Below are 48,439 nucleotides of genomic sequence, written 5' to 3'. Positions count from 1 at the left end.
ACGGCGATATGACGCGCTATTACAGATCAGGCCTTGGCGACGGGGCATTTGAGGCGTTACAGGCCTGCCTGAGAGATGACTGGGGGAACGCTGACCCAGCCGCTGGCTACCTCTGGGTGCGTCAACACAAGCGCGAACATCTCTACCATCGCGTACTGCAGCGCTTGGTGACAGATCAGTTGGCCACTGGCCTGATGAGGGATTCGCTGTTTTCTTTTGATTTCGAAGCTTAGAGCCTGGCGCGGTGGTCAACTCATGGGTAGCTCAGTCAGGTTTCACTGCCGGAGAAGGCTCGTCATCTCAAGCATTTTCCTTGGCGGCGGATCTCCCGGAGTCGACAGCAGGGCTTCAAGCTTACGCCAAATCTATAGCCGATAAAATACTAAAGTCAGCACTGATAGCGTAAGCGACTGGCTAGCAAGTCTTGCTTGGGCACTTCAATTCCACCGTGGCAGCACTGGCAACGGCGTTTCGATGTTCAGACTTTCGGCCCAAGTTTTCACAGCGTTGTGGTCTATCACACGCCCTGCCTCTACATCAGCTAAGGCCTCGTGTGTGAGGCGGCTGCGCTCTTCTTCCTGATCGATGGTGATAGCCATTGTGAGAGTAGCTCCTGATCGCTCGATGTGTAAGGCACTTTACCTCTTACCCTGAGCACCTGAAACTTTGCGGGCTTCACAGCTCTCCGAGTGTTCCTCAGTTCATTCACTGGTCGCTGACGTGCCTTGCCCTCTAGCGCGTGATCCAAGCAACGCCTCAGCCTTTCTTTGACAATAAAATACCGTCCGTTAGGGGGCCTTAGATTCATCATCTGGCCCGCTGGGCATGACTGAATTTAGCTGCCTCAATCATCAACATCCGAAGGGACACGGGCTGAATCAATTCGGGCCCTTGGTTTCTTACGTTGCCCACATCCTTGCCAACCTTATACCAATGAAAATCTTCCGCTGGCCGGCAGTGCTCAATCGCGATTTCCGCCGCACGCTCCGGAGACGTTTCAGAATCTACCCACTCCCTCGCATGCTCAGGTGCAAGCACCAGAGGCTTACGGTCATGTATATCGACCATACCTTGGTCACTTGCTGCCGTGATGATGACAAATCCATCACGGTCGTCCGGCTCAATGGCCTGGTGCACTTCCGCTAGGCCGGCGAAGAACATCGGAGTCTGGTCTTTCAAGGTGATGAAGTAGGGCTGCTTTTTTTTGGGATCAACGGGATCCTTGACCCATTCATACCATCCGTTCGCGGGCGCCAAGACTCGACCATTGGGCCAAAGCTGTTTAAAAAACTTCCCGCTCATGACGGTCTCGACCCTGGCGTTGATCGGATCAGGTCGCTTGCCCTTGGCCCAGAACGGAGCCCATCCCCAACGAACCTTGTCGACGCTCAAGCCTTCCTCGACAGGACGAATGATTTCAACGCGAGTGGTCGGTGCGACGTTGTAGCGTTCAATGGGCCAGAGGTCGTAGCCATTGATCACCAGTTGCTTTGGAGCAAGCTCCTTGAGGTAGTGATCCATCGATTCGTAGATCGAGTAGCGTCCGCACATGATGTCACCTGTCGAATTTTCTCTCTTACGAGATTGACCGCAAGCGATGTAAATCGTTAACTGTATATACATACAGTAACTCATCATAAGGCTTGCATCATGAGCATCTCAATCCTCGGGCCACTGGAAAACGGCGGCGAAAAGCTGCCTCTCTACTCGTTCAAGGTGCCGGCAGGCTTCCCATCGCCGGCTGCTGATCACATCGAGAAGCACATTTCACTGGACGAGCTGTTCGACGTCCGTGCACCTCATGTGTACTTGGTGAAGATCGAAGGCGACAGCATGCAGGGGGCGGGGATCTACAACGGCGACATGGTGATCGTTGACCGCAGCCTGTATGCCGAGCACGGTGACATCGTCATCGCGGCCCTCAACACCGAGCCGGTCTGCAAGCGCCTGGACATGCACGGTAACTCGGTGATCCTGAGATCTGAGAACCCGAAGTACCCACCTCGGCACGTGATGGAAGGCGACGAGTTGGTGATCTGGGGCGTTGTGAAATACAGCATCCGCGATCATGACAACGCCTGAGCCTGTCTTTGCCCTGATTGACTGCAACAGCTTTTATGCCAGTTGCGAGCGCGTCTTCCGGCCAGATCTTGCACGCACCCCCATTGTTGTTCTCTCCAACAACGATGGGTGTGTGATTGCCCGCTCATACGACGCCAAGCCTTTCGTGAAAATGGGCCAGCCGTACTTTCAGATCAAAGACCATCTGCGACGAAACGGCGTGGTTGCCTTCAGCAGCAACTACGCGCTGTACGGCGATATGAGCGAGCGCGTGATGACCATCATCGAGTCCATGGTGCCGGCGCTCGAGGTCTATAGCATTGATGAAGCGTTCGCAGATTTGACCGGCATTCCGGGCGACCTGACTGCCTTTGGCCGAAATCTGCGCGAGAAGATTTTCAAGCACACCGGCATCCCTGTCGGGGTTGGGATCGCTCGAACCAAGACCTTGGCCAAGCTTGCGAATCACACCGCGAAACGCTTGATCGATCAGACTGGCGGCGTGGTCGATTTATGCGATCAGTTCAAATGCGATTGGACGCTGCGCAACACCGTGGTTGGGGAGGTGTGGGGTGTCGGTAAGCGGATGAAAGCGCACCTTGAAGTCATGGGCATCAAGAGCGCCATGGACTTGGCCAAGGCCGATGCCTGGACACTCAGGCAGAAATTCAGCGTGGTCATCGAGAAGACTGCTCGTGAGCTCGCCGGCACTCCATGTTTGGAGCTCGGAGAAGCTGATCCACCCAAGCAGGAGATTTGCTGCAGCCGGATGTTCGGCAATCGGCTGACCGACATTGAGCCGATCAAAGAAGCCGTGGCCACGTATACCCAGCGGGCGGCGGAAAAGCTTCGGGCGCAGAATTCACTGTGCAAGAAGATCCGTGTGAGCATCCGTACCGGCATGTTCAATCCGGAAGAGGCCAAGTATGCGAATGGCGCGTTGGTCGAGTTGCCGTATCCCACCAACGATGTGCGGCTCATGACCAAGGCTGCCACCGAAGCGGTTAATCGGCTCTTCAGGCCTGGCTTCAAGTACAGCAAGGCCGAAGTCCTCCTCTTGGATCTGCGTCAGCCAAGCGAGTACACGGACGATCTGTTCGCGCATTCGCAGCCTGCTGTGGCTGACAAAGTGATGGGGGTGCTGGATGAGATCAATGGCCGCTGGGGGAGAGGTGTTCTTCGTTTAGCCAGTGTGCCTGCGGCCCCTGGATGGGCGATGCGCCGGGATCTCATGAGCCAAAGTTTCACCACGAGGTTGGATCAGCTATGGACTGTAAAAGCGAGGTGACAATGAAAGACGGGGGCCGGCATGCGCTGATACCGCCCAAGGCTTATGGCGCCCGAAATGCTGGAGATGATCACCTCAAGCTTCTCTCGGAGATTGATGCTGGTTCGACGCAGGGCGCCAAACCTTCCAGTAATAGGCAAACGCAAAAGCCATGGATACGACCGCCAAAGCCCACCAATTTTCGTTCCTTTGGGCCGTCGTAACCGCGACTTTGATGTTTTCACACTGAGGCCCTGAGGTGCATTTGGGAGTGCAAAGCTGCTGACCATTTAGCTCACACGTCATGATTTGATCGTTGATGATCTGGAGGCTGAAGACCTTGCCTTTATCCCTATCAAATGACATCGCGGTACGAGTGAAGAGGTCATACAGTTTTTTCAGCTTCCCCGTTTCAACGTCCATAAACAGATACTGTGATGGGGCATAGCGGGATTTTCCTGGCCCGATCACATGAGCGAATTTTCCATACATCAGCCGAGGTTCCGCTTCAGCGTATCCGAATGGCCCGGGATGGCGACTGTAGCCATACAGGGCCCAGGCGAGGAGGGACTCGACCAGAAGAAAAACGATAGTTATTGCGATAACCCCCGGACTCCTGAATTGCATCTCTCACCTCCTGTGGATGTGCAAAAGCGTAGGTGAATCTGACGGGCAGCGCACAGTTATCCCAATCCACTGCCGATAAGGCATTAGTGGAAACAGACAGGAGCGTCGAGCATGGCCAGTAACAACCACACTCTTCGAAGAGATCTTCAAGGCTTGGCCGCAGATCTCAAGTGGTCGGCAGTCGAGCTGGTCAGAATTGCTGACCGGTTGAGTCAGGCGGGTAACGAGCCTGACGCCCAAGCGCTTCATCGCATGATCGCGATGTTTCAGCGGGAGGAGAGCAAGCTCAGTTCAGTTGTGACCGAGATTGTGGCTGGGCGGATCGTTCAGATAGACGAAGCGTCTGTGTGAGATGCGGCATCGAGTCTTTCGGCGTTCTCGTCGTATCGAGCAGCTAGTTGTCCGATCAGTCTGTTCACCTGGGCATTGAATTGGCCCAGCATGCAAAGCACTTCAGCGATATCACCATCGGATGCCCCTTGCGCGGCCTGATCTGAGACCTGGGACTCAATTGTTGAAGTCAGCTCGACTTGGCGTTGAACAACGTCGGCGAGGGCAGCGGTAAATGCGTCTTTCATCAGAAATCCTTTTCAAATCGCAAAGTTTGAGACTGGTTGGACGGTCAGCTTCCGAAGCGTTCAACGTGAAGGGTTTTGGAGCCATTTTTTGACGATAGCTTGGTATGTGCCATCTCGCTTGATCCGATCCAGTTCTGCCCTGAACCGCTCTACAGTTACGTCTGGCGTACTTGGACTAAAGGCCATGTACAGTCCTTCTTCACTGGATAGCTCGGGCAACGGCAATGAACGCACCATCGTCGTTTTAGGATCATCCCCATTCTTGCGCATGAGGTGAATGGCGTTGAGCTCATTGGAGATCCACAGCTCAACGTGATCGACCTTGAGCTTGCGGTAATTGTTCTCGTACATGCTGCTGGACTGTAACTCTTTGCCGACCTGGAACCCGTGGGCCATCAGGTACTGCTCACCTACATCCTGGTTGACGGTCGCGATGTGATACTGACGTGCATCGTCGAGTGAGTTCAGCCACACAGGTCTTTCGGACAGGCTGAACAGAAACCACGTCGTCGGTGCGATGGCTCCGACCCATTTGAAGAGATGTTCGCGCTCTTGGGTTCTTGCCATCGAATAGATCAGGACGTTGTCGGAGTGTTGCGCTAAATCATAGGCGCGAGCCCAAGGCAGAATCTCGATCTTGGGGTTGAGCCCGAGGCCGGCCATAACCGCTTGCACGATTTCCGTACTCAGGCCGGTGACGACTCCGTTTTCTGCCATGTTGTATGGCGGTAGTTCCTCGGTGACTACTCGGATCGGCGCTGTAGTCGGATCTGAGGCGAAGGAGAGGCCCGAGGCAGTTAGTAAAAAGACAACACACAACTGCCTTAAAAGCTGGGAGACCATTTTGCACCTCTATTCGCACCTAATACTGCCGGCGGGTCTGGCTGCGTGACCCTAGGGATTTTCTGTTTTATAGGGATTAGGGCAACCCTACCCGCTGGAGTTCATCCGCGTGAAACATAAGGTATGGCTTGCGCATACCTTTGAGGGTTGGTGATCGAGCCATCCTCCCCATGTGGAGCACTGCTGCGAGCAGCACATTTCCTATCACGAATGTCGCGAGCCCCTGAGGGGTAGTAACCGCGTGACAGCTTAGGAACCGCTGCCGTTCCATGATCTGGGAGACGTAACTACACGAGCACGCCCATGACTGCGCTCGCTAGGGCTACGGTCATGTTGTCTTTGTTGACTATGGCATCGGGATGGTCTCGCTGGATGACGCTGATGGGCATGCTGGCTACGACCGCATCTTGCGGTTCCTGAACCAAGCACTTTCCACCAGCAGCTGCCACGGCGTTGGCTCCCTGGACGCCGTCGCAATCCCCGCCTGAAAGAACAACGCAAATCACGCGTGGCCCAAATACCTCAGCCGCCGTCGTGAACAAACGGTCGGCTGCTGGTCGTGAATAGCGAATTTTCGGCCCGTCACTCAGGTGCAGCAGGCCGGGGGCAGTTATCTCTAAGTGCCTGTCAGCGGGGGCCACATAGATCCGTCCCGGCTCGATGATTTCACCCCCTCTCGCATACTCAACTGGCAACGCCGTGTACCGGCCAATAATGTCAGCCAAATATCCGGGACTAGAAGGCCGAGAGTGGAGAACGATCATGATCGCTGCGGGGAAATCTCTGGGCAGTGCACCTAGTAATGTTCTCAAAACCTCAAGTGCGCCTTGAGACCCGCCGATGACCACTATATCTCTTGCTGGTGCTTCAACCTGCATATCCATGGGCGTCTCCTTTCACCTTAATCATGGACATAGACGGCCTTCGAGTCGTTCAGTCTTATGATGGTGCCTATTAACAAAGCGGCAAGGAATGCTCGGCGCCCTAAGGCCTTCGAAGGTGGGATGAACGCTAATTACTTTGCTCTTTTTGGGAGCCGTCATGGCTTCTGAAATTTTTTCTGAAACCGCGAAGGTTCATCGCGAACAGGCATATCTGCAGGACGATCAATGCATAGGCATGAGCCGAAAGCCCCCAGATAATCCATAGGATATTGCTCAGGATGAAGCACCAGAACCCTGTCATTCTGCGCCGCGCTTGCTGCGAGCCAATGAGCCACGCTGCAAGGACGGTAACCAGCATCGCCGGCCACTGCACCCAGTCAACGCTGTTCACCATGCTAACTGCCCCTGAGACCTTGGATTGAAATTAGCTTCATACTGCATTGGGCTCACCTCGCTGAGTGGCTGTCCTGTTTTTCATAAAGCCCCTGATATTCATTCCACACAGTATTCCGTCCAGCAGAGCAAGGGCGTAAGCCTCTACGTGCAATCCCCAGACGATCCACAATAGGTTGCCGAGGATGAAGCCGAGGAAAGCGAGCTTTCGCCTATGGGCGCGCTGGGATGCTGCCAGCCATGATGCGACCAGAATCACAACCATGGCAGGCCATTGAATAAAATCCATGGGATCCTTTAGCCTCTCGAACGCACACGTGCATAGTCGGCAGATAGCCCTTCGGTCACCTATCTGGGGTTACGTACTTAGGAATCGTTCATAAGCTTCGCTAGCTGGAAGACCAGAATGCACGATGTCGGTATGGGGCCTTTTTAACGGCTCGCCACCAACCGGTGTAATCTGGGTAAGAGTATTCACCGCTCGGATAGGGGCCGTTCAACAGAAAGATCGTATTTGGAACTCCTGATGAAGTATGGTGACAAATCGCCATCAATGAGTCGTTAGGTGACTTTCAATGCTCGAATCACGTGCGCTAAGGCTTCTATCGACCTTCAAGGACGACACCTCACGCGCAATCGATCCTCTCGATTTCACACCCCTACTGGTATTAAGGGAGCGGGGTTATGTGGAGATTGAGTTAGTAGCGGGGAAGGTCATCGGCAAGCGAACGCTGAAAGGAAAAAATGCCCTCTCAAAAGCCGTCCGTTAAAAAGGCTAACCTCCAGCCTCTAGCTAAATTCCTTCCTCGATGACGTAGGTCTGCCGGTTGAAGTAAAAGTCATTTCCCCCCCCCTTGTTCAAAGCGCAAGCTAGCCAAAATGGCTGATAGTTGATTGAAGAATTGCCTATCAGCCTTTGGGGCGACCCCTTGGTCAGGGCGCAGGGTCGTTGCTCGTGCGCGCCGGGTGTGGCGGATCGATTTGAGGATCGGACACATCTGGCGAGTCTGGGTCGAACCCCAACCCCTGCGCATCACTCGCACCACCGTTTTCACGGTTCGTCTGGGCATCCTGGTCGGAGCCTGGATTTCCTGGTGGAGGATTCCAGTCCTCTGGGCGCTCTTGCGAACCTTGCTTGGGCTCGGAAGTCGTATTTTCCAGGCCTGAGTCATGACCCTCTCCGGTATCAGGCGCTTTCTCATCGGGGCCGGGGTACGCAGCGTCTGGCCCGTTGTTATCAACTGACATGGCAATTCTCCGTTCTGAACGCAGTTCATCCGCGTATAGAGTTCAGAGGTGGAGTACTTGGTAGAAGTGCTCTGGTAGCGACGAGCGGGGCTCGATGGTTAGAGCATGACTCGCGGCACCGTGGATCGGTAGAAAACACGGTGAACTTTCTCGGAAAAATCGACTTCCTTAATGGCATAGACGCGAACGCGCGTCGTCGATTTTCGACTTGGAGGTATGAGCCATGCCACGTGGAAGCAAAGCTAAATACACTGAAGAGCAGAAACGAAAAGCGGAGCATATCGAAGAAAGCTACGAGGAGAAGGGCACGCCCAAAGGTGAAGCGCAGGCCCGTGCTTGGGCAACCGTGAACAAGCAGTCTGGTGGAGGTGAGAAGGCGGGTGGTTCAGGTAAGAAAACGTCTGCCTCAGCCAAGGCCCAAGCCAAGTCTGATTCGGGCAAGAGGGCTGCGCAAACTCGGAGCGGCCATGGTCGAGGCTCTAAGTCATCACTTGAAAGTCAGAGTAAGGCGAGTCTCATGACAGAGGCGCGATCTCGCAATGTGTCTGGGCGCTCGAAAATGACCAAGGCCGAGCTGATCCAGGCGCTCCAGACGAAATGATTCTCTGGTCGGCACGAACGCTCCAAAGACGCGGGCATAGGCGTTTGCGGAGTTATGTGGGCGACGATGCCTTTGACGTCGAGCGAGGCGATCCTCAGGTCTGCAGGTTTGCGTACCTTCCACCAGTCCGACCCTACTCATGTGAGGGGGTGCAGGGGGAGGAGTTCGCGATTTATCACGAGGTAATGACCGTTCGAGAACTTCATCGAACGGGAAGCACAAGGCGATTTCGAAATCTGTAGATCGCGACTCTTTCGTGGTCGAGCGAGGTACTTATGAACAGTTCCGCAATACCCGGTGATAACAGAGATGCCAATGACGCGAACAAGCCATTGGAACCAGGTCGTCCTGACGTGATGCCCAATCCGCCTCCTGGCAGCGACGAGGGCGACTCTAAGGACAATGAACCGGCGCCAATCCTCGATGGCGACAACCTGGTGGACGAGGACATGTCAGACGTAGAAGCCAATGACTCCGTGTCTCAGGAGCATCCACCGCAACGCTGATGGTGAAGGTGTTAATGATGGTTAAGGGCCGTCTTTCAAAGGCGGCTTTTTTATCAGACCTTGATCGTCATGAAGTGAATCACTGCTGAGAACCCGCCGAGCAATATCCACAGAGTGAAAAAAATCCAGGGTGAGCGCATCGAAAACTTCAGTGCATCCCGGTACCCACGCTGATTGGATTCCCGTTTAGCGAACAGCGGGGAATCATCGTACGCATCGCTCATTTTGGGCTGGCTTTGCAACAGATTGCTTTGCTTCAGATACCAGTGGTCGATGATCTCGTACGCAGCCTTTATGCCAGACCAGGCGTGCAGCGAAGTGATCAAGCCCAGAACTGACAAGAGAATCGAGACCACCAGCGAGAAAACGTTGCCCCATTGCGGATTGATGTTCGCCATGGAGGAGCAGTAGGCAATCACCAGAAACGACTGAGCCCCCAAATAGGCGTTTGTCCGACTGGAAAGCATGGTCGTTTCGTACTGAATTTCTTTTCGATAGAAGTCCAGGCGATCTTTCAGCGATCCGAACATGATCGCGTCAGAAGCGTCCTGGACGTCAGCCTCTGATCGCTGGGTGATGATGTGGCTCACGAGAGCCTGGTCACGGTCAGTACGACCGCCGCAATCCGCTCTGCATGTGAGTAGATCTCGGTCTCAAGCTCTTCTCCAAAGACATCTGGATCGACCTCGCGATACGACCAGCTATAGCCGGCTTTGTCGATCAATGGGCGGGCATGTTCAAGAAACAGATCCACACCATCGACCCAAGGTGAGCCGGTGTAGAGAACGAGGCTCCCGCCAATTGTCAGGCGAGTCATGGCTTGATCCACAATACGCACCGACAATTCCGAACCCAAGCGATCACCCCCGTGGCGATAGGCTCGTTTCTGGCTGTCCTGCATGTAAGGCGGATTGGCAACGATCAGATCGAACTCACCGGAGGCACTGTCGAACAGATCGCTGTGCCATGCAGAGACGTTCTCCGTCTCAGCCAGCGCTGCATTCACCGCTGTAAATCTCAGCGCTGTCGGGTTGATGTCCAACGCCAGTACCTGGGCGTCGTGCCTGGCCTTGGCGATCAGGATGGCGCCTGCACCACTGCCGCAACCTATGTCGACTGCCGTGCGAATGGGATGGGTCGAGGTGCGCAAATGCTCTTCGATGGCCTGAGCAAATCGATAGGTGTCTGGGCCAAAGAACACCGAATCGTTGGAGATCGTGGGAAACGCCGAGTGGACAAACAGATGATCGTGCAGGCTCGACCAACGCACCTCGCTGACCCAGAGTCCCGCATGTGCCCGCAAGATGGCTCGGCTGAGCAGCGCTTCCAGCTCTGCTTCGGGAAGTAGCTCGGAAGCAAAAGGTCTGTTCCAGCCGAAAATGTCCCGCAAGTTGCGCGCCTGATGATTCTCCTCACGAGCGTTATTGCGCTGATGGCTGAGAGGAGTGACGGTGGTGAATCGATAGTCATCTGCCAGCAGACGCCGACCCAATTGCAACAGGGCCAGATCATGGGTTTGATCTTCCGGGTTGATCACATCGAGAGGCTGAGAATGAACAATGGCTTGGCTCATCGGATTGAAGATCCTTCAGCAAGTTGGCGTGAGAATGTTCGGGTCGCATTCAGGCCGTCTGGAGTTAAATGCATAGAGGGAGACAGGAGGACAGTCAGCTGTTCGATGGACAAGACATCTGAGGTCGTCAAGGGAAGCTCGGCGCAAGGCGCTCGACGACGGAATTGCGCGCGAAATGGATTGGCTTTCTTCACTTGGTTTTCTGCCTGCCAATTCCCCGAAATCCAGTCGCGCAGCAGCTGCATTTCGTAGCCACTGAACACCCCGAACATTGCGGCACCGGGGCCATCGATCAGTTGCCAGAAACGGCTATTAGCCGGATCTTCATGTCGTTTGATCCAACCCTTGTTTTCGAGAGCGGCAAGGAAGGCCCGGCATTGCCCCGGCTCAGAAAGCCACTCGTTGACTGTCATACCGTCGAGACGGCAGTAATCAGAATGCATGTGCTGGCCGAACGAACGTTTGCGCTCCAGCATGGCGACGACCTCCTGCTCAAGCTCAAAGCTTGAGATCACTGCCTTGGTGCCTTTGCCCAGCTCGTTGAGCAGATAGCCGGTGCGCAGGCGTGCAATGAACTCCTCTCGTGAGTCATCCGTGGGCAAGAGGTCGATAGCGGCTTGGATGGCTTTGTGGGCATGGCCTGTACTGGCATTGTCGATGGTGACATGTAGCGTGAAATAGTAGGGGTCGATTCCAAGTTCGTTGAGTTCGAAAGCTGTGATCAGCAGGTGCAGCGGCAGTTGTTCGTAACCCAGGTTGTAGCCCAGTACTTCAGGCAGGTAATCAGCGCCTGCATGCCCCAACGCGAGTTGGATAGCGCCTTGAACGTAGTGTTCCTGATCAAGCACTTCGCTGGGCGCACAATCGTGTTCCGCCAGCAGCTTGCGGTAGAGCACCACGTGATTCAGTGCAGGATCTCCGTCGCCCAGCTCTTCAAGATACGTGCGGATCAGGTTGTGATATCGCCAGTCACCGAGATGGTTCACTGCGTCATACAGCCAAGCAACGTCGACCAGTTTGGTCGGTGCCACGTGCTGCAGGAAATACAACGCGTGGGCTTTGCTGGTAAAGAATTTTCGGCCACGCCCCGCGTGTCGACTTTCCAGATATTCGCGATAGGCGCTTGCTACCTGACTTGCATTGCCCTCGATCCACGCTGCCCAGTTGTTGAGGTCATCAGGAAGCCCAGAGGCGTCACTGTGCTGCTTGGCTCGCATCAATTGAGCGTTCAGAAATTCCTGAACCACTGGAAAGGCGACGTCCTGAGGCCGGTTCAAGAGGGCGTGATAGATGGAAACCGCGTCTGATGCGTGCGTCGGTTTCGAGATCAGGCAGTCAGTGACACTTCGTAGAGAAGTCATGGGTAGGCCTACACAGTTTTCTTGGTATGTAGGTGAGAGAAAGGCCTGGAGGATTAATTCAACGAAGTTTGGTCGGCCTGGATAGATGACACCAAGCGCACGAGCTGAAGGGCGAGGTCAGGATCTCTGGCGCCTCAAGCATCCGTTGTGGCTTCCACGATGGTTGCAAGGATCTCTTGCATCTCGTCGACACAGGCCTCCAGACGTTCGAAGCTGAGCAGCAGGCTCTGCCGTGACTCTACTGTCTGATGGCCTGAAAGTTCATGGGGCTCAGAGGTGTGGTGTTCGGCGAGGGCCTGAATGGCACTTCGCAGCCCGAGTAAATGGCCTGCGACCTCTGACTCAGCTTTTTGGCGGGATGGGCTCATGTAACCACCTCATGAGTGATGAAAAATTCCTATAGAGACGTTCATGCCGAAAAGATTGAATTAAGGCTAGTGGCACGGAGTCGACCGCTCACACAAAAAGGAAAACACCATGGCCATTTCCATGCTTGAGTTACGCCACATCATCGAATCGGGTTTTTTGCCCCTCGAATGCAGATGTACAACCTCTGCCACCAATGAGTTGACCATCGAGATCCTCGACCGAACCACCGGCGCCAACTTGGCGGTTGGCGGGATCGATGTCGCTACATTGGGTACCAGTCGTGCCATTTCAGAACTGATAGGAGAGCTCCGAGCAGAGCTCAGCGCCATGTCCCAACCGAACACGCACCTTCCGCCCCAAACTGCCTGATCAAGCGTATTACCTCTCCAGTAGGTGGAGCGACACAAGTCATGATCCACCTACCTCGAATCTGATCCAGCCTCCGCTGCCATGCTCCAGATAATCGATAATGTCTCCTGAAAGCGATGGCCCTGCCGATGTGCAAATCTGCACATGCTTGAACCCCGTGGGACGATTCAAATGACCCACGAAGTCCACCAGGCCCAGGCCTGTCGGATACTCGCATCTGAGCTTGATGAAAGCGATGGTGTGCAGGCGACGTATGTGTGAAAGATCCTCGCCAGCGGAAACGCAAAGCGAAGCAATGCCGTCGTAAGAGATGACCATAACGAAATCCTTTTCCACACTTGGTGAAATGCGCCGCCGATCAGGAGGGCGGCGCAGGTGACGTCAGTTTGCGGCGTCGCCACCATGGGCTTTGGCTAGAGCCTTGGCATGCTCCAAGTGAGCTTTCAGTTTTGGCAGGGTGTCGGTGGCGAAAGCTTTGAGTTCAGCATCCTTGCCCTCGGAAGCCTCTTTCTCGAACAGATCGATGGTCGCTTCGTGAGCCTTGACCTGGTTGTTCGCGTACGCCTGATCGAACGACTTGGCGCTTCGCAGCTCAAGAATCATGGCCTTTGCTTTGTCGACCAGCTCAGCGCTGTCAGAAACCTCAAGGTTCTTGGCATCGGCAATCGACTTGAGTTTAATATTCGCGGCGGTGTGGTCTTTCACCATCATGTCGGCAAAGCTCTTCACGTCGGCAGCAGTGCCTTTCTCCTGTGCCAGCTTGCCAGCCTCGACCTCAGCCACACCTTTAGCAGAGGCGTCTTCCACAAAGTCATCGTTATCCTGTGCTGCGAAAGCGCTCTGGGCTCCCACACCGATCAGCAAGGTCAGTACACATGTGCTAAGTACATTCGCCATTTTATTTTCCTCATCATTCCTTGATGGGCAAAGGCGCCCATACGATTGTGAGCAATGGGAAGCAATAACGTTCAGCTCTTTTCACCGGCGGCTAAAGACAGCGCAAAGCCCGCGACGGTTAACGCCGCGAGCCATTCCATCACTTGTTGACCATTTCCTTGATGGTGCCCGTAGGCACACTGATCAGGGCATATTTGCCTTTGATTTGTACCCATTGCTCGTGCTCACCAGGTGCCTTCAAGTGCCGACTTTTCCAGTCTTTGACTTCCATGCTTTCACGTTGATACTCATCGGGCACGGGATCACCCACTTTGTATTCCCTGTCCCCGGTTCCGGGGCGATCCAGAGTGACGGCAGGATCGTCAGCTGCATGAGAAAAGCTCGAAACTGCGCAAAGCAGGATGAGGGTTAAAGCAGCTAATGGTTGTTTGGACGGCATAAGTCATTCCTTTGGTGTGAACATTTGAGGGTGTCGAGTTACCCGTTCTTCTCACCATCACCATGTGGGTGAGGGCAGGACTTGGGCAGTGATCAGCGATAAATACTTGCAGCCGCTTCGACTGTTAGCAGGGTTACGCCGGCGCAGAAAATCACCACCCCAAGCACCAGACTTGGGCGAGAGATGAAACTGGCGACAGCTCGGGAGTTTTTGAGTTGATCCAAGGTTTGCATGGTTTGTGCTCCGCCTGATCAGATCCGGAAGTTTCCAGAAGAGCCTGCAAGGGCCAAATGAAGAGTTCGTCTCATAAGATGATTTCTTTCTCCCGGTATCGTTCCGAGTGGAAGATCACTGGCTGGCCGGAGGTGTAGATTCTCGCGGGCGGAAAAGGTGCTTGCAGGCAGCGTGCTGACAAAGATGGAACCTTGGCAGGCCAGACTTGCCCACTCCCTGTGTGATCAGTTGAGACTCGACAGGAGAATGTGATGCCCAGCTCAGATGGAAAGATTCGGTATGCCGTGGTGGCAGGTGGTTCAATTTCTCAGGGCGCTTTCATGCCTGGGGTTGGCCAGACTGATAACTCAGTGATGACGGCCCTGGTTACAGGGGATTCGGTCAAGGCACAGGATCTGGCATCAATCTATGGCCTGAAGTCTTATTCGTATGATGAGTACCCCGAGCTTCTGGCTTCCGGTGAGATCGACGCTGTCTACGTAGCGACACCGAATTTCCTGCATACCCAGTATGTGATCCCCGCGCTTAACGCCGGTATCCATGTTCTTTTGGAAAAGCCTATGGCAACCACGGAAGCCGAATGCCGGGAGATGACGGACGTTGCAGATCGGACGGGCGCGAAACTGATGGTCGCTTACCGGCTGCATTGTGAGCCCGGTACGCTTGAGATGATTGAACGTGTGCAAAAGGGCGAGTTCGGTGACCGTCGGGTGTTCACGTCGACCTTTGCGCAAGTCGTTAAAGCCACCAACCACCGCAACCAAAATGGTTTCGCCGCTGGCCCCGTGGCGGACATGGGGCCGTACCCCTTGAACATGGTGAGGAAGCTTTTCGACGCTGAGCCCATTGAGGTCATGGCATTAGGTTCAAAGACCCCAGGCTCCCCGCTGGACTCATGGGACACAGTGACCGTCTCGCTGCGTTTCCCGCAAGAGCGGCTGGCTCACTTCACCGTGAGCTACACGCTGCCGGACACTGAGCGCTTTCAGCTCCTCGGCACCAAGGGTGAGATTGAGGCATCGCCATGCTTCGGGTACGGCGAAGGCGTGGCGATCAGTTACCGGGCGACGATCAATGGCGAAACCACGGAGCACGTGCATCCGGTTGTTGATCAGTTCGCTGGCGAGACCGCGTATTTTTCCAGCTGCATTCTCAATGACCAAGCACCTGAGCCTGATGGCGAAGAAGGATGGCGGGACGTGCGGGTTGTGATGGCAATTGAGCGAGCGCTCGAAACTGGACTACCGCAAAAGCTCGAGCCCTTGGCGGCCAAGCGCTTGCCTCGTAGCACGCAGTGCCGAAAGCTCGCATTGGCCGATGTACCTCCATACATCAACACCGAATCGCCGACCGAGTGATACGCGAAGTCGACGAGCGCCAAGGTTTGGTATGCGTCGGTTTGCAAATGAGGGCAGGGGTAACTCAGGATTGCTTGTCTGGTGCGAGCCTTTGGGTGCAAGGAAGCGACCCTCTCACCGATTGGTGTGAACGTGTAGATTCATGAGTCTTCTAAAGCACACAAGTGGAGGAGTCAGCATGCAGCCAAAAACTGAAGGGCTTGAAGAACAAGGCCCTAGCCGCGTTCCATTCATCAACGATCCCCAAAAGCCTTCTTCTAAATCCTCTAACAGGAATGGTGAGTCTGTTGAGGCGGACGACGAGGATATTGAGCCCGATCCCGATGGCGAAATAGTCACTGACCAGTAGAACAACCAATCGGCGTAGTAGGTATGGACTATCTAAGCCGGGCGCTTTTGAGCCCCGCTTGCTGCCGATGGGGACGGCGAAGGTATGCGCGTTGCCTGATGCCACGCCTAGGAATCGCACCATGAACGACTCTTTTGATCTCTCGCGATTTGTTGAAGCGCAGCGTCCAGTTATCAGCCGGGTCATGGACGAACTGCGGTCAGGCCGTAAGACGAGCCATTGGATGTGGTTCGTTTTCCCGCAGTTGAAGGGGTTGGGCAGAAGCGAAATCGCGATGCGTTTTGGCATTGCCGGTATGGAAGAGGCACGTGCCTATCTCGCCCATCCATTGCTCGGGCCGCGCCTTGATGAGTGCGTCCAAACTTTGCTTGAGCATGCCAATTTGAGCGCATTTGAGATTTTCGGCTCCCCAGATGATCTGAAGCTGCACTCGTGCCTGACATTGTTCAACGAGGTGCACTCGGAGGCCGCCTTGTTTCAGCGAGCACTCGATCAGTTCTTTGAGGCAGCGCCGGATGACACGACGATCCAGTTGCTACAGGCCCCCGGAAGTAACCCTGCTGAACCCCAGCGGCCTTACTGCATCTATCGAAGATCATTGCGATGAGTCGGGGCATTTACCCCGCGTGCGTCCGGGTCTTCCTGCCGGATCGGGACAGAATCCGGCTGATTGACCCGATTTACCGCCACCACCCAAGCTTTTTTTAATTCTGCTCGCATTGCCGCTTCTTCTACAGATGTCACGAGGTTGCTGTCCACCAGATGTGACAGCAGGGCAGAGCAGCGTCGAAAGCAGTCAGCAGCCAAATGAGAATCCCGGCTCAGTTGAAGCTTTAGAAGCGCCTGCCGCCATTGGGTATAGCTTTGCGCCGATTCAGCCTTTCGTAAATCGGGTGATGGTTCTGCCAGGCGCCGATCCTGTTGACCACTCATTCGGGCTTCTCGTTGCTTCTGTACCAACCACCTAAACTGCTCTTTTTCGCATCCAAGCGAAAGAGAGGCATTTGGCCATACCTAAACGTGGCACATCTTTTATGAGCGGGCACCTGCTTGTTACGGACGGTCATTATGAGTGGGTCATTTCCCCCTTTGCTGTTATGGAGGATGTGTTAGCGAATGTCTTACACATTCTTCAGCACATTAGCCGTTTACGACGAATGACCTCAGGCATAAATTGGATCCATCAACTGGAGCGCAGGAGTGCTTCAGAGGTCAAGGATGATCTGCCATCGGCCAAGGGGGCCTCTGACAGGAAGTTGGGATGGTGTTGATAGCAAAGAGCCCGCTTCGGCGGGTTTTTTATTGTTCAAACACTCGGTATTGCATGCTTCTGACCTCGCTCATGTGCAGGTAATGCGAGGCGCCTAGGAGACGAGTTGCATGCAAGTTTTCAAGTGCTGCCGAATGAGATCCAGTGCAAATCAAGGAGAAACAAATGCCGTTTACGGATCATCGTGTCGCCAAAGCGCTCGAGGTTTTCATCAGTCGCAACGAGAAGCTTCAAAAAGAACTGGTTAATTTAAGCCGACACCCAGGCGGGTTATATGTCGAGGAGCTTCGCGCGAAACACGCACAGGCTGCCTACCTAAATGCGGTCGAGGAGCAGGGTACCAATCCATACGACTTCGCGTTGCGCTTCTTAGCCAGAACCCCGGCTGAGCTCGAAGAAATGCGGGAGGCGCGCCGCAAGGAGCTTCGCCAAAACGTTCAGCGCGGGCACGTATCCAGGGCTGAAATCCTGCAGGGCAATGCCAACGACAACTTCCAGCCCGCAACCTCACAAAGAGCTTTGGGTGCCCGTTGATCTCAATGGTCTGTAGTCGAGCTTTCGCGGATCCCCGATGAGTTGACCAGGCAGGCAACGATCCAGGTAATGAAGCTTGGCGCAGAATTATCGCGATTGCCCTCTCCTGGAAACCACAGCAGGCGTGAACGTGTTGCTGGTCACATTTGAATACCCTAATTCGCCAGTTTGTCTCTGACTCTCTGCTAAAACAAGGTGAGGCGCGTGCGTAAACCATTGAGCCACGTAGGCTCGCCGCATGCCCCAAAACAATAACAAGGAGTGTTTTCCATGGCTCTATCTGAGCTTGAGCTACGCCATATCATCGAGCGTAGCTTCTTGCCCCTTCAATGCAAATGCGTAATCGACTCGCGCGGCGAGCTTTCAGTCGAACTGCTCGACCAATCGACAGGCCGGAACCTGATTGCTGGTGGGATTCCCCGGTCTCATTTCGACTCGTGCCGTGGGATCGCCAATTTCGTTGCCGAAATGAAAGCGCAGTTGGCGACGCAAGGGGGGGGAGAGGCGGTTTCGCGTAGGGGGTGACCTTCCTATCAGCGATCAGCCACGTTCCTGATCGAGAATCTGGTGCAGCTCTGCCCAAGGCATTGATACAATATCGTCCTTGGCCTTGCAGTTCACTTCGTGGGTAAAAGACTCACCACTCTGAGTGATTGGCTGGCCACGCATACATCCGGTGCATACGACGACTCCTCCGACCAAAGCCCAGGCCGCTGACCAATGAATCATGCGTTGATTGCTGTCCATGCTGTCGCATCCTTTGCGTCGATGATCAGCTTCAGGCTAAGCCAGTCAGCCGGTTCTGTATACGCTCAAACAGATGAATTCGTGTGAGGGCATGGCTGGAAGCGAGGAAGCAAGGTGAAGTCGGCAGTCACCGATTGGACGGCACAAAACGCAAGACACCTACTACCTCGCTGCCGCCACGACTTACTCGGTCGGATGGGTGATTCACTCCATCGTTAACGGGAATCTCCTCAAAATCGAACGGGCTGACACCGTTCAGGCATGAGGCATTAATCCCGAGCTGGTGGGGATCGGATCGTCGCTGGTGGTGGGTGTAGATACCGCATCTGGAGCAAAAATAGTGCTTCGCGATGTGGGTGTTGAATTGGTAGAGACTTAAAGCTTCCTCGCCAGAGATGAGATCGAAGTCTCTTAGTGATGCCGTTACGACGACCGCTCCTCTCATGCGGCAATAGGAGCAATCACAGCGGCGAGCAGTCATCAGGCCCTCGGAGAGTCTCACCTGAAAGCGCACTGTCCCGCAGTGGCATGAGCCTTGAATTTCAGATGTCTCAGTGTTCATTTGATCTCCTTCTCAATTCACACAATGCAGGTCGTGGCAGTAGGATCGGTCGCCAAAATGAGCCTGGAGACCTGAAACATGTTCGAAGATATTGGAGCCATTCAGTTCCGTGATGGCCTTTGCGTTTTGTCCTCGCGGGACTAGGATCATGGTTCTGCCACGCGGAGAGGACACGATGCATCCAAAGCTACGGAAGGTTGCCGCCACATTTGGAGTGATCATAATCGGATCAGGGGCAGCGTATTCGGCCCAGTTTGTAACCAATGAGGTCAGGTATCTTTATTCCAGGTTCGAGCCTTCTGTCGAAGCGTTTTCAAATGATCAGTTTGCAGCATGGGCACCGGCGGATTCTGCATTGAACGTGTCAGGAGACCTTTCACCCGAGGCCATCCGAGAGGTCTTGAACACACGGGCGCCGTCCACAGTTATCGCTGGTTCGATTGCTTTGCAGTGATTCGTCATCTCCTTTCTGACCCATTCATGCATTGCCGGGCCGCGATTTTAAGAACACGGTGACCACTCGTCGGCATTTCGCTAATGAGAATGGTTTATAAAATGGATTTCACATTTTGTTCACTTTTATTCGACTAAGGTATCGCTACTCCTTTTGTATCCCTTTTAAGCCCGCCGCTCCTGCGGGCTTTTTTCTGTTTGCGATTCCGTCAAATCTGCGTTGAATCATGGGGGTTGGATCTGGGATCAAATTAGATATCTGGCACCAGAATGGAGTGGCGAGTCCTGTCTAGAAAGCCGACGACGAGGTGTAGACGATCAAAAACCTCTCGCCTGAGGCTATTCGCGAAGCCTTGCAGCAGGACAAGTGATTCGCCATGTGCCGCCCTGCTGCCGTTCTTCGCCACTCCTTGAAAGGCCTTGTACTAACAACAGTTAGAATTTCAGCTTCCCCCAGACCAATCCGATGACTGCCGCTATCGATGATGCCGCGAGCACGCTGAGCTTGGCAGACGACAGGAGTGCGGGATCGGTAAACGCCAGCGAGGCGATGAAAATGGACATGGTGAAGCCGATGCCCGCAAGAAGTCCCACCAGCGCAACCCCTTTCCAGGTCACGCCGTCCGGCAGTGAGCAGATGTTGAGCTTGACCAGCGCCAGGCTCGCCAGCATCACGCCCAGGGGTTTACCCAGCACCAGCGCGAGGACAACACCGGCAAAGACGCTTTGCGGAACAGCTTCGCTCAAGTTGGCGCCTTCAAAACTGACCCCGGCGTTCGCCAATGCAAACAGCGGCATGATTCCGTAAGCCACCCAGGGATGAAGTGCTGTCTGGATGCGCTGTACCGGCGGCAAAACCTCCCGTTGAGCATGACGCAGTTGTTTCAGGGGCTTGGCAACAGCCTCTGGGTCATCGCCCGCCTGGGAGAACCGATCCATCAGCTCATGAAACGTACGGCCTATGGTTTCGAGTGGGCGCTCGGTAGTGGGCTTGGAGGTTACCGGGGTCATCAGCCCTAGAATCACGCCCGCAAGGGTCGGGTGGACGCCGGTCTTCAGCAGTCCGAACCAGACCACTGCGCCGGGCAACAGGTAGGCGTAAGCCTTGCTGATCCCCATCCGTTGAAAGAGCAGCACCAGCACAAGCCCGCCTGCGGCGACCAGCAATCCCAGGTAATCTAGGCTGGCGGTGTAGAACACTGCAATGATCAGGATCGCGACAATGTCATCAATGATGGCCAACGCCAGCAGCAAGATACGTACCCCGTTAGGAATCGACTTGCCCAGCAGCGCAAGCACGCCAACGGCAAAGGCGATGTCGGTCGCCGTGGGAACCGCCCAGCCAGTACTGGCCTGCGTTCCATGATTGAGGAGCGAATAGATGATCGCTGGCATCAACACGCCGCCCAGTGCTGCCCCAAGCGGCAAGGTGGCAAGCTTCATGTTTGCCAGCGCGCCGTCTCTGATTTCCTGGCGGATTTCCGCGCCGACCACCAGAAAGAAGATCGTCATCAGCCCATCATTGACCAGAAAGTGCAGCGAGCGAGAGACCGAATAGTCACCCAGTCCGAGGGTGATCTGGGTATTCCAGAAATGTTCGTAAGATTCGGCAAAAGGGCTGTTGGCCCAGATCAGCGCGATTACCGCTGCGAGAAGTAGAGCAACGCCGCTGACGGCTTCGATGTGAGAAAACCGTTCCAGCGCTGACAGCGCACGTTCGGTCAAAATCTGGGGACGCGGAATAGCGGCGGGGGCCGTGGATTTATTAGGCACAGTGACTCTCCGCTGGCGGCCCGACCAGCGCTTGAGCTTTAACCTGCGCTGTGCCGTATGCAGCAGCGCACCCACCGCGATGATAGGGAGCGGGTTAGCAAGATGCAAACGGCCATCACGTAGGGCGGGGTGAAACTTCTGCTCCGGGAATCACTCAATCAGCCGTAGCCATTGAAGGTACTGCACATGATTGCCCGTTGGCGCTGGATTGCAAATCAACTCACCAAGCGGCTCTGGTTCAGAGCTTCTCTGTTCTCCATTTTGGGGGTTGCCACGGCATTGCTCGCCGTGTTCTTCAAAGACTTCATCCCGGAGTCATTGCCTGGACGCATCGGCGCGGACGCGGTGGACAAGATTCTTGGGATCATCGCGTCCAGCATGCTGGCTGTCACCACGTTCTCCTTGAGTACTATGGTCACCGCCTATGGCGCTGCAAGCAGCGGGGTTACGCCGCGTGCCACCACCCTGGTCATGGAAGACACCACGACACAGAACGCGCTGGCGACCTTCATCGGCTCGTTTCTCTTCAGTTTGGTCGGCATCATTGCGCTGAGTACAGGCGTGTACGGTACCCAAGGTCGTGTCTTGCTCTTCGCAGTGACGATAGCGGTAGTGGTTTTGATTGTGTACACGCTCCTGCGTTGGATCGACCATCTTTCCAAACTGGGGCGGGTAGGTGAAACCATCGACCGAGTTGAAAAGGCAGCGATTGCTGCCATCAGTCACCGTGGGCAGTGGCCGTACCTGGGAGGTTCGGCCTACCCAAATGACCTTGTGCTCCCAACCTCAGCCAGCGTGGTGGCGAGCAACCAGACAGGCTATGTCCAGCACATCGACGTGCAGGCACTGGGTCGCATCGCTAAAGAGAGCCAGATACAGATTTACCTGGAAGTCCTTCCGGGAAGTTTTGTTCATCTGGGAATGGCCCTCGCCCAAGTGGTGGCGACTGGCGACAGCCACACTGATGAACACGAACTCAAGAAGAGGATTATGGCCACCCTGACCATTGGTGTCAGGCGAACCTTTGAACACGACCCTCGTTTCGGGCTTTCCGTGCTCTCAGAGATTGCGTCCCGGGCCTTGTCCCTGGCAGTGAATGATCCAGGTACAGCCATTGATGTCATTGGCCGTGGCGTTAGAACGCTGACGTGCTGGGGCCAGCCCCATGTGCTTGCTGTTCAAACCAGCCCGGACTGTCGGTGTGTCTATTTGCGTGGCCTGACGGTTGATGACCTGTTCGACGATTTCTTCGCCCCAATCAGCCGGGACGGCGTGGGGCTACTTGAAGTTGACCTTCGCCTGATCAAGTCGCTCATCAGCCTGGCCGAGATTAATCCGGCGCTCTTTGAGCAAGCGTGCAAGCGGCACGCGAAGCTTCTGATCATGCGTGCAAATATCTCACTCACGCTGGAGCAGGAAAAGGATCAGCTTACCTCCCTTGCTAGGAAGTATTCGTTTGACTAGGGCCGAAAGAGCGGCACGCTTCCCGCAGGAGTACTACAGAGTCAATGCGTGCTCAGCTTCACGATCATCCCCGTCCCTGCTTCCTTGGCATGCCGACGCACTTTGTCTTCGGCCTCCTGAATCCCCTTGGCTAAATCAATGAGCACCATGGCTTCGTGATCTTGTCCGGCTTCTGCCAAGCGCACCGCCACTGATAACAGCGAAGTAGAAGAGCTTTTCAAGGTGACAGCGACCTCACGCATGCTCCGAATGAGTTCTGCGGTTGGTGCGTTCGTGTGGCCGAGTTTGTTCACAAGCTCGAGTCCCCTCACAGATGGTGGTTATTCGACCGAGCAGCATATACCACAAAGATTGAGTCCCTGGCTGGTTAGCATAGGTCTGGTGGAACTCGCGGGAGTCAGCGGGTAATGAGGTATGACGGAGGAAGCTGAAGGAAAGGAATAATTTGTTCTAGCAACGTATGAGCGGGAGGTTGGCGCGATTTAAAATCTGCCACCTACCCGCGAGGATTTCTTCCCTAAAATTCGTACGCTATTTGTGGTGGAACCACAGGGCATGCTCCGTCCCTCACGCCATCAATGTCGACTGCAGGGCCAAGCAGTTGGTAGTACCGGGTATGGAACTCAGATTCGGTGATCCTACCCTGGATTTGCGCCTGCAACGCCATGCTCAGATGCCACTCCCGCACATTGTGCAGGCTTTCCAATTGTCTCTTTGACCTCGTGTTCATTGTGTTCGGCCTTCCTGTCCGAATGATCAGATTGCGAAGTCAATTCTTCGGGAGGGCGATACCGTCAGCAATATACAAACGAAGGGTTCTATTACGGGTGGGCTGTCGTTTGGCGGGAAATACCGATTCAGGCTGCAGAAACCGATCAACAGTACGCTGACTTCGGCTGCTATGGCTCTCATCTGGGGCGGGGAGGCGGCTATGGATACTCCATTCAGTCAGTCCACGATGAACAGTTTGGCGCCGGTGGTGGTAGAGGAGCGATGGGCTTCTGCGTTGTCGCCGACTTGGTAGCTCATTCCGGCGCTCAATGTGAACGTCCGGGCATCCTCCAACTCAGTTTCCAGTTGGCCCTCAAGGCAGAAGAGGATATGGCCCTTGCTGCACCAATGGTCAGCTAGATAACCAGGACTGTACTCGACTAGGCGAACTCGAATTTTGCCAAATTGGCGAGTGCGCCAGTAGGCTGTGCCTGATTCGCCAGGGTGCATGGTTGTCTCTACAGTCGACCAGGCAGTTGTGCCAAAGGGGATGCACGTCAGTTCCATCACAGTCTCGTTCGGTGGGAGAGTGTGAACCGTATAGGTTGAGTGGAGGGTCAGGTAGTCACAGACTCCTCCAATTTCCTCCATACAGTGGCTTAATGGGGCCTCAGCTTTTACCAAAAAATCCTTTAGCTTTTGGTTTTCACCCTCAGCAGCACACGACGCAACTGATCCGATTTGGGATAGAAGTCAACTCAATCTGAAGAAAGAGTGTCAGTCGCCAGTGCGGGCCGGAACGCTTAGCTCGACGACACACTTCACGCCGGGCTGATTATCAGAAAAGGTAAATTCTGCATCTAGCTGACGACAGAGGGTGGCGATAATTTTCATGCCTAAGGATTTTGTTTTGCGATGGTCAAAGCCTTTCGGCAATCCCTGGCCAGCATCCTCCACGGTCAGCGTTAACTTGGCATGCTCAAGCTTCAAACCCACTTTTACAGTACCTTGAGATTCAGAGGGGTACGCGTACTTGAGGGCGTTGGTGAGCAATTCATTTACCACCAATGCGAGAGGGATGGCGCTGTCCATCGAGAGATTGACCGAGTCTAGATCAAGCTCAAACAGGGCTTCGTGGGGCGCAGTTGCCTGTATGCCAGCGATGACCTGAGACAGGTATGAAGATGCCTCCACAGCTCCGACTTCATCCGATTGATATAGCCTCTCGTGTACCGTCGAGATGCTCATGATCCTTCTGGATGTGTCCATCAGCGCGGCGCGCGCATCATGGTCAGACAGCTGTCGCACTTGAAGCTGGATCAACCCAACGATTAGCTGAAGATTGTTTTTCGTGCGGTGATTGACCTCTTTGAGCAGCAACTCCTTTTGCTCAAGAAGCTTGGTTTTCTGTTGGAGCGAGCGCCTTAGTTCCATCTGCGCCATGACTTGGTTCGCGAGCGTCTTGAGTGCTGTTTGTTGGCGGGCGGTCAGAATGCGTGGCGAGCGATCCAGAATACACAACGTTCCAATGCCATGACCTTCTGGGGTTTCAAGGAGGCAGCCGGCATAGAACCGAAGACCCGAATCACCCGTCACTAACGGATTGGCACACATGCGTGGATCATCGCGCAGGTCTGAAATGATCGTAATGCCTGGCTGCAATAGGACATGTCGGCATATGGACACGTCCAGAGGTGTTTCCCTGATGCCCAACCCGACTTCCGCTTTGAACCACTGACGATGATCCTCAATCAGATTGACCACTGAAATCGGGGCGTCGCAGATTTGGGCCGCCAACTCCACCAGTTCGTCGAAGTCGGACTCGCGCGGAATATCCAGAATTCCGTAACTGCGCAACGCAGAGAGACGTTCTAGGGAGCCAGCGGGATCAGTGTAGGACGGCATAAGCATGTGCAGAGTCTCAAATGAGGTGCCGGAGGCGTCCTAAATCATGGCTTTCGTGTCGGCGGGCCGGGCGCTTGTTAGGGCTGAAACAGCTCAGCCTACCTGATTCATCTGTTGCTATAACCCTCTAAATCGCTTGGAGTCCCTTTTATGGCGTTCAACTGTCTAAGTTCGTCACGAGCTGCAAATTCAAGGGCCGCCACGCGGGCGACGGCATCACCACTCGTCTGGTCATAGCTCGATTTGTTGAACATACCTTCGTAGAACTAGACAGATATCTCGTAAGCAGACGAAACCACCTCATCGTCGCTTGAACGGGAGAGTCTAATGAAAGCCATCGTTTACAACGGGCCACGCGACGTCAGCGTGCAAAATGTCCCAGACGCCAAGATCGAAAAACCTACCGACGCCGTAGTGCGCATCACCACTACCAATATCTGTGGCTCTGACCTGCACATGTACGAGGGCCGCACCTCGATGGAGACTGGACGTGTTTTCGGTCACGAGAACCTCGGGGAAGTCATCGAAGTCGGCGCTGGCGTAGATCGCATCAAGGTAGGTGATCGCGTCTGTTTGCCATTCAATATTGGCTGCGGTTTCTGCGAGAACTGTGAAAAAGGTCTGACCGGTTTCTGCCTCACGGCCAACCCCGGCAGTGCTGGAGCTGCATACGGGTTTGCGGATATGGGCCCATACCAGGGTGGTCAAGCTGAACTGCTGCGTGTGCCATATGCGGATTTCAATTGCCTAGTGCTGCCAGAGGATGCACAAGAGAAAGAAAACGACTACGTCATGCTGTCAGACATATTCCCCACCGGATGGCATGCCACTGAACTGGCTGGCCTGATGCCAGGAGAAAGCATCGCCATTTACGGCGCAGGGCCAGTGGGCCTAATGGCAGCTCATGCCGCGATGATCAAAGGCGCCTCGCAGGTGTTCGTGGTCGACAACCATCCGGATCGACTGAAATTGGCCGCGCAGATGGGTGCCACGCCAATCAACTCCCTGGAGAAAGAGGCGGTTGATCAGATCCTCAACCTGACTCACGGCAAAGGCACTGATCGAGGTTGCGAGTGTGTGGGGTACCAGTGCTGTGACAAACACGGCCATGAGGCCAATCACCTGACGATGAACAACCTGGTAGCTTCCACCAAGGCCACGGGTGGCATCGGCGTCGTCGGGGTGTTTGTTCCTCAGGATCCGGGCGCGAAAAATGAACTGGCGAAGGAAGGCAAAATGGCCTTCGATTTCGGCGCGTTCTGGTTCAAGGGCCAGCAGATACGCACCGGGCAAGCCAACGTCAAAGCCTATAACCGTAGGCTTGCGGAATTGATCCATCACGACCGAGCCAAACCGTCGCAGATAATCTCCCACAGCCTGAAATTGGCAGAAGGGCCTGATGCGTACAAGCATTTCGACGCGCGTGACGAAGGTTGGACGAAGGTTATTTTGAAGCCGGCAGCCTGATCGGACGGCTGCATGAGTTTGACGCCCTGACGGTATCGCAGGGCGTCGGCCTAAAGACCGGCCTACTCGCGCCTGCCCTATTGCCGCAGTGTAATTACCGATCACATACAACCTGTCGTACGCCAGAATATCCTGCTTGAACGAGCCCGTTCTGCCGACAGTCATTCTCTTGAACCTGCACAACATGAGAGCGCGAAGCGTCGGCAGGTAAGGTGTGCCTATTCCGTAATGTGCTCTTTGGCCTGGTGGATCGATACGATGAGCAGCAACGAAGCTGAGCATCCGAAAACATGCTGTGCTCAGAGCGAACCGAATATCGACCAACCAAGGGATCGAATGAACGCCGTGGACTCAAACCGATTGAAAATCTGGCAAGCGCTGTCCGAGTTTTTTTTGGACACAGAGGTCGAACAGGCGGCTTTTAATCATGTGGCCAAGACGATAGAGGAGAGCGGTTACACGCTGACCGAGGTTCACAGCATCCTCTGGTTCGAGGTATTTCCAGTTCTCCAGGGGAATCTTAAATCTGTGGCGGGCGAGTGGGCCGGTTGGCCAGATGAATGGCTACTCAAGTACATCTCTGTACGAGAGCTTGCTCCCGCCAAACCAGCTAGAGGTTGGGTCGGAGATGAAATCAACAGGTGCTGGGAGGAAGTCTTGCGCAGGTTAAAGTCAGCCGGCCCAGTAGGTAGGCGATAAAAAAGCTGCCGGAGCGGTTCGTTGTTATCCATCCAACATCCTGGTCAGCAGTAGGAGCATTGGCAGATCAATCATTGATCCTCGGGCCGGAACTTCGTCACGTCATGCAGCATCAGATGGCCGTTCAGCCGTCTCCCGAGTCCAACGGGATGAGGGGCGCGTCAATAAATCAGGGAGCGATTGATGTACAAGATTCAGAAGTTCGGCGGGTGTGTCTTGCTGTCAGGAGCCTTGCTGTTGAGTGGTTGCAACTCAATTCTCTACGGGAAGCAGTACGCCGTTCCGCAGCCTAGTGAGCCCTCAGCGACCGTGCGTATGAAATACGACCGCGACGCCAGACTGGACGCCATGACATTCAACGACAAGGGTTGCTACGCGGGTTACACCACGCTGCCTGCCAATGGTGATTACGTGGAATCTCCGGTTGCCGCGGGCAAGGAGCTGATCCTGGCCTATCGGAGCGAAGTCGGAGGTATGCAATGCCAGGTTCCGTTCTCTTTCACGCCTGAGCAGGGTGCTACCTATACGGTGGTCAATGGCTCATGGAGCGAACCACGGAAAGGCTATCTATCTGTTATCAGCCCAGACCAGCATTTTTGCGGCGTGAACGTAGTCAAAAAAATTGGCGATCAGGAACGCGTTGAGTCTGTTCAGCAACTGCGGATCGAGACTGGATTTGCCTGTCTCAAGTTCGTGAAATAGAGCTGATGTGGTGCTGCCAGTTTGGTCGGGATCACAGCTCGAGCTCTTTGTGCATCAACACCGTTTACCTCTCATAACACCAACTGATCCTGCACGAACGTTACAGACTGCATCAACTGCCGACTCCATCATCGCCATACAGCTTTGAGGAGTACTCCATGTTTGACACCAAAATCGCTTTCATCGTCCGCAACGACCTCGCCACTTGGCAGAGGGTGAACGTCGTTGCGTTCCTCGCTACCGGCGTAGCTTCCGCAGCGCCCGAGATACTCGGCAAGCCCTATGTGAATGCCCACGGCCACGAGTACGGCAATATGTCGATCCAACCCATGCTCGTGTTCGAAGCAGGTCTTGAGGGCTTGCAGAAGGCCCACCGGACGGGATTGGAGCGAGAGCTCACGATGTTGCCCTACGTGCACGCAATGTTCTCGACCGGCCATGATGAAGCTAACAGAGAGGTGTTCCTGCAGGAGGATCCTGAAGACCTTCAGTTGGTAGGCTTGGTGTTGAGGGGGCCCAAGAAGTCGGTCGATAAAGCGATCAAGGGATTGTCGCTGCATCCGTGACGGGTAGAGGGTAGTTGGCGTCGGATAAGCGCCACCCCAGATGACGCGACGATGCGCAAGGTGTCCGCCCGGAGGAGTCCGGCTCAATACTGAGCCCTAAGGCTCAGTATTGCCGAAGGCCTCGCGTTAGAACGAGGTGAAAAGGTAGCTCGCGATCAAGCGGGTCTCGTCGATGTCGCGCAGATCATCGCTGCGGAATGTTGCATTACGCAGCCTTAGAGAAAATCCTTTTAGCTTCCCTTGAAACGCATAGTTCACTTCTACGTCACGCTCCCATTCTTTGTCGGCACCGACCTTCTTCAATCCGTCTCCATGAATGTAGGCGGTGAAGAAGCTGAGTCCGGGAACTCCTAGCGCAGCAAAATCATAGCCGTAACGAAGCTGCCAGCTACGCTCGCCTGCGCTCCCGAAGTCGTGATACTGCACATAGTTGGGAAGGTAAGGGTTGTTGACGTAGGCAAAGCCGGTCGATCCCTGCATGACCTGGTACGTCGCCATCACGCTGTGGCCATTATTCATTGAGTAGTTGAACGAGGCCGCATAGGCTCGGTTATCGACATCACCAGCTTTGGCGGCTCCGATGTCGCTGCTGGCAAAAGCACGCAGATCCGTCGTGAGGTTGCCGTTCCCTAACGGCATGCTGTGAACCAAGCCCACATACTGTTGACGATATACGTCATCCAGCTCGCCATAGAAATAACTGGCGCTCAACTTAGGCGTGATTTTATAAGTGGCTCCCCCGAGTCGGTAAAAGTCACCGATCCCAGTCGCACGATAGCGGCCATCTTTCACAGCGATGGTGATGTCCTTCAAGTCCGTAGAATCGGGGGTAATGGTCTGGTCGAACTGCGCGAGGTTGATTGTCAATCGATCAATATCTGTCGAGCTGACTTGGAACCCCTGGAATGTCTGCGGCGTCAATCTACTATTGTTGTACTGGAGAACAGGGTATTTCGGTAGTGACATACCGTACCGAACAGTTGTATCGAATACCTTGGCTTTGACGCCGTACCCAGCCTTTGAATACTCATCTACTGCTTCGCCAGATGCGCGTTTTGGAAGCAGTCCACTACCTGATCGATCTGGGCTAGAGTCCAGTTTGTACCCTGCAAAGATCAACGCGTCTGCCCCGAAGCCAACTGGGCCTGATGTGTAACCAGACTCATAATTGAGCAAAAAGCCTTGGGCCCACTCTTCGCGTTTAGATACGCCTGTACCTTGGCGAAAATCACCGTTGTAATAAAAGTTTCGGGCTTCAAGGCGGATTTTACTGTCCTCTATAAAGCCCTCCGAGAACGCGCTGTTAGCGATGAGCGTAAGAGGGATGATGATGACATTTGAGAGGGAGCGATTCATTTTTATTATTTTCCTGACGCAGAGTGTCGCTGCTCGGCGCTAGGCCGAACAGGACATACTTTTATTATTTAGGTTGAAGCTTTAGTGTTTGACGCTGAGTTCTTTAGCGAGCTTGTCGCGATCCAGCTCTTTTTCCCAAGCTGAAACGACCAGGGCAGCTACCCCATTACCAACAAGATTGGTCATTGCCAATCCAGTCCCCATGAAACGGTGAATGCCGAGGATTAGCACCATGCCTGCCACAGGAACAAGAGGTACCACCATCAGCGTACTGGTCAGCATTACAAAGGCGGCGCCGGAGATGCCGCTGGCACCTTTGGACGTCAGCATTGCGACCACCACGAGCGTCAGCTGTTGGGTGAGTGACAGCTCGATATTCAGAGCTTGCGCGATGAACAGAACGGCCATGGTCAGGTAGATATTGGTACCGTCCAGGTTGAACGAGTACCCGGTCGGAATCACCAAGCCTACTACCGGTTTCGAGCAGCCCAATCGCTCCATCTTCTCCATGATTTGCGGAAGTACAACTTCAGACGAACTGGTACCCAGTACCACCAACAGTTCTTCTTTGATGTAAGCCACGAACCGGAGGATGTTGAAGCCGCAAAGCTTAGCCACAGCGCCAAGCACAACAATCACGAATAGCGCGCAGAGGATGTAGAAGCTGCCCACCAGTTTCATGAGTGGCAGCAGAGCTGCGACGCCATAGGTGCCTACCGTGAAGGCAATCGCACCAAACGCGCCGACTGCGGACAGCTTGGCAATGATATGAACGATCCGAAAGAAAACCCCCGAGAGACCTTCAATCATGTCGTAGACCGGCTTGCCCTTGTCGCCCATTGACGAGAGTGCGCATCCGAAGAGGATGGAGACCAAGAGGATGCAAAGCACATTGCCTTCAGCAAAAGCTTGGGCGAATGTTGAGGGGATGATTCCCATCAGAAACTCGACCATGTGCATGTGTTGGGCCTTTTCCGCGAAGCCCGTGACCGCTGATGCATCCAGCGAATTCACATCCACATTGAACCCACCTCCCGGATTGAAGAGATGGCCTCCAATCAGGCCGATGAGGAGAGAGACTGTAGAGATGACCTCGAAATAGAGAAGTGCTTTACCACCGACACGGCCTACTTTCTTCAAATCGCGCATCCCTGCGATGCCGGTTACCACTGTGCAGAAAACGACTGGGCCGATGATCATCTTGATCAGCTTGATGAAGGCATCGCCCAAGGGTTTTAGGTCAGCGGCGAATGTCGGCCAGAAGTGACCGACCAAGACGCCAGCGATGATTCCGAGCAGAACCTGGAAGTACATCGCTTTGTAGAAGGGCGGTTTGNGTTCATGGCTATTCTCACTGAAATCTTATTGTTGGAAGAATGGTCGAGCGTTGTTGCTTAGCGTCCGTACAGCTTCAGGGGATTCTCTACCAACAGCTTCTGGCGCTTCTCTGGATCCGTACAGAATCTGAACATCAGATCCACCAATCCGCCGTCGTTTGGCATGTCCTTAGAAATGTTTGGATGTGGCCAGTCAGTACCCCACAGAACTCTGTCCGGAGCGATCTCAATAAGCCGCTCTGCGAAAGGTATCGCATCCTCGAATGGTCGACGACCTGCCGATACACGTTCTGCACCGCAGACCTTCACCCAGGCCAATGGGTTTTCCATCAGCTGTTGCAGCGCGTGGAATGGTTTCTGGTCGATGCCATCCTGGGCTTTGACTCGGCCCATGTGATCGATGATGAAAGGTACGGGGATCCGCGCAAGCCGGTCTGCGTAGGTGAGGATGTCTTGTGCGTCGAGGTGCAAAACCACGTGCCATCCCAGATCTGCAAGACGATCTACAGTACTGTCAAAAACATCTAGATCGGGGGCTCCGCCCAAGTGAGCAACGAAGTTGAACCGAACCCCACGAACACCGCCGGCATCAAGGGCTGCAAGTTGGTGATCAGATTCGGAGCCATTGACGATGGCTACACCCCGATAGCGCCCCTCGCTGCGAGCGATGGTGTCGAGCATGGCGCGATTGTCGGTACCGTGACAGCTGGCCTGGACGATTACGCCACGGCTGAAACCGAGGTGATCGTGCAAAGACCGCAGAGCTTCGAACGGTGCATCTGGAGGCGTATAGCTGCGGTCTTCTGCGTAGGGAAAAACCGAGGCGGGCCCAAACACATGGCAATGTGCGTCCCACGCGCCTTCTGGCAGCTTTTGCAGAGGAATGGTGGGGTGTGGATCTGGAGCGAGGCAGGATTTCATCTCGTATCCTATTAGTCGTTGTTAGTGGAATCGATATCCCGATGGTGGGCGTCTTCCGGCCTATCAACAACTCGACCCGAGTTCTAGCAGTTATGCTGTTTTTGCATGCGTCAGGCTAAGGTATGCAAATCTCACGCATGAGTGCCATCGTTTGTTCCGCGAGACGAGAGAGAGGTCTCTGCTCGAATGTGGCTACGAATAGATGGGTCTGAATTGTGGGATCGACAATCTGTGCGGCTTTGAGACCTTCCAATTGGCCGTTGCTGTTGACCAGCGCGGAACGAAACAACACTCCATAGCCCATGTCGAGATCAATCAGCTCCAGAAGGGACGGGATGCTGTCTACTTCCAGAGATATGTCGAGTTGAACCTCGTGGCGTGTCGCTTCAGTCTCGATCAAGCGCCGAATTGAATGAGGCTCACTCGGAGTGATGAGCGGAAACTTGCCCAAATCCTTCATCGGAACTGTGGCAGGGAGATCGGAATGCTGGCTCCCGATGAGCATCAATGGCTCAGAATGGAGGTGTTCATATTGCAGCTGCGCATTTTGACCAGGATTGAAAAGCAGCGCGAAATCAAGTCGGCCCAAGAGCAGCCACTCGCGCACCGAGTGAGTAAGGCCTTCTTTGATGCCTAAGATGCAATTCGGGAAACGCTTGCGAAATGCCGTTACCAACGCCACGGTATGGCGCCGGGAAATGCTGGGAGGAAGGCCAATGACGACTTTGCCGGACAGGGTATCGCGTTGTTCTCGTAGGTCTTCCCGCGCTACCTAAACCTGTCTGAGAATGCCCTTACCGTGTTCGAAGAGTCGCTGGCCGGAACCGGTTAGTAATACCCCACGTCCATTACGCATCAGTAGATGCTCCTGGAGTTCAACCTCAAGCTGGCGAACCTGCCGACTGACGACAGACTGCGAGATGTTCAGGACAGCTGCGGCTTTGGTGAAACTGCCAAATTCCGCCACCCGTACAAAGCATTCCAGTTGCTTGAGATCCATGGGGCTCAACTCAAAGACCTTATCTTACCCTTTTTTCAGGGCTTCACTTTGCTTGGCGGCTGAGCTGCCATAGAGGATGTCGACCAATACACTCCAACTGAAGGGTTCCAGCGTCGAATATTCGATGTCCGCTTCAGCCATTGAGTCTATAAGCCCTCGTTGTGAGCTCACTATCGCCCGACTCATGTAACCGGCAACACCGACATCGCTAACTGTCTTTGCTACCTCTTTCATCTCCTCTGATCGGCGTAGCCCGTGCTCTGCCACGCGACTGATCAGATAGTGCGGGAGATCACTGTTCCATCCCATGCTTGGAAAGCTTTTGTGCAGCGACGTGAGAACTTCATCCTCCGCATCGTACTGCCGAGCAGCACTCAAGCATTCCGTCGTGAGGGCCTCTAAGCCTTTGATCATGATGCTTCGACACATCTTGATCGCTGAAGCCACGCCAATGGTGTTGGCGACCACGCGGGTGTTCATGCCAAGAGCGTTCAGTTGAGAGCAGACCTCATCGGAACGCGTGCCGCCAAGCAGTATGGGTGTGAGCAGTCGTTGCGGAGGAACGGGCGCCATGACGGCGGCGTCAATGTAATCAATTCCGTACTGGGCCATGACGGCTTCTGCTACCCGCTTGGTTGCAGGTGCAACGGAGTTGATATCTATGAACAACTGCCCCTTCAGCATCAGTGGAGCCGCATCCTGTGCGACCCTCAGGGCACTGTCGGCGGTCACGGCAGAAATCACCCACTCGCCGCGCGATAGGGCAAGGGCAGCGCTATCGCAGACGGTCACGCCGCAACGTCGCCCTTTTTCGAGCAGGGCTGGTCGTTTTTTCGGGTCGTCGTGCAATCGATCATAGGTGAAAACTTCTACGCCAGCGGCAGCAAGGTCTTGCCCTAGGATGCCACCAGCTTCACCGAAGCCGATCAAGGTAACGGTTTTGATCATTTTGTAGTTACCGATGGCCAGATTGAGGCAGGGATTAGCACATGTCCGTCAAAGAGCAATCGAGCCGTACGCACTAGGCCACAGCCTGCGATCTTGTCTTCTCGCATGCGAAGCTCAACGGAGAATTCTCCAGTTGGATGTTCCACGGATATTCGTAAGTGATCACCGGGCTCGACCCGAGCGACACCTGAAGCAACCGTGCCCTCAAGGCGACAGGCTGTCGCGACACTGACCGCGCCGAATACACCGATGGATGTATGGCAGCGGTGGGGAATGAATGTGCGGCTGCAGATCGCGCCGCCATCACGCGCAGCCGCGATCAAAGACATCTTGGGTACGGTTCGGCTGCTAACGTCACCCAGATTCATCAGCTTCCCGGCTTGTAGTCTGATGGACTCAAGCTTCGATTTAAGCTCGGTATCGGCATCGAGCTCCTCAGGGCTTTCGTATCCTGTGCGGCCCAGATCGGCTGCTCTTATCAGGACTACGGGCATGCCGTTATCAATGCATGTCACCTCAACACCATCGACATGGTCGACTGCGTTGCCTGTGGGAAGTAGAGCCCCACAGCTGGAGCCAGCGATGTCCTGGAATTCGACAATCAAAGGAGCACTGGTACCCGGAACACCATCGATTCTGGCCTCTCCGTCATACTCAACTCGACCGTCAACCGTCTGGACATGAGCGATTGCGGTCTGGCCCGTGTTGGCCATGAAGATGCGCACGGGTGTGATCGAATCATGTGCTTTTATCAAGCCCCGCTCGATGGCGAACGGGCCTACACCTGCCAGGATATTTCCGCAGTTTTGGCCGTAATCTACCTTGGCTTCTTCAACTGAAACCTGGGCGAACAAGTAGTCCACATCAGCGTTGGGACGATTTGAAGGGCTGATGATCGCAACCTTGCTAGTGAGCGAGTTAGCGCCACCAATGCCATCAATCTGGCGTGGATCGGGGGAGCCCATGGCAGCAAGTAATACCTGATCTCGCGCCTCGCCTTCAGGAGGCAGCTCATTCGCCAAGAAGAATGCGCCTTTAGAGGTGCCGCCGCGAATCAACAGACAAGGAATTCGAGTCTGGCTCATGGCGTCATCCATCCAGATCGCTGAGAGTGTCGTAGTAGACCAAGCCGCGATCAGCGAGCTTCTGGCGCATGGTGTAGATATCGAGGCCTAATTCACCTGCGGCGAGACGCAGTCGCTTTTGTTCCTCTAGGTCAGCACGTTTGCGACTGCTATCGACCACTGCCCGAACCTCCTGCCGTCTGACGATCACAACGCCGTCATCATCTGCAACCACCACGTCTCCAGGTTCAACCAACTGGCCGGCGCAGACTACCGGAGTGTTCACCGAGCCAATCGTTTCTTTCACTGTACCTTGGGCATGCACGGCTCGTGACCAGACCTTGAAACCCATTTCCCTGAGCGTTCGTGTGTCCCTTACGCCTGCATCGATGATCAGTCCTCTTACTCCCCGAGCTTGTAGGGAAGTTGCGAGTAGGTCACCGAAGTAGCCGTCAGTGCATGGGGAGGAAGTCGCCACGACCAAGACATCTCCTGGCTGACACTGTTCTACCGCGACGTGAAACATCCAGTTATCGCCGGGGGCAACCAGTGCCGTCACGGCGGAACCACTAATGCCCTGATCTTGCTGGATGGGGCGGATCGCGTTATCGAGCAGTCCTTTGCGGCCTTGGGCCTCGTGTACCGTTGCCACGCCGAACTCGTTAAGTGCGTCTATCAGGTTGCCGTCAGCTCGGGGGATATTGCGAATCACAATGCCTGTCTTTCCAATGAGGCTGCTCATCCCAGGTTCTCCGTAACGCGAGGAAAGAGGCTTTCATAGCCCTCTGCGTAGACAATGTTTCGCGAAGAGGCGATGCCGACGTTGCGCTTGGCTTGCACGCCGCGTTGAAGGGCTACGCGGGTGTAGTACTCCCAGAGGTGCTCCTGACCTGCCATGCATTGAATCGCCGCGTACTTCTTGTCCCACACCTCAGTGATGTCCAGCAGCACGTCAGGTTTCCACTCACACTGCTCAGGCTGGTGTGGCTCAAAGCTATAGACAGGGGGAGCGCCGACGATCTTTTCGCCAGGCTTGTAGCCTTCAGCCTGAGCGACGATGCGGGCTTCCTGAGTGAGGTTCATCGCCAGTGGGTGGTCGTAGTTGTACGGATCCTTAATTGAATGGCTCAGTACAAACTCCGGCTGAACTCGTCGAAAGACGTCGGCCAGGCGAAACAAGGTTTCCTTGTCTGCGCGCATCGGATAGTCACCAATATCGAAAAACTCGACGTTGGCGCCCAGGATGTCAGCGGCAGCTTGAGCTTCTTCACGACGAGCCGCTTTCACCTTCTCCTCGGTCATCTCACCCTTGCGCCACAATTTGGCAGACTCACCGCGTTCCCCGTAGGACAGGCAAACGATGTGTACGGCATATCCCTGCTGGGCATGAAGAGCGATGGCGCCGCCTGCGCGCCAAACAAAATCGGCGGAATGTGCACTGACGATCAAGGCTGTTTTTTGTTGTGAGGTGTTCATTTGAGGCTCATCTCATCGTGGGGATCGATGGGACATACCGTCGCATACGTGTACCTTAAGCAGATAATGCCTTCCTCCTCTCAAGGTATGCATTTTACTTATTGGGATGGCCACGCCATCCTGCGATATACCGACGAGCGCTGAGAGTGCGAACTCATGACACCCCCTGTTTCTCCTAGCCTGATGCAGATCCGAGCATTTTTGTACGTGGTTGAGACCGGGAGCATCTCTAAAGCAGCTGCCGCCTTGTTCCGCGCTCAATCAGCCGTTACTCGATCAATCATTTCACTCGAGTCGTCTTTGGGGGTGTCCGTATTTGAGCGCAATGCGAGCGGTATGCGACTGACTCGGCAAGGCGCGTCAATTCTTCCACGGGCCAAGCGCGCGGTGGCTGAACTCCTGTGTATCCCGCAGGTTCTAGGTAGAGGGAAGGAACGGGCGGGGGAGCCGCTTTATCTGTTCCAGAATCGACGTCTGGAGATATTTGCTCGGCTTTGCGAAACCCAAAATATGCAAACCGCAGCCATGGTGCTGGGCGTATCTCAGCCCGCAATAAGCGCGGCGATAAAGATTCTAGAACAAGGCTGTGGCGTCAGCCTTTTCGAGCGCACACCTCAAGGCTTGTTGCCAACCAGGCCGGCGTCTACGGTTCTGCTCCACACTCGGCGTGCGTTGAATGAGCTCCGCCATTTGGAAGCAGACATCACATTTTTGGATGGCGTTGTTAAAGGCATCGTACATGTTGGTGCGCTGCCGTTGGGGCGGACTCATATTCTTCCGCAAGCAATAGTGCGCCTCACCGGTCGCCATCCCGGCGTTTCAATCGTCACGAACGAGAGCCCGTTTGACCTCTTGGCTAGCGAGTTACGGTCAGGCGATGTGGATTTAGTCTTTGGTGCCTTGCGTTCATCTTCCTATGGCTCAGACCTGCTAGGCGAAGAGCTGATGCGGGAAAATCTAGTGATCTTGATGCGTCGTGGGCATCCGTGGGCAGGCCGGAGAGTTACACCCGCAATGCTCGCTTCTGCAAAATGGGTGCTGCCAAGATCTGGCTCGCCGGCACGTGAGCTGCTTTCAACGTTTTTTGCACATATAGGTATCAGCTCGCCGCCTCCGGTGGTGGAAACCGGAGACCTTGCGATACTTCGAGGAGTGCTTTTGAACTCTGACATGCTCGCCGCCGTTTCGGCGCATCAACTTCAGTATGAGATCGATAGTAAAGACCTGATCCCGGTGCCACTGGTGCTAAGTCACACCACCCGGCCAATAGGGCTCACTTATCGAGCCGCCGCACTTCAGTCTCCAGCAGCCCGTGCATTCATGAATATGATTAGAGAGGTCGTGGCGGAAGTCGATATTCAGTAACAGAATCCTGAATGGGGCCGTCACTTCCCTGGTTGCTTGTGCCTTGCGTACATCACCGATGTCCCGCCTGAAGTGCCACTGGCCCGTAGCTCAAACGCCTGAGGCCATCATCAGCTGATGCCTTTCGGGTGTGCGCTCCGAGCAGTCTGAGAGCCTGATTATCTTCTCGGCATTGGGCGATGTCGGATTCAGAAGATCATCTGTCGTAGTTCGATAACGCAAATCGGTTCTCAAAATTCCCTCAGGAAACGAGCATTGCAGTCCTCACAAAGAGAGTCCCGCAGGGGCAATCCGTCAGTACTACATGCAGGTGAATTATGAGTGGCTTCGTTCGACAAGACTTCAGGAAAATCCGAGTGGCTGCAGTGCAGGCAGAGTCAGTTTTCCTAGATTTGGATGCCACGACTGAGCTGGCTTGTAAGCTAATCGCCGACGCTGCGAGTCAAGGTGCACACCTGATCGCTTTTCCTGAGGCATTCATTCCAACCTTCCCCAATTGGTATGAAACCCTTCCTGAGGTTGGCGCAGTACGTGAGCTTGATAAGCGACTGTTTCTGAATTCTGTCGAAGTCCCAGGGGAGCATATCAATCAGATCGCTGAGGCTTGTCGAATCGGTTCTATCAACGCTGTCGTTGGGATCAATGAGCGAGTCAATGGCAGAACGGGAACGATGTACAACTCCCAAGTGCACATCAACAGCAGCGGCCAGATCGTCGGGACACATCGGAAATACGTGCCAACGACGGGTGAGCGCCAGGTGCATGCGCCAGGTGACACAGGCCACTACAATGCGTTCAAGACTGAGTTTGGGGTGGTGTCGTCACTGATTTGTGGCGAGAACTCCAATCCGCTCGGCCAGTATGCGGCGGCCCTGAATTACCCGGTTGTCCATGTTGCGTCCTGGCCGTTCTATTTTGGGCCGTTTGTTCCTATGCACCACGTAATCCAGACTGCCTCCGCAGGCTTGGCCTACTCACTCAAGTGCTTCGCAATTAGCTCGGTATCCCGGATATCTGAGGCATACATCGATGCTGTGGCGCACAATGCAGCGGATCGCGACTACCTGATCAGTCGTCGGGAGCAGAAGAACGGTGCGATGGTGATCAACCCACTTGGACAGGTGATTGCTCAAGGCTGTGGAGTAGATGAGGATCTGCTGTTCGCGGATATCGATCTCAGTGACGTGATCATCCCGAAGCTAGTCCAGGATACGGCGGGGCACTACAATCGGCCTGAGCTTTTCAAGGAGTTGTTCAACTAGGCTTCCTGTTCCTGTAGGTCAAAAAATGGCGCTAGCATTGAGCTCAGCGCCATTTTTTATTTGCGGTTGCGGTACTGCTCTGGGGTCATCCCCGCTACCCGTCTAAACATTTTTATCAGGGCGGACGCTGACGAGTATCCCAGTTCAAACGCGATCTGTTGAATTGTTAGTCCCGCATCCAGCTCTTCGAACACCCTCATCTGGCGTATCCGCTGTTGCCACTCGCCGAATCCGATCCCCAGTTCGGTTTGGCAACGTCGCTCCAAGGTGCGCGCTGTCATGTTGAAGGCCTTTGCGATGTCTTGCGTAGACCGCTTGTTCTTCAGGTTTCTCTGAACATCATCCAGGATCGACTTTAGCAGCGGAGACTGAGGGTAGGGGAGGTAAGCGTGCATGGTGGTTGAGGCTTCAATCTGATCAAGAGCCACTTGCGCCATGGTCATCTCTTGCCGGCTGCTAGGACTACAAACATTGAGCCGTGCGAACTCATCGAGCACCGCTTTCAGAAGCTCGCTTACCGTGATCGCGGACGGCTTCTCTGGAAGCTTTTGTGAGAAGGCCACTGACAGATAAACGCTTCGATATGTCGACGCCACCGTGCTGTACGAGGAGTGCTCAACATTTGGAGGTATCCATACCGCGTAATGTGGTGGTGAGACGAAGCGCTCTCCACCCACATCGATATGCATCAGGCCTTGAGAGACGTAGTTGATCTGTCCCCATGGATGAGAATGCGCGTCCCACTCATCGGGTTGGAGGGACTGGTGACGAAAATAGATGTCACCTTCGAAGGTCTCGATCTTCGATACTCCGCTGTCTGTTTGTGGGGTCTCAGCCACCATTCACCTCGTAGGTCTTCCTCGTGCTTGGGGTATAGCATAAGGCTATAGAGCACTGAACCTGGAGGTCTGTTTTTCTGCTTGTAGCGCAACAGCGGTGTGCACTGATCCCAGAGGCGGGTACGGTGTCCAGATCGGCCAGGACAGGACACCGGGTAACGAGTCGATCAGCTTACGCGCTGATAGCCTCCTTCCACTCCACGACGAGACAACACCCACTGCCACAACTGGATGTCTCGGGCTCGGAAGGCACCAGCGCACGAAAGCAGGTAGTACTCCCACATACGTCGGAAACGCTCCCCGAGTTCCTTGGAGAAACGTGGCCAATGTCTTTCGAAGTTGGCGTGCCATGCCATCAACGTGCGGTCGTAATCGGCGCCGAAATTGTGCAGATCTTCAATCACGAGGAGACCATCAGCGGCATCACCGATCTGGCCGATTGAAGGCAAGTCACCGTTGGGGAAAATGTACTTATCGATCCACCGGTCAGGCACATCATGACGGCGATTCTTGCCTATCGTGTGCAACAGCATCAGACCATCATCGTCCAAGCAACGCGCCGCTACCTCCATGAAGGTGCGGTGATTCTTTCGTCCGACGTGCTCAAACATCCCGATACTGACTATTCGATCAAACCGCTCGTTGAGCTCCCGGTAGTCTTGGAGCCGGAAACTCAGGGGTAAGCCTTTGTAGCGCTCTTCGGCCCATTGGCACTGCTCGCGAGAGATAGTCACCCCTACGCATTCGACCCCGTAGTGCTCGGCGGCAAAGCCCATGAAGCTGCCCCAGCCGCAGCCGATGTCCAGCACTCGCACGCCGGGACGTAGATCGAGCTTACGGCATATCAGGTCGAGTTTGGCTTCTTGAGCCTGAGCCAGGTCATTAGCGTCCTTCCAGTAACCGCAGGTATAGGTCATTCGAGGGTCGAGCATGGCGGAGTAGAAGTCGTTACCGAGATCGTAGTGCTGCTCACCAACTGTCCAAGCTCGACGACTGGTTTGGCGATTGAGAAGGCGGGCAGAAAGGGTGTGGTGAAGGAGCGCCAGCGGATTGATCTGATCGGTAATCCCTGAACGCAGCAGGCGGGAGAAGAATACGTCTAGCTGAGAGCATTCCCAGTCTCCATCCATGTACGCCTCACCTAGTCCAAGGTTGCCTTGAGCCAAAGCGCGGCGTGGCACATCATCACTGCACAGATACATGTCCCATGGTTGCTCGCCGTCCAGGCCGAGGCCTGCCTCCGCCAGCAGGGAGCGGGCGAATCGGGTGGAGCGGTCATTCGGTGCAATTCCCAACTTTTCAGAAGAATGTTCGAAAGACATGATCGATCCTTGTTCGTTATTGAATTCGGATGTATCAAGCGTTGGCAGAGAGTTGGTTAACCAACGCCAGTTCATCCCTCCAGCAGTGTTGGGTGTTGCCAGGCAGGCGCTCCCGCACCTGCCTGGCACTTATCAACTACTCACTGCGGGAGAACCGCTGGTGTTACGCACGCTGCTGTTGAGCGACAGGCTGTGCTTTAGGACGCCAGGTTTCGGAGATGACTACACCTGCAATGGCCAGTGCACCACCAATGACGATGGCGAAGCTGAGGGTCTCGCCCAGCAACTGGGTTGCCAGAAGCGCAGTGACAACTGGAACCAAGTTGAAGAACGGTGCGGCGCGAGGAGCGCCTAGCTTGCCGAGACCTGTGATCCACGCAAGTGGGGCGAGGATCGAAGCCGCGATACCGGCGAAGGCGATGTAGCCAACCACTTCTGCGCTGATATGGTTCTTCTCGCTGAAGAGATAGAGCGGAAGCAGAGCAACCGTGGCGACAATCGCCTGGAGGTACACAGACTGCAGCAGAGGCAGCTTCATATTCCATTTATGGATAAGCATGCCGTAGGTGGCGAACGCCAATGTCGCGATGAGCATCAACCCGTCACCGATACTGAGCCCGTTTTTGACCAGATTTTCGATGTGGCCGCCCGAGATCACCGTCACTACACCGATGGCAGAGACCAGGCCGCCCAGTAGGGTTGCTGCGGTTGCACGGTGGCGCAGAAAGATGCTGCCCAGGATCAGTGCCAGCAGTGGGTAGAGCGATTGGATGATCCCCATTTTCGTTGCTGTCGTATAGGACGCAGCGTAATAAGCAAGGCACTGATAGATTACCGAGCCCAACAACCCCAAAACGATGATACGTGGGGTGAGAGGCTTCAGGTTTCTGAAGTTCTTCACTACTTGCGGCAGTACAAAAGGAGTCAGTACCAGGCATGCCAGAACCCAACGGTAAAAACTCATTTCCGTTGGAGAAATTTGGCCAGCGCAAAGCTTCGTAACTACGGTGTTACCGCTCCACAGGAATGCGGCGATGATTGGGAAAAAGTAATTCATTGGAACTCCTCCATTTGAGGTGGAAATGTTAATCGGGGAGAAGTAGCAATCCCATAGCTCAAATCTGACAGATGGTTGAGCTTTGCCGACAGAGTCACGCTGCACGCGGTGACTCCCGGCACTCCAGGGCTTTGGTGGTGTGGTTCCTAAGGGGGGGATACCGAAGTTTGGCTCCCACGGTCTAACGCGCTGAGAGCCTCGCCTCGGTTCAGATGAGCTATTAGTAATGAAGTCGGTTAAAACTCTTGTATCACGTGAGTTCTAATCTACTGGAGAGGCGCACTCCATTTTTTGAGAAGCTGGTCGGAACTCATGACAACGCCCAGGAACAGAGAAATAATGGACAGGCTTGCTTTCTCTAAGTATTCGTCTGTTCCTGCTGTGGCGTCACTCAGTACGATGACACGGTAGTTTCTGTTCGAAGCGTCAAAGGCGCTGTTCAACACGCAACAGTCCGTATTGATGCCAGTGAGAATGACCGTCTTAGCTCCCATTTGGCGCAGTACGAAATCGAGGTCTGTGGGGTAGAAAGCCGACAGTCGACGCTTGGTATCGATCAGCTCATCGCCCTCCAGAAACTCGGTGCACAGCTCAGTCCATTTTGAGCCGGATACTCCGTGTTCGTTGATGCCTCTGATTGGCCCTGTGTACTCCGGCATGGTGTGCCGCCAGGCAGCTGGAATACCGTTGATGTCATCCAGGCCAGATTGCTTGAGCTTTGATACCACGTGAAGTACCGGTACTCCACGTTGTCTAGCGCTTCGGTGAAACGCATCCACTGCCTCAATGATGGCTCGGCCCCTTGGGGCAGGGCATGGGCAATCGTCGGCTTCGCTCAGATGACCTTCGTGCATATCAATGGAGATCACGACGGTTGTGGTCGGATCAAAATACACTTCGAATTCCGGCTTTTTCGGGATTGGTAATTCTTTGCCGTACAGGTTGTAAGTCGGAGTCATCACGCTGCCTCAGCGGTTTGAGGGGCGGTACGTCTAGCCTTGGGGGCGCGCAAGGTAAGGAATACCCCTGAAAGCACCAAGGCACCGCCGATCACGTCCACAGAGGTGACTGTGCCCCCAGCCATCAAGGTCATGATTGCAATGAATGGGACTGTCAGGTTGAGCGATTGACCTGCAATACCTGAATCCACATGCTTGGCCGCGTAATTCCAAAGGAAGAATGCAACAGCAGAAGGAAATACGCAGATGTAAGCCATCGACCAGGCTGCCGCTGAAGTGGAGGGCAGGGTGATTCCATTGAAAATCGCGTAGGGGGTCATGCACAAGGTAAAGAAGGTCATCTGAAGTGCACAGCTGGACAGCGGCGAAATCTCGCTGCCTTTCCGGGCAATAATGGTGTAGGCCGTCCAGCAGCAGATCACGCCGATCATCCACATGTCACCAGGGTTCAAGCTTTGGCTTGCCAGCACAGTTGGATGGCCGCCTGTAAGCACCCATACGACGCCACAGAATGCGATTGCGATGCCTCCGAGCTTCTCAGGAGACAGGCGGTCGCCTACAAACAGGGCCGATGCAATCGCTATCAGTGCCGGATTGAATGCGTTAATCAATGATGCATTCAGAGGGGTCGTTGACGAAAGCGCCTGGTAGAACATGAACCCATAACCGGCGATCCCCAACGCCCCTAGCATAAAAATCTTCTTCCAGCTTCGGAGAACAACGCGCCAGTCAGGCTTCTCGATAAAGTGCGCTAAAAGCAGCATCGGGATGCAAGCTACCAACCATTTGATGTACATCAAACTCATCAAAGGCATTGTCGACATTGCGACGCCGCCAAGTAAGTAATTGCCACTAAAGAACAAGTTGGCACCAATCAATGCGGCATAGGGAGCCATAGCATGTAAACGCATGGGAGTACCTGCAATCAGATAAGTTTATATGGGGTTAATGCTTTACTTGAAAAGCTCAGCAAATATTTCTGGGCGGTTGTAATGTCCAGCTGTATCTTGAACCAGCTTAGGAATGATCACATCACTCAGGTCGATGTCGGCAATTAAAAGGTTGTCGTCTTGGCCACAACCTTGAGCCACTACTTGACCTAAAGGATTGATTACCAGAGCCCCTTTTTTCAAGGCGCGCTGCTCTTCTAGGTAGCGTCGATCCTCTGGGGTTACAGCAACTGCATCAATGTAGGCTTCGGATATTCTAGAGACCGAATTGAGAGCGAAGCATTTTAGAGAGTATGCGAGCCCTGCTGATGCTGTGTGAATTACGTGATGCATGGGCAAGAAAGGCCCGAAGTAGAAAGGCCACGACGCGACGTGAACCACGGGATAACTGACGGCAGCAGCATATTGAGCGAGAGGGTTAGAGTTTTCTCCGCAAATCAAAGACGAAACTGTCCCGAAGTCAGTTTGGAATGCGTTGTAGTAGCCGGTATTTCCCGGCGCGTGCACTTGGCGCTCACCTGTGGTCGGAACGTATTTACGATGGGTGCCGACAATGATGCCCTCTCGCGTGATGTGAACCTGAGAGTTGTACATCGTCCCGGTAGTCCCGTTGACTCTCTCATTGATTCCGATCACCGCGCTGATCGATGAACTCCTACAGGCCTCCGCAATGGCTGCAATATGCTCACCCGGAACCTCAACCGAATTGAGAAAAAGCCGCTTGTCCAGGCTGCGGGCGATTCCTCCTTCAGGAAGGGTCTCATACCAATTTGGAAAGGTTGGAATGAACGCTTCTGGGAAAGCAATCAAATCGGCGCCCCGTTGCGCTGCGTCAGCTATCAATTCGCAGGCGAGCTGTGCTGTTGCATCGATATCCAAAAATACCGATTCAGCCTGGACAACAGCGACGCGGATTTTTCGGAATTCCAGACGAGTAGTAGTTTGCATCTTTGTTCACCCTCAATAGGCGCCGGATTCAACCCGGTGCCAGATACTGGTGATTTTGCAATGCACATGCCATCGCTCGAACGTCAGGCCATCACGGGATGGACGTAATCTGACATGTGATAGCTAAAGTACGACACCATTCCAAACGGGGTACCGACGATTCCGACAACAGGTCTGAATCCCGGAGGTTCTTGGCCATCAAAACGTCTCGCTAGCCCTCAAAAACATGTCCCAAAAGCTCGTCGACAGGCTTTCTGCACTATCTCGGGGCGGGTGACCAAATTAGGAGCATAGGCCGAATGCGAGTGAAATGATGCTCAGCCAAGACGCTCTACACTGCGTGGTATGGGGGAGGCGCACAGTAAATGCCGTCCATGCACTACTCCAATTTTACGAGGAGAGTGCTCTCCCAGTCGGGGCAGATCTGCAGATGTCCACCATTAATGACCTCATCCAACGATGTGCCTCATTACGATGGGTTCGCTCATGCCAAGCCACTGATTTGTTGAAGCCTGGTATTTCAATAGGCGGCTCCAGTACCTTCAGCTTCCCATCATTTGAAACCAGCCGACTGGGTACCACGGCAATCAAATCGCTCGTAATCAACATCTCCGGAAGCACCAAAAAACTGGTGACCGATGTGATCACCCTCCGGGAGCGACCAATGCGTGCCAGGCTTTCGTCAGTTATCCCCCGAAAGCTACCGCCAGATGATGAGACCAGCACGTGATCCAGGGCGCAAAAGCGATCCAGCGAGATTTCGCCGGTTAGCGCGTCAGGATGATCCGCACGCATCACGCAGACATAGCGCTCATCGAACAACGATCTGCTGTGCAGACCAGGCGGGGTCGTTTCGGGGGTAATCAGCGCCAAGTCAATGTCTCCTCGATCGAGCTGGCTCTGGAGGTGTTGAGCATCAACGGGCTGGACGGATGCACGAATGTTAGGAGCCTGAATTCTTAACGCGCTCAAGAAGGGAACAACTACTGCACTTAGTGCGTAATCGGTAGAGGCCACTTTGAGGGTCATCTCTGCTTGTGCCGGCGCAAACGCTTCAGGCTGGAGCATTCCTTCGATGTCAGCGAGCAATTGTTTGACTGGCCCTGCCAATTGCTCGGCGCGTAGAGTCGGAACCATGCCCCGCTGCGCCCGAACAAACAGCGGATCGTCAAAGCTTTCACGGAGTCTGTTGAGCATGCCGCTTACCGCAGGTTGGGTTAGCGCCAATCGGTCGGCGGCTCGCGTCACGCTTCTCTCATCCAGCAGGGCATCGAGAGCCTTTAGTAGGTTGAAGTCTAAGCTTCTGATATCAGAATTCATGATGCCCCAGATAAGAGATGGCGATTGGTGTTATTTCAAGCTTACACCCATCATTGTGCCCATCAATTCATCCAACTTGGAGACACCATGAACGAGATCATTTGGCCAGAAGGCTACCTGCCAGGATTTACCGAAAACTTCGTCTCGAATGAAGTGATCGTTGCAGGTCTGACCGCTGCGCAAGTTTGGCCACTGCTGAGCCAAGCCCACCGCTGGCCTACCTACTACGCCAACTCGGCCAACGTGCAGTTTCACAATCACGACGGCGCGGATCTGAAAGATGGCGTGCGATTTTACTTTGAGACATTTGGCTTCCCGGTCGAAGCCGAATGCAATGAATGTGTCGAGCCAACGGCTACAGAGCCGGGCCGAATCGCTTGGCATGGTTGGGCAGGTGAGGGTGACACTCGGTTGGACGTTCACCACGCATGGCTGATTGAAGACCTGTCGGGTGGGCGCGTTCGTATCCTCACTCAGGAGACCCAGAAGGGTAAGCCCGCCGAGGAGTTGGCCAAGGCCAAGCCTAATCCGATGATCAATGGTCATCAGGACTGGTTGGATGGGCTGGTCAGTGCTGCGCGGTTGGCTGATCAGTAAAACTTCCTGCGATCAGATCTCAACTGATAGGCGCTGGCGGACATGCTCGACTGCAGTTTGAGCACGTAATGCCAGTGGCCATTCGGCTCTGTGGATGAGCCACAGCGTATCGATCACCGGACTGCCACATTCGATTACTTGAATTGCGCCCTGGTCGGCAAAGGCCTGCCGAGCGAAGCGTGGCAGGACGGTGAATCCTAATCCGCGTGCCACGGGCTGCAGAATCAACCCTACTTGATTACTGAATCCGCGCCCGGGAAATTCACGAATGCCTGGACGACCTGGATAGCGCCGACTCAGCAAGCGTGTGGCCATACCAATGCCGTCTGGATGATCGATGAACCCCAGCGCCATTAGCGTCTCCCATCCCTCGTACTCGACCCCGGCGGGCAGAATCAGCTCCAGTGGTTCGTCCATGAAGCGCTGTGCGCTCAGACGTGGATCTTCGGGCTTGAAGGTGATCAGTCCCATTTCATAGCGGTTGTTCAACACTGCCTCTAGCACCTCGCTGTCGGGGGCGAAGCGGTGGCGAATCGTCAGGCCGGGATTTCGTTGTTGGTAATCCAGCAAGAGGGGGTAAAGCGTCAAGCCGATACTGCCAGGCGTAACCAGACTGATGTCCCCGTGCTTTTCGTCAGCGCCTGAAAGGCGCGCCTGCAGCGCTCTGGAGGCACGCTCCATATCGCTGCCGTAATCCAGCAGTGCGACGCCTGCTGGGGTCAGTTCGACCTGTCGTGGACGGCGTATCAGCAATGGGCCGAATTCATCTTCCAAGTATTTCACATGCTGGCTAACGGCGGCCTGAGTTAGTCCCAAGCGCTCAGCCGTGCGGGTGAAGTTGCCAAGCTCGGCCACGGCAAGAAACGATCTTAGCCATTGAGGATTTATCATCATGAAATGTTATGGAA

Annotated in this window: 60 protein-coding genes and 2 pseudogenes; 21 read left to right on the top strand and 41 right to left on the bottom strand. The window is 54.5% G+C overall.

Annotated features, from left to right (window positions below):
• A pseudogene (locus D3M70_RS32405) lies at positions 1-233 on the top strand (hypothetical protein); the annotation flags it as partial.
• Positions 234-437: 204 nt separating this feature from the next.
• Here D3M70_RS32405 and D3M70_RS32100 read toward each other — a convergent pair.
• Together D3M70_RS32100 and D3M70_RS26390 are read right to left on the bottom strand one after the other, a co-directional pair.
• Positions 438-599 carry a hypothetical protein gene (locus tag D3M70_RS32100; protein WP_165869896.1) on the bottom strand — a complete coding sequence of 54 codons (162 nt, stop codon included), beginning with the start codon at positions 597-599 and terminating at the stop codon, positions 438-440.
• 208 nt (positions 600-807) lie between these two features.
• On the bottom strand, positions 808-1,551 hold the full coding sequence (locus tag D3M70_RS26390; RefSeq protein ID WP_120128816.1) for an SOS response-associated peptidase: 744 nt from the start codon (positions 1,549-1,551) through the stop codon (positions 808-810).
• A 99-nt stretch (positions 1,552-1,650) separates the two neighbouring features.
• On the opposite strand from D3M70_RS26390, the gene D3M70_RS26385 reads away from it, so the two are divergent.
• Together D3M70_RS26385 and umuC are read left to right on the top strand one after the other, a co-directional pair.
• The gene (locus tag D3M70_RS26385; protein WP_120128647.1) at positions 1,651-2,082 is read left to right on the top strand and encodes a LexA family transcriptional regulator; all 432 of its coding nucleotides are present in this window, start codon (positions 1,651-1,653) and stop codon (positions 2,080-2,082) included.
• A complete protein-coding gene (umuC, locus tag D3M70_RS26380; RefSeq protein WP_120128645.1) occupies positions 2,069-3,349 on the top strand; it encodes a translesion error-prone DNA polymerase V subunit UmuC in 1,281 nt (426 codons plus the stop codon). Before D3M70_RS26385 ends, umuC begins: the two co-directional genes overlap by 14 nt.
• A 75-nt stretch (positions 3,350-3,424) precedes the next feature.
• Here umuC and D3M70_RS26375 read toward each other — a convergent pair whose 3' ends face one another.
• Positions 3,425-3,955, bottom strand: coding sequence for a hypothetical protein (locus D3M70_RS26375; protein WP_120128643.1), 531 nt, complete (start codon positions 3,953-3,955; stop codon positions 3,425-3,427).
• A 111-nt stretch (positions 3,956-4,066) separates the two neighbouring features.
• Here D3M70_RS26375 and D3M70_RS26370 point away from each other — a divergent pair, with 111 nt between their 5' ends.
• Positions 4,067-4,306: a hypothetical protein gene (locus tag D3M70_RS26370; RefSeq protein WP_120128642.1), complete on the top strand. Its 240-nt coding sequence runs from the start codon at positions 4,067-4,069 to the stop codon at positions 4,304-4,306.
• Here the strand turns inward: D3M70_RS26370 and D3M70_RS26365 are convergent.
• From D3M70_RS26365 to D3M70_RS26345, 5 genes are all read right to left on the bottom strand, one after another.
• Positions 4,282-4,533: a hypothetical protein gene (locus D3M70_RS26365; RefSeq protein ID WP_120128640.1), complete on the bottom strand. Its 252-nt coding sequence runs from the start codon at positions 4,531-4,533 to the stop codon at positions 4,282-4,284. The genes D3M70_RS26370 and D3M70_RS26365 overlap by 25 nt on opposite strands.
• Positions 4,534-4,593: 60 nt before the next feature.
• A complete protein-coding gene (locus D3M70_RS26360) occupies positions 4,594-5,376 on the bottom strand; it encodes an ABC transporter substrate-binding protein (protein ID WP_120128639.1) in 783 nt (260 codons plus the stop codon).
• 287 nt (positions 5,377-5,663) lie between these two features.
• The gene (locus tag D3M70_RS26355) at positions 5,664-6,260 is read right to left on the bottom strand and encodes a chemotaxis protein CheB (protein ID WP_120128637.1); all 597 of its coding nucleotides are present in this window, start codon (positions 6,258-6,260) and stop codon (positions 5,664-5,666) included.
• 127 nt (positions 6,261-6,387) lie between these two features.
• On the bottom strand, positions 6,388-6,654 hold the full coding sequence (locus D3M70_RS26350; RefSeq protein WP_375233041.1) for a hypothetical protein: 267 nt from the start codon (positions 6,652-6,654) through the stop codon (positions 6,388-6,390).
• Between the two features lie 36 nt (positions 6,655-6,690).
• Positions 6,691-6,942, bottom strand: coding sequence for a hypothetical protein (locus D3M70_RS26345; RefSeq protein WP_120128636.1), 252 nt, complete (start codon positions 6,940-6,942; stop codon positions 6,691-6,693).
• A gap of 286 nt (positions 6,943-7,228) precedes the next feature.
• Between D3M70_RS26345 and D3M70_RS26340 the strand changes: the two genes are divergently transcribed.
• Positions 7,229-7,423, top strand: a complete 195-nt coding sequence (locus tag D3M70_RS26340; protein WP_120128634.1) for a hypothetical protein — start codon at positions 7,229-7,231, stop codon at positions 7,421-7,423.
• 163 nt (positions 7,424-7,586) lie between these two features.
• Here the strand turns inward: D3M70_RS26340 and D3M70_RS26335 are convergent, their stop codons facing one another.
• Positions 7,587-7,901, bottom strand: a complete 315-nt coding sequence (locus tag D3M70_RS26335; protein ID WP_177418479.1) for a DUF6021 family protein — start codon at positions 7,899-7,901, stop codon at positions 7,587-7,589.
• A gap of 223 nt (positions 7,902-8,124) precedes the next feature.
• Here D3M70_RS26335 and D3M70_RS26330 point away from each other — a divergent pair, with 223 nt between their 5' ends.
• Positions 8,125-8,502: a termination factor Rho gene (locus D3M70_RS26330; RefSeq protein WP_120128633.1), complete on the top strand. Its 378-nt coding sequence runs from the start codon at positions 8,125-8,127 to the stop codon at positions 8,500-8,502.
• Positions 8,503-8,777: 275 nt separating this feature from the next.
• Positions 8,778-9,008 (top strand): hypothetical protein, encoded by a 231-nt coding sequence (locus tag D3M70_RS26325; RefSeq protein WP_120128631.1) that lies wholly within the window; start codon positions 8,778-8,780, stop codon positions 9,006-9,008.
• Between the two features lie 53 nt (positions 9,009-9,061).
• On the opposite strand, the gene D3M70_RS26320 is transcribed toward D3M70_RS26325, so the two are convergent.
• The 4 genes from D3M70_RS26320 to D3M70_RS26305 all read right to left on the bottom strand — a co-directional run bounded on the left by D3M70_RS26320 (position 9,062) and on the right by D3M70_RS26305 (position 12,310).
• A complete protein-coding gene (locus D3M70_RS26320) occupies positions 9,062-9,598 on the bottom strand; it encodes a hypothetical protein (protein ID WP_375233040.1) in 537 nt (178 codons plus the stop codon).
• Entirely contained in the window at positions 9,595-10,581 is a 987-nt protein-coding gene (locus D3M70_RS26315) for a methyltransferase (RefSeq protein WP_375233039.1), read from the bottom strand. Before D3M70_RS26315 ends, D3M70_RS26320 begins: the two co-directional genes overlap by 4 nt.
• Positions 10,578-11,942: an iron-containing redox enzyme family protein gene (locus D3M70_RS26310; protein ID WP_120128630.1), complete on the bottom strand. Its 1,365-nt coding sequence runs from the start codon at positions 11,940-11,942 to the stop codon at positions 10,578-10,580. The genes D3M70_RS26315 and D3M70_RS26310 overlap by 4 nt, the downstream gene beginning before the upstream one ends.
• 134 nt (positions 11,943-12,076) lie before the next feature.
• Positions 12,077-12,310: a hypothetical protein gene (locus D3M70_RS26305; RefSeq protein WP_120128628.1), complete on the bottom strand. Its 234-nt coding sequence runs from the start codon at positions 12,308-12,310 to the stop codon at positions 12,077-12,079.
• Positions 12,311-12,419: 109 nt separating this feature from the next.
• On the opposite strand from D3M70_RS26305, the gene D3M70_RS26300 reads away from it, so the two are divergent.
• The gene (locus D3M70_RS26300; protein ID WP_120128626.1) at positions 12,420-12,680 is read left to right on the top strand and encodes a DUF1652 domain-containing protein; all 261 of its coding nucleotides are present in this window, start codon (positions 12,420-12,422) and stop codon (positions 12,678-12,680) included.
• Positions 12,681-12,719: 39 nt separating this feature from the next.
• On the opposite strand, the gene D3M70_RS26295 is transcribed toward D3M70_RS26300, so the two are convergent.
• The 4 genes from D3M70_RS26295 to D3M70_RS32095 all read right to left on the bottom strand — a co-directional run bounded on the left by D3M70_RS26295 (position 12,720) and on the right by D3M70_RS32095 (position 14,249).
• Positions 12,720-12,998 carry a hypothetical protein gene (locus D3M70_RS26295; RefSeq protein ID WP_120128625.1) on the bottom strand — a complete coding sequence of 93 codons (279 nt, stop codon included), beginning with the start codon at positions 12,996-12,998 and terminating at the stop codon, positions 12,720-12,722.
• A 63-nt stretch (positions 12,999-13,061) separates the two neighbouring features.
• Positions 13,062-13,577 carry a DUF4142 domain-containing protein gene (locus D3M70_RS26290; RefSeq protein ID WP_120128623.1) on the bottom strand — a complete coding sequence of 172 codons (516 nt, stop codon included), beginning with the start codon at positions 13,575-13,577 and terminating at the stop codon, positions 13,062-13,064.
• A 139-nt stretch (positions 13,578-13,716) separates the two neighbouring features.
• Complete coding sequence (locus D3M70_RS26285; RefSeq protein WP_120128621.1) at positions 13,717-14,016, bottom strand: RcnB family protein; 300 nt, start codon at positions 14,014-14,016, stop codon at positions 13,717-13,719.
• A 92-nt stretch (positions 14,017-14,108) separates the two neighbouring features.
• Complete coding sequence (locus D3M70_RS32095; protein WP_165869895.1) at positions 14,109-14,249, bottom strand: hypothetical protein; 141 nt, start codon at positions 14,247-14,249, stop codon at positions 14,109-14,111.
• A gap of 252 nt (positions 14,250-14,501) precedes the next feature.
• Between D3M70_RS32095 and D3M70_RS26280 the strand changes: the two genes are divergently transcribed.
• The 3 genes from D3M70_RS26280 (at position 14,502) to D3M70_RS26275 (ending at position 16,564) form a co-directional block, all read left to right on the top strand.
• Complete coding sequence (locus tag D3M70_RS26280; RefSeq protein WP_120128620.1) at positions 14,502-15,608, top strand: Gfo/Idh/MocA family protein; 1,107 nt, start codon at positions 14,502-14,504, stop codon at positions 15,606-15,608.
• A 178-nt stretch (positions 15,609-15,786) separates the two neighbouring features.
• Positions 15,787-15,957 (top strand): hypothetical protein, encoded by a 171-nt coding sequence (locus D3M70_RS32090; RefSeq protein WP_165869894.1) that lies wholly within the window; start codon positions 15,787-15,789, stop codon positions 15,955-15,957.
• A 121-nt stretch (positions 15,958-16,078) separates the two neighbouring features.
• The gene (locus D3M70_RS26275; RefSeq protein ID WP_120128618.1) at positions 16,079-16,564 is read left to right on the top strand and encodes a DUF1810 domain-containing protein; all 486 of its coding nucleotides are present in this window, start codon (positions 16,079-16,081) and stop codon (positions 16,562-16,564) included.
• Here the strand turns inward: D3M70_RS26275 and D3M70_RS31780 are convergent.
• Positions 16,543-16,890, bottom strand: a complete 348-nt coding sequence (locus tag D3M70_RS31780) for a hypothetical protein (protein WP_133306521.1) — start codon at positions 16,888-16,890, stop codon at positions 16,543-16,545. The two genes, D3M70_RS26275 and D3M70_RS31780, sit on opposite strands and share 22 nt — an antisense overlap.
• 502 nt (positions 16,891-17,392) lie before the next feature.
• Here D3M70_RS31780 and D3M70_RS26270 point away from each other — a divergent pair.
• Positions 17,393-17,761, top strand: a complete 369-nt coding sequence (locus tag D3M70_RS26270; protein WP_120128617.1) for a DUF6388 family protein — start codon at positions 17,393-17,395, stop codon at positions 17,759-17,761.
• Between the two features lie 270 nt (positions 17,762-18,031).
• Positions 18,032-18,286 (top strand): DUF1652 domain-containing protein, encoded by a 255-nt coding sequence (locus tag D3M70_RS34350; protein ID WP_120128615.1) that lies wholly within the window; start codon positions 18,032-18,034, stop codon positions 18,284-18,286.
• 15 nt (positions 18,287-18,301) lie between these two features.
• Here D3M70_RS34350 and D3M70_RS26260 read toward each other — a convergent pair whose 3' ends face one another.
• The 3 genes from D3M70_RS26260 to nhaA form a co-directional block, all read right to left on the bottom strand.
• Positions 18,302-18,508 (bottom strand): hypothetical protein, encoded by a 207-nt coding sequence (locus D3M70_RS26260; RefSeq protein ID WP_120128613.1) that lies wholly within the window; start codon positions 18,506-18,508, stop codon positions 18,302-18,304.
• 127 nt (positions 18,509-18,635) lie between these two features.
• Positions 18,636-19,070 (bottom strand): GFA family protein, encoded by a 435-nt coding sequence (locus D3M70_RS26255; protein WP_120128611.1) that lies wholly within the window; start codon positions 19,068-19,070, stop codon positions 18,636-18,638.
• 888 nt (positions 19,071-19,958) lie between these two features.
• On the bottom strand, positions 19,959-21,296 hold the full coding sequence (gene nhaA, locus D3M70_RS26245; RefSeq protein ID WP_120128608.1) for a Na+/H+ antiporter NhaA: 1,338 nt from the start codon (positions 21,294-21,296) through the stop codon (positions 19,959-19,961).
• A 186-nt stretch (positions 21,297-21,482) separates the two neighbouring features.
• Between nhaA and D3M70_RS26240 the strand changes: the two genes are divergently transcribed.
• The gene (locus tag D3M70_RS26240) at positions 21,483-22,760 is read left to right on the top strand and encodes a DUF2254 domain-containing protein (RefSeq protein ID WP_120128606.1); all 1,278 of its coding nucleotides are present in this window, start codon (positions 21,483-21,485) and stop codon (positions 22,758-22,760) included.
• Positions 22,761-22,801: 41 nt separating this feature from the next.
• On the opposite strand, the gene D3M70_RS26235 is transcribed toward D3M70_RS26240, so the two are convergent.
• The 3 genes from D3M70_RS26235 to D3M70_RS26220 all read right to left on the bottom strand — a co-directional run bounded on the left by D3M70_RS26235 (position 22,802) and on the right by D3M70_RS26220 (position 25,382).
• On the bottom strand, positions 22,802-23,053 hold the full coding sequence (locus D3M70_RS26235) for a hypothetical protein (RefSeq protein ID WP_120128605.1): 252 nt from the start codon (positions 23,051-23,053) through the stop codon (positions 22,802-22,804).
• Positions 23,054-23,708: 655 nt separating this feature from the next.
• Complete coding sequence (locus tag D3M70_RS26225; protein WP_120128602.1) at positions 23,709-24,038, bottom strand: DHCW motif cupin fold protein; 330 nt, start codon at positions 24,036-24,038, stop codon at positions 23,709-23,711.
• A gap of 210 nt (positions 24,039-24,248) precedes the next feature.
• Positions 24,249-25,382: a histidine kinase dimerization/phosphoacceptor domain -containing protein gene (locus D3M70_RS26220; RefSeq protein WP_120128600.1), complete on the bottom strand. Its 1,134-nt coding sequence runs from the start codon at positions 25,380-25,382 to the stop codon at positions 24,249-24,251.
• 321 nt (positions 25,383-25,703) lie between these two features.
• On the opposite strand from D3M70_RS26220, the gene D3M70_RS26215 reads away from it, so the two are divergent.
• From D3M70_RS26215 to D3M70_RS26200, 4 genes are all read left to right on the top strand, one after another.
• Complete coding sequence (locus D3M70_RS26215) at positions 25,704-26,843, top strand: glutathione-independent formaldehyde dehydrogenase (RefSeq protein ID WP_120128599.1); 1,140 nt, start codon at positions 25,704-25,706, stop codon at positions 26,841-26,843.
• 258 nt (positions 26,844-27,101) lie between these two features.
• The gene (locus D3M70_RS26210) at positions 27,102-27,542 is read left to right on the top strand and encodes a hypothetical protein (RefSeq protein ID WP_256659993.1); all 441 of its coding nucleotides are present in this window, start codon (positions 27,102-27,104) and stop codon (positions 27,540-27,542) included.
• A 183-nt stretch (positions 27,543-27,725) separates the two neighbouring features.
• The gene (locus D3M70_RS26205; RefSeq protein ID WP_120128597.1) at positions 27,726-28,244 is read left to right on the top strand and encodes a hypothetical protein; all 519 of its coding nucleotides are present in this window, start codon (positions 27,726-27,728) and stop codon (positions 28,242-28,244) included.
• 158 nt (positions 28,245-28,402) lie between these two features.
• The gene (locus D3M70_RS26200) at positions 28,403-28,810 is read left to right on the top strand and encodes a DUF2000 family protein (RefSeq protein ID WP_120128596.1); all 408 of its coding nucleotides are present in this window, start codon (positions 28,403-28,405) and stop codon (positions 28,808-28,810) included.
• A gap of 126 nt (positions 28,811-28,936) precedes the next feature.
• Here the strand turns inward: D3M70_RS26200 and D3M70_RS26195 are convergent, their stop codons facing one another.
• The 9 genes and pseudogenes from D3M70_RS26195 to galB all read right to left on the bottom strand — a co-directional run bounded on the left by D3M70_RS26195 (position 28,937) and on the right by galB (position 36,912).
• A complete protein-coding gene (locus D3M70_RS26195; protein WP_120128594.1) occupies positions 28,937-30,166 on the bottom strand; it encodes an OprD family porin in 1,230 nt (409 codons plus the stop codon).
• Positions 30,167-30,247: 81 nt separating this feature from the next.
• Positions 30,248-31,502 (bottom strand): annotated as a pseudogene (locus D3M70_RS26190) (dicarboxylate/amino acid:cation symporter); the annotation flags it as partial.
• Positions 31,503-31,560: 58 nt separating this feature from the next.
• A complete protein-coding gene (locus tag D3M70_RS26185; RefSeq protein WP_120128591.1) occupies positions 31,561-32,424 on the bottom strand; it encodes an amidohydrolase in 864 nt (287 codons plus the stop codon).
• Between the two features lie 115 nt (positions 32,425-32,539).
• Positions 32,540-33,160, bottom strand: a complete 621-nt coding sequence (locus tag D3M70_RS26180) for a LysR substrate-binding domain-containing protein (RefSeq protein ID WP_256659999.1) — start codon at positions 33,158-33,160, stop codon at positions 32,540-32,542.
• A gap of 36 nt (positions 33,161-33,196) precedes the next feature.
• Positions 33,197-33,424, bottom strand: coding sequence for a LysR family transcriptional regulator (locus D3M70_RS33720; RefSeq protein WP_256659992.1), 228 nt, complete (start codon positions 33,422-33,424; stop codon positions 33,197-33,199).
• A 24-nt stretch (positions 33,425-33,448) separates the two neighbouring features.
• Entirely contained in the window at positions 33,449-34,372 is a 924-nt protein-coding gene (locus D3M70_RS26175) for an NAD(P)-dependent oxidoreductase (protein ID WP_120128590.1), read from the bottom strand.
• Positions 34,369-35,457 (bottom strand): 4-oxalomesaconate tautomerase, encoded by a 1,089-nt coding sequence (locus tag D3M70_RS26170; protein ID WP_120128588.1) that lies wholly within the window; start codon positions 35,455-35,457, stop codon positions 34,369-34,371. The genes D3M70_RS26175 and D3M70_RS26170 overlap by 4 nt, the downstream gene beginning before the upstream one ends.
• Before the next feature lie 4 nt (positions 35,458-35,461).
• Positions 35,462-36,178 (bottom strand): 4-carboxy-4-hydroxy-2-oxoadipate aldolase/oxaloacetate decarboxylase, encoded by a 717-nt coding sequence (locus D3M70_RS26165; RefSeq protein ID WP_120128586.1) that lies wholly within the window; start codon positions 36,176-36,178, stop codon positions 35,462-35,464.
• Positions 36,175-36,912 carry a 4-oxalmesaconate hydratase gene (galB, locus tag D3M70_RS26160; protein ID WP_120128585.1) on the bottom strand — a complete coding sequence of 246 codons (738 nt, stop codon included), beginning with the start codon at positions 36,910-36,912 and terminating at the stop codon, positions 36,175-36,177. The genes D3M70_RS26165 and galB overlap by 4 nt, the downstream gene beginning before the upstream one ends.
• Positions 36,913-37,068: 156 nt before the next feature.
• On the opposite strand from galB, the gene D3M70_RS26155 reads away from it, so the two are divergent.
• Both D3M70_RS26155 and D3M70_RS26150 read left to right on the top strand, forming a co-directional pair.
• Positions 37,069-38,277 carry a LysR family transcriptional regulator gene (locus tag D3M70_RS26155; RefSeq protein ID WP_120128583.1) on the top strand — a complete coding sequence of 403 codons (1,209 nt, stop codon included), beginning with the start codon at positions 37,069-37,071 and terminating at the stop codon, positions 38,275-38,277.
• 356 nt (positions 38,278-38,633) lie between these two features.
• Positions 38,634-39,539 (top strand): nitrilase-related carbon-nitrogen hydrolase, encoded by a 906-nt coding sequence (locus tag D3M70_RS26150; protein ID WP_218568454.1) that lies wholly within the window; start codon positions 38,634-38,636, stop codon positions 39,537-39,539.
• 56 nt (positions 39,540-39,595) lie between these two features.
• Here the strand turns inward: D3M70_RS26150 and D3M70_RS26145 are convergent, their stop codons facing one another.
• From D3M70_RS26145 to D3M70_RS26115, 7 genes are all read right to left on the bottom strand, one after another.
• On the bottom strand, positions 39,596-40,381 hold the full coding sequence (locus D3M70_RS26145; RefSeq protein ID WP_120128580.1) for a helix-turn-helix transcriptional regulator: 786 nt from the start codon (positions 40,379-40,381) through the stop codon (positions 39,596-39,598).
• 164 nt (positions 40,382-40,545) lie between these two features.
• The gene (cfa, locus tag D3M70_RS26140; RefSeq protein WP_120128578.1) at positions 40,546-41,700 is read right to left on the bottom strand and encodes a cyclopropane fatty acyl phospholipid synthase; all 1,155 of its coding nucleotides are present in this window, start codon (positions 41,698-41,700) and stop codon (positions 40,546-40,548) included.
• Between the two features lie 163 nt (positions 41,701-41,863).
• Entirely contained in the window at positions 41,864-42,757 is an 894-nt protein-coding gene (locus tag D3M70_RS26135) for a DMT family transporter (protein WP_120128577.1), read from the bottom strand.
• 266 nt (positions 42,758-43,023) lie between these two features.
• On the bottom strand, positions 43,024-43,716 hold the full coding sequence (locus tag D3M70_RS26130; RefSeq protein WP_120128575.1) for a cysteine hydrolase family protein: 693 nt from the start codon (positions 43,714-43,716) through the stop codon (positions 43,024-43,026).
• Positions 43,716-44,627, bottom strand: a complete 912-nt coding sequence (locus D3M70_RS26125; RefSeq protein ID WP_120128574.1) for a DMT family transporter — start codon at positions 44,625-44,627, stop codon at positions 43,716-43,718. Before D3M70_RS26125 ends, D3M70_RS26130 begins: the two co-directional genes overlap by 1 nt.
• A 42-nt stretch (positions 44,628-44,669) precedes the next feature.
• Positions 44,670-45,614, bottom strand: a complete 945-nt coding sequence (locus tag D3M70_RS26120; RefSeq protein WP_120128572.1) for a nitrilase-related carbon-nitrogen hydrolase — start codon at positions 45,612-45,614, stop codon at positions 44,670-44,672.
• Positions 45,615-46,004: 390 nt separating this feature from the next.
• Positions 46,005-46,934 (bottom strand): LysR family transcriptional regulator, encoded by a 930-nt coding sequence (locus D3M70_RS26115; protein WP_120128571.1) that lies wholly within the window; start codon positions 46,932-46,934, stop codon positions 46,005-46,007.
• 87 nt (positions 46,935-47,021) lie between these two features.
• On the opposite strand from D3M70_RS26115, the gene D3M70_RS26110 reads away from it, so the two are divergent.
• Positions 47,022-47,531 carry an SRPBCC domain-containing protein gene (locus D3M70_RS26110; protein WP_120128569.1) on the top strand — a complete coding sequence of 170 codons (510 nt, stop codon included), beginning with the start codon at positions 47,022-47,024 and terminating at the stop codon, positions 47,529-47,531.
• Between the two features lie 12 nt (positions 47,532-47,543).
• Here the strand turns inward: D3M70_RS26110 and D3M70_RS26105 are convergent, their stop codons facing one another.
• Positions 47,544-48,425 carry a LysR family transcriptional regulator gene (locus tag D3M70_RS26105; RefSeq protein ID WP_256659991.1) on the bottom strand — a complete coding sequence of 294 codons (882 nt, stop codon included), beginning with the start codon at positions 48,423-48,425 and terminating at the stop codon, positions 47,544-47,546.
• Between the last annotated feature and the right edge of the window lie 14 nt (positions 48,426-48,439).

It is taken from the genome of Pseudomonas sp. LS-2 (assembly GCF_003605735.1).
Lineage (GTDB): Bacteria > Pseudomonadota > Gammaproteobacteria > Pseudomonadales > Pseudomonadaceae > Aquipseudomonas.
This window is presented reverse-complemented; position numbering and strand designations above follow the sequence as displayed.

Bases quoted from the DNA above. Each gene is read 5' to 3' on its own strand.
- D3M70_RS26270 (WP_120128617.1), top strand. From the start codon at position 17,393: ATGCCGTTTACGGATCATCGTGTCGCCAAAGCGCTCGAGGTTTTCATC.
- D3M70_RS26130 (WP_120128575.1), bottom strand. From the start codon at position 43,716: ATGACTCCGACTTACAACCTGTACGGCAAAGAATTACCAATCCCGAAA.
- galB (WP_120128585.1), bottom strand. From the start codon at position 36,912: ATGAACACCTCACAACAAAAAACAGCCTTGATCGTCAGTGCACATTCC.
- D3M70_RS26155 (WP_120128583.1), top strand. From the start codon at position 37,069: ATGACACCCCCTGTTTCTCCTAGCCTGATGCAGATCCGAGCATTTTTG.
- D3M70_RS26355 (WP_120128637.1), bottom strand. From the start codon at position 6,260: ATGGATATGCAGGTTGAAGCACCAGCAAGAGATATAGTGGTCATCGGC.
- D3M70_RS26240 (WP_120128606.1), top strand. From the start codon at position 21,483: ATGATTGCCCGTTGGCGCTGGATTGCAAATCAACTCACCAAGCGGCTC.
- D3M70_RS26110 (WP_120128569.1), top strand. From the start codon at position 47,022: ATGAACGAGATCATTTGGCCAGAAGGCTACCTGCCAGGATTTACCGAA.
- D3M70_RS26365 (WP_120128640.1), bottom strand. From the start codon at position 4,533: ATGAAAGACGCATTTACCGCTGCCCTCGCCGACGTTGTTCAACGCCAA.
- D3M70_RS26315 (WP_375233039.1), bottom strand. From the start codon at position 10,581: ATGAGCCAAGCCATTGTTCATTCTCAGCCTCTCGATGTGATCAACCCG.
- D3M70_RS26305 (WP_120128628.1), bottom strand. From the start codon at position 12,310: ATGAGCCCATCCCGCCAAAAAGCTGAGTCAGAGGTCGCAGGCCATTTA.
- D3M70_RS26105 (WP_256659991.1), bottom strand. From the start codon at position 48,425: ATGATGATAAATCCTCAATGGCTAAGATCGTTTCTTGCCGTGGCCGAG.
- D3M70_RS26345 (WP_120128636.1), bottom strand. From the start codon at position 6,942: ATGGATTTTATTCAATGGCCTGCCATGGTTGTGATTCTGGTCGCATCA.
- D3M70_RS26255 (WP_120128611.1), bottom strand. From the start codon at position 19,070: ATGAACACTGAGACATCTGAAATTCAAGGCTCATGCCACTGCGGGACA.
- D3M70_RS32100 (WP_165869896.1), bottom strand. From the start codon at position 599: ATGGCTATCACCATCGATCAGGAAGAAGAGCGCAGCCGCCTCACACAC.
- D3M70_RS26215 (WP_120128599.1), top strand. From the start codon at position 25,704: ATGAAAGCCATCGTTTACAACGGGCCACGCGACGTCAGCGTGCAAAAT.
- D3M70_RS26280 (WP_120128620.1), top strand. From the start codon at position 14,502: ATGCCCAGCTCAGATGGAAAGATTCGGTATGCCGTGGTGGCAGGTGGT.
- D3M70_RS26340 (WP_120128634.1), top strand. From the start codon at position 7,229: ATGCTCGAATCACGTGCGCTAAGGCTTCTATCGACCTTCAAGGACGAC.
- D3M70_RS26390 (WP_120128816.1), bottom strand. From the start codon at position 1,551: ATGTGCGGACGCTACTCGATCTACGAATCGATGGATCACTACCTCAAG.
- D3M70_RS26125 (WP_120128574.1), bottom strand. From the start codon at position 44,627: ATGCGTTTACATGCTATGGCTCCCTATGCCGCATTGATTGGTGCCAAC.
- D3M70_RS26210 (WP_256659993.1), top strand. From the start codon at position 27,102: ATGAGCAGCAACGAAGCTGAGCATCCGAAAACATGCTGTGCTCAGAGC.
- D3M70_RS26375 (WP_120128643.1), bottom strand. From the start codon at position 3,955: ATGCAATTCAGGAGTCCGGGGGTTATCGCAATAACTATCGTTTTTCTT.
- D3M70_RS26350 (WP_375233041.1), bottom strand. From the start codon at position 6,654: ATGGTGAACAGCGTTGACTGGGTGCAGTGGCCGGCGATGCTGGTTACC.
- D3M70_RS26330 (WP_120128633.1), top strand. From the start codon at position 8,125: ATGCCACGTGGAAGCAAAGCTAAATACACTGAAGAGCAGAAACGAAAA.
- D3M70_RS26310 (WP_120128630.1), bottom strand. From the start codon at position 11,942: ATGACTTCTCTACGAAGTGTCACTGACTGCCTGATCTCGAAACCGACG.
- D3M70_RS26145 (WP_120128580.1), bottom strand. From the start codon at position 40,381: ATGGTGGCTGAGACCCCACAAACAGACAGCGGAGTATCGAAGATCGAG.
- D3M70_RS31780 (WP_133306521.1), bottom strand. From the start codon at position 16,890: ATGAGTGGTCAACAGGATCGGCGCCTGGCAGAACCATCACCCGATTTA.
- D3M70_RS26295 (WP_120128625.1), bottom strand. From the start codon at position 12,998: ATGGTCATCTCTTACGACGGCATTGCTTCGCTTTGCGTTTCCGCTGGC.
- D3M70_RS26220 (WP_120128600.1), bottom strand. From the start codon at position 25,382: ATGCTTATGCCGTCCTACACTGATCCCGCTGGCTCCCTAGAACGTCTC.
- D3M70_RS26175 (WP_120128590.1), bottom strand. From the start codon at position 34,372: ATGATCAAAACCGTTACCTTGATCGGCTTCGGTGAAGCTGGTGGCATC.
- D3M70_RS26120 (WP_120128572.1), bottom strand. From the start codon at position 45,614: ATGCAAACTACTACTCGTCTGGAATTCCGAAAAATCCGCGTCGCTGTT.
- D3M70_RS32090 (WP_165869894.1), top strand. From the start codon at position 15,787: ATGCAGCCAAAAACTGAAGGGCTTGAAGAACAAGGCCCTAGCCGCGTT.
- umuC (WP_120128645.1), top strand. From the start codon at position 2,069: ATGACAACGCCTGAGCCTGTCTTTGCCCTGATTGACTGCAACAGCTTT.
- D3M70_RS26335 (WP_177418479.1), bottom strand. From the start codon at position 7,901: ATGTCAGTTGATAACAACGGGCCAGACGCTGCGTACCCCGGCCCCGAT.
- D3M70_RS26195 (WP_120128594.1), bottom strand. From the start codon at position 30,166: ATGAATCGCTCCCTCTCAAATGTCATCATCATCCCTCTTACGCTCATC.
- D3M70_RS26185 (WP_120128591.1), bottom strand. From the start codon at position 32,424: ATGAAATCCTGCCTCGCTCCAGATCCACACCCCACCATTCCTCTGCAA.
- D3M70_RS26260 (WP_120128613.1), bottom strand. From the start codon at position 18,508: ATGGACAGCAATCAACGCATGATTCATTGGTCAGCGGCCTGGGCTTTG.
- D3M70_RS26275 (WP_120128618.1), top strand. From the start codon at position 16,079: ATGAACGACTCTTTTGATCTCTCGCGATTTGTTGAAGCGCAGCGTCCA.
- D3M70_RS26200 (WP_120128596.1), top strand. From the start codon at position 28,403: ATGTTTGACACCAAAATCGCTTTCATCGTCCGCAACGACCTCGCCACT.
- D3M70_RS26300 (WP_120128626.1), top strand. From the start codon at position 12,420: ATGGCCATTTCCATGCTTGAGTTACGCCACATCATCGAATCGGGTTTT.
- D3M70_RS26225 (WP_120128602.1), bottom strand. From the start codon at position 24,038: ATGGAACTGACGTGCATCCCCTTTGGCACAACTGCCTGGTCGACTGTA.
- cfa (WP_120128578.1), bottom strand. From the start codon at position 41,700: ATGTCTTTCGAACATTCTTCTGAAAAGTTGGGAATTGCACCGAATGAC.
- D3M70_RS26135 (WP_120128577.1), bottom strand. From the start codon at position 42,757: ATGAATTACTTTTTCCCAATCATCGCCGCATTCCTGTGGAGCGGTAAC.
- D3M70_RS26290 (WP_120128623.1), bottom strand. From the start codon at position 13,577: ATGGCGAATGTACTTAGCACATGTGTACTGACCTTGCTGATCGGTGTG.
- D3M70_RS26325 (WP_120128631.1), top strand. From the start codon at position 8,778: ATGAACAGTTCCGCAATACCCGGTGATAACAGAGATGCCAATGACGCG.
- D3M70_RS33720 (WP_256659992.1), bottom strand. From the start codon at position 33,424: ATGGATCTCAAGCAACTGGAATGCTTTGTACGGGTGGCGGAATTTGGC.
- D3M70_RS26385 (WP_120128647.1), top strand. From the start codon at position 1,651: ATGAGCATCTCAATCCTCGGGCCACTGGAAAACGGCGGCGAAAAGCTG.
- D3M70_RS32095 (WP_165869895.1), bottom strand. From the start codon at position 14,249: ATGCAAACCTTGGATCAACTCAAAAACTCCCGAGCTGTCGCCAGTTTC.
- D3M70_RS26370 (WP_120128642.1), top strand. From the start codon at position 4,067: ATGGCCAGTAACAACCACACTCTTCGAAGAGATCTTCAAGGCTTGGCC.
- D3M70_RS26205 (WP_120128597.1), top strand. From the start codon at position 27,726: ATGTACAAGATTCAGAAGTTCGGCGGGTGTGTCTTGCTGTCAGGAGCC.
- D3M70_RS26165 (WP_120128586.1), bottom strand. From the start codon at position 36,178: ATGAGCAGCCTCATTGGAAAGACAGGCATTGTGATTCGCAATATCCCC.
- D3M70_RS26285 (WP_120128621.1), bottom strand. From the start codon at position 14,016: ATGCCGTCCAAACAACCATTAGCTGCTTTAACCCTCATCCTGCTTTGC.
- D3M70_RS26360 (WP_120128639.1), bottom strand. From the start codon at position 5,376: ATGGTCTCCCAGCTTTTAAGGCAGTTGTGTGTTGTCTTTTTACTAACT.
- D3M70_RS26170 (WP_120128588.1), bottom strand. From the start codon at position 35,457: ATGAGCCAGACTCGAATTCCTTGTCTGTTGATTCGCGGCGGCACCTCT.
- D3M70_RS34350 (WP_120128615.1), top strand. From the start codon at position 18,032: ATGGCTCTATCTGAGCTTGAGCTACGCCATATCATCGAGCGTAGCTTC.
- D3M70_RS26115 (WP_120128571.1), bottom strand. From the start codon at position 46,934: ATGAATTCTGATATCAGAAGCTTAGACTTCAACCTACTAAAGGCTCTC.